50 protein-coding genes and 4 pseudogenes (1 of these 54 cut by a window edge) are annotated in these 56824 nt (G+C 60.0%); 25 read left to right on the top strand and 29 right to left on the bottom strand.

Annotation, left to right across the window (positions count from 1 at the left end; translation table 11 throughout):
* The 3 genes and pseudogenes from AC1D1M_RS29740 to AC1D1M_RS29730 all read right to left on the bottom strand — a co-directional run.
* A protein-coding gene (locus tag AC1D1M_RS29740; RefSeq protein ID WP_477778452.1) for a TonB-dependent receptor crosses the window boundary here: on the bottom strand, positions 1–25 show its start. Its footprint begins 2087 nt before the window's first position; the window shows 25 of its 2112 coding nt (coding positions 1–25); the start codon lies at positions 23–25; its stop codon lies off the left edge, out of view.
* Positions 26–40: 15 nt separating this feature from the next.
* Positions 41–237, bottom strand: a pseudogene (locus AC1D1M_RS29735) (hypothetical protein); the annotation flags it as partial.
* Positions 238–498: 261 nt separating this feature from the next.
* Complete coding sequence (locus AC1D1M_RS29730; RefSeq protein ID WP_477778451.1) at positions 499–1428, bottom strand: LysR family transcriptional regulator; 930 nt, start codon at positions 1426–1428, stop codon at positions 499–501.
* Between the two features lie 146 nt (positions 1429–1574).
* Here AC1D1M_RS29730 and AC1D1M_RS29725 point away from each other — a divergent pair, with 146 nt between their 5' ends.
* From AC1D1M_RS29725 to AC1D1M_RS29710, 4 genes are all read left to right on the top strand, one after another.
* Positions 1575–2861, top strand: coding sequence for an MFS transporter (locus AC1D1M_RS29725; protein ID WP_477778450.1), 1287 nt, complete (start codon positions 1575–1577; stop codon positions 2859–2861).
* Positions 2862–2934: 73 nt separating this feature from the next.
* On the top strand, positions 2935–3687 hold the full coding sequence (locus tag AC1D1M_RS29720) for a 5-oxoprolinase subunit PxpA (protein ID WP_477778449.1): 753 nt from the start codon (positions 2935–2937) through the stop codon (positions 3685–3687).
* Entirely contained in the window at positions 3684–4388 is a 705-nt protein-coding gene (locus AC1D1M_RS29715) for a 5-oxoprolinase subunit B family protein (protein WP_477778448.1), read from the top strand. The genes AC1D1M_RS29720 and AC1D1M_RS29715 overlap by 4 nt, the downstream gene beginning before the upstream one ends.
* Positions 4385–5311, top strand: coding sequence for a 5-oxoprolinase subunit C family protein (locus AC1D1M_RS29710; protein ID WP_477778447.1), 927 nt, complete (start codon positions 4385–4387; stop codon positions 5309–5311). The genes AC1D1M_RS29715 and AC1D1M_RS29710 overlap by 4 nt, the downstream gene beginning before the upstream one ends.
* A 117-nt stretch (positions 5312–5428) precedes the next feature.
* Here the strand turns inward: AC1D1M_RS29710 and AC1D1M_RS29705 are convergent, their stop codons facing one another.
* Together AC1D1M_RS29705 and AC1D1M_RS29700 are read right to left on the bottom strand one after the other, a co-directional pair.
* A complete protein-coding gene (locus tag AC1D1M_RS29705; RefSeq protein WP_008049176.1) occupies positions 5429–6607 on the bottom strand; it encodes a vWA domain-containing protein in 1179 nt (392 codons plus the stop codon).
* Positions 6608–6619: 12 nt separating this feature from the next.
* Positions 6620–7465, bottom strand: coding sequence for an AAA family ATPase (locus tag AC1D1M_RS29700; protein WP_007984829.1), 846 nt, complete (start codon positions 7463–7465; stop codon positions 6620–6622).
* A 205-nt stretch (positions 7466–7670) separates the two neighbouring features.
* On the opposite strand from AC1D1M_RS29700, the pseudogene AC1D1M_RS29695 reads away from it, so the two are divergent.
* Both AC1D1M_RS29695 and AC1D1M_RS29690 read left to right on the top strand, forming a co-directional pair.
* A pseudogene (locus AC1D1M_RS29695) lies at positions 7671–7902 on the top strand (DUF4160 domain-containing protein).
* Complete coding sequence (locus AC1D1M_RS29690) at positions 7890–8390, top strand: DUF2442 domain-containing protein (RefSeq protein ID WP_477778446.1); 501 nt, start codon at positions 7890–7892, stop codon at positions 8388–8390. Before AC1D1M_RS29695 ends, AC1D1M_RS29690 begins: the two are co-directional and overlap by 13 nt.
* Here the strand turns inward: AC1D1M_RS29690 and AC1D1M_RS29685 are convergent.
* Positions 8383–8490, bottom strand: a pseudogene (locus AC1D1M_RS29685) (DUF748 domain-containing protein); the annotation flags it as partial. The gene AC1D1M_RS29690 and the pseudogene AC1D1M_RS29685 overlap by 8 nt on opposite strands.
* A 129-nt stretch (positions 8491–8619) precedes the next feature.
* Between AC1D1M_RS29685 and cysK the strand changes: the two are divergent.
* From cysK to AC1D1M_RS29670, 3 genes and pseudogenes are all read left to right on the top strand, one after another.
* Positions 8620–9594: a cysteine synthase A gene (gene cysK / locus AC1D1M_RS29680; protein WP_218477128.1), complete on the top strand. Its 975-nt coding sequence runs from the start codon at positions 8620–8622 to the stop codon at positions 9592–9594.
* A 265-nt stretch (positions 9595–9859) separates the two neighbouring features.
* Positions 9860–10798: an aspartyl/asparaginyl beta-hydroxylase domain-containing protein gene (locus tag AC1D1M_RS29675; RefSeq protein ID WP_477778445.1), complete on the top strand. Its 939-nt coding sequence runs from the start codon at positions 9860–9862 to the stop codon at positions 10796–10798.
* 119 nt (positions 10799–10917) lie between these two features.
* Positions 10918–11025 (top strand): annotated as a pseudogene (locus tag AC1D1M_RS29670) (EamA family transporter); the annotation flags it as partial.
* Between the two features lie 63 nt (positions 11026–11088).
* Here the strand turns inward: AC1D1M_RS29670 and AC1D1M_RS29665 are convergent.
* Positions 11089–11997 carry a DMT family transporter gene (locus AC1D1M_RS29665; RefSeq protein WP_477778444.1) on the bottom strand — a complete coding sequence of 303 codons (909 nt, stop codon included), beginning with the start codon at positions 11995–11997 and terminating at the stop codon, positions 11089–11091.
* A 157-nt stretch (positions 11998–12154) separates the two neighbouring features.
* On the opposite strand from AC1D1M_RS29665, the gene aceK reads away from it, so the two are divergent.
* The 3 genes from aceK (at position 12155) to AC1D1M_RS29650 (ending at position 19306) form a co-directional block, all read left to right on the top strand.
* Complete coding sequence (gene aceK / locus AC1D1M_RS29660; protein WP_477778443.1) at positions 12155–13873, top strand: bifunctional isocitrate dehydrogenase kinase/phosphatase; 1719 nt, start codon at positions 12155–12157, stop codon at positions 13871–13873.
* A 161-nt stretch (positions 13874–14034) separates the two neighbouring features.
* Positions 14035–17910, top strand: coding sequence for an ATP-dependent RNA helicase HrpA (hrpA, locus tag AC1D1M_RS29655; RefSeq protein ID WP_477778442.1), 3876 nt, complete (start codon positions 14035–14037; stop codon positions 17908–17910).
* A 274-nt stretch (positions 17911–18184) separates the two neighbouring features.
* Positions 18185–19306: a beta-ketoacyl-ACP synthase III gene (locus AC1D1M_RS29650; RefSeq protein WP_477778441.1), complete on the top strand. Its 1122-nt coding sequence runs from the start codon at positions 18185–18187 to the stop codon at positions 19304–19306.
* Positions 19307–19550: 244 nt separating this feature from the next.
* On the opposite strand, the gene AC1D1M_RS29645 is transcribed toward AC1D1M_RS29650, so the two are convergent.
* Complete coding sequence (locus AC1D1M_RS29645) at positions 19551–20882, bottom strand: putative porin (protein WP_477778440.1); 1332 nt, start codon at positions 20880–20882, stop codon at positions 19551–19553.
* Positions 20883–21163: 281 nt separating this feature from the next.
* Between AC1D1M_RS29645 and AC1D1M_RS29640 the strand changes: the two genes are divergently transcribed.
* Positions 21164–22288: a GNAT family N-acetyltransferase gene (locus AC1D1M_RS29640; protein ID WP_477778439.1), complete on the top strand. Its 1125-nt coding sequence runs from the start codon at positions 21164–21166 to the stop codon at positions 22286–22288.
* Between the two features lie 18 nt (positions 22289–22306).
* Here AC1D1M_RS29640 and aqpZ read toward each other — a convergent pair whose 3' ends face one another.
* The 5 genes from aqpZ to AC1D1M_RS29615 all read right to left on the bottom strand — a co-directional run bounded on the left by aqpZ (position 22307) and on the right by AC1D1M_RS29615 (position 27345).
* A complete protein-coding gene (aqpZ, locus tag AC1D1M_RS29635) occupies positions 22307–23005 on the bottom strand; it encodes an aquaporin Z (RefSeq protein ID WP_477778438.1) in 699 nt (232 codons plus the stop codon).
* Between the two features lie 112 nt (positions 23006–23117).
* Complete coding sequence (locus AC1D1M_RS29630; protein ID WP_477778437.1) at positions 23118–24950, bottom strand: ABC transporter ATP-binding protein; 1833 nt, start codon at positions 24948–24950, stop codon at positions 23118–23120.
* A 92-nt stretch (positions 24951–25042) separates the two neighbouring features.
* Positions 25043–25600 (bottom strand): peptidylprolyl isomerase, encoded by a 558-nt coding sequence (locus AC1D1M_RS29625; RefSeq protein ID WP_477778436.1) that lies wholly within the window; start codon positions 25598–25600, stop codon positions 25043–25045.
* A 3-nt stretch (positions 25601–25603) separates the two neighbouring features.
* The gene (locus AC1D1M_RS29620; RefSeq protein ID WP_414924829.1) at positions 25604–26407 is read right to left on the bottom strand and encodes an alpha/beta fold hydrolase; all 804 of its coding nucleotides are present in this window, start codon (positions 26405–26407) and stop codon (positions 25604–25606) included.
* Positions 26408–26421: 14 nt separating this feature from the next.
* Positions 26422–27345, bottom strand: coding sequence for a PA3225 family LysR-type transcriptional regulator (locus tag AC1D1M_RS29615; protein WP_008018223.1), 924 nt, complete (start codon positions 27343–27345; stop codon positions 26422–26424).
* A gap of 49 nt (positions 27346–27394) precedes the next feature.
* Between AC1D1M_RS29615 and AC1D1M_RS29610 the strand changes: the two genes are divergently transcribed.
* The 3 genes from AC1D1M_RS29610 to AC1D1M_RS29600 all read left to right on the top strand — a co-directional run bounded on the left by AC1D1M_RS29610 (position 27395) and on the right by AC1D1M_RS29600 (position 29685).
* The gene (locus AC1D1M_RS29610) at positions 27395–27709 is read left to right on the top strand and encodes a 3-phosphoglycerate kinase (protein ID WP_477778435.1); all 315 of its coding nucleotides are present in this window, start codon (positions 27395–27397) and stop codon (positions 27707–27709) included.
* A 236-nt stretch (positions 27710–27945) separates the two neighbouring features.
* Complete coding sequence (locus AC1D1M_RS29605; protein WP_046043697.1) at positions 27946–28545, top strand: FMN-dependent NADH-azoreductase; 600 nt, start codon at positions 27946–27948, stop codon at positions 28543–28545.
* A 273-nt stretch (positions 28546–28818) separates the two neighbouring features.
* Positions 28819–29685 (top strand): carboxylate/amino acid/amine transporter, encoded by an 867-nt coding sequence (locus tag AC1D1M_RS29600; protein WP_477778434.1) that lies wholly within the window; start codon positions 28819–28821, stop codon positions 29683–29685.
* A gap of 30 nt (positions 29686–29715) precedes the next feature.
* On the opposite strand, the gene AC1D1M_RS29595 is transcribed toward AC1D1M_RS29600, so the two are convergent.
* Entirely contained in the window at positions 29716–30603 is an 888-nt protein-coding gene (locus tag AC1D1M_RS29595) for a LysR family transcriptional regulator (protein WP_477778433.1), read from the bottom strand.
* 159 nt (positions 30604–30762) lie between these two features.
* Here AC1D1M_RS29595 and AC1D1M_RS29590 point away from each other — a divergent pair, with 159 nt between their 5' ends.
* On the top strand, positions 30763–31407 hold the full coding sequence (locus AC1D1M_RS29590) for a hydrolase (RefSeq protein WP_108218556.1): 645 nt from the start codon (positions 30763–30765) through the stop codon (positions 31405–31407).
* 69 nt (positions 31408–31476) lie between these two features.
* Here the strand turns inward: AC1D1M_RS29590 and AC1D1M_RS29585 are convergent, their stop codons facing one another.
* On the bottom strand, positions 31477–32775 hold the full coding sequence (locus AC1D1M_RS29585) for a mechanosensitive ion channel family protein (RefSeq protein ID WP_477778432.1): 1299 nt from the start codon (positions 32773–32775) through the stop codon (positions 31477–31479).
* Between the two features lie 192 nt (positions 32776–32967).
* On the opposite strand from AC1D1M_RS29585, the gene AC1D1M_RS29580 reads away from it, so the two are divergent.
* Complete coding sequence (locus tag AC1D1M_RS29580; protein WP_007972492.1) at positions 32968–34308, top strand: DEAD/DEAH box helicase; 1341 nt, start codon at positions 32968–32970, stop codon at positions 34306–34308.
* A gap of 187 nt (positions 34309–34495) precedes the next feature.
* On the opposite strand, the gene AC1D1M_RS29575 is transcribed toward AC1D1M_RS29580, so the two are convergent.
* The 4 genes from AC1D1M_RS29575 to AC1D1M_RS29560 form a co-directional block, all read right to left on the bottom strand.
* Entirely contained in the window at positions 34496–35230 is a 735-nt protein-coding gene (locus AC1D1M_RS29575; RefSeq protein ID WP_477778431.1) for a DUF899 domain-containing protein, read from the bottom strand.
* Positions 35231–35420: 190 nt separating this feature from the next.
* Positions 35421–36290, bottom strand: a complete 870-nt coding sequence (locus tag AC1D1M_RS29570; RefSeq protein ID WP_477778430.1) for a DUF6279 family lipoprotein — start codon at positions 36288–36290, stop codon at positions 35421–35423.
* 77 nt (positions 36291–36367) lie between these two features.
* Positions 36368–37090, bottom strand: coding sequence for a TorF family putative porin (locus AC1D1M_RS29565; RefSeq protein ID WP_477778429.1), 723 nt, complete (start codon positions 37088–37090; stop codon positions 36368–36370).
* Between the two features lie 206 nt (positions 37091–37296).
* Complete coding sequence (locus AC1D1M_RS29560; protein ID WP_015096330.1) at positions 37297–37485, bottom strand: hypothetical protein; 189 nt, start codon at positions 37483–37485, stop codon at positions 37297–37299.
* 351 nt (positions 37486–37836) lie between these two features.
* Here AC1D1M_RS29560 and AC1D1M_RS29555 point away from each other — a divergent pair, with 351 nt between their 5' ends.
* Both AC1D1M_RS29555 and AC1D1M_RS29550 read left to right on the top strand, forming a co-directional pair.
* Positions 37837–38673, top strand: a complete 837-nt coding sequence (locus AC1D1M_RS29555) for a CvfB family protein (protein WP_095944601.1) — start codon at positions 37837–37839, stop codon at positions 38671–38673.
* 152 nt (positions 38674–38825) lie between these two features.
* Positions 38826–39758, top strand: coding sequence for a DMT family transporter (locus AC1D1M_RS29550; RefSeq protein WP_477778428.1), 933 nt, complete (start codon positions 38826–38828; stop codon positions 39756–39758).
* Here AC1D1M_RS29550 and AC1D1M_RS29545 read toward each other — a convergent pair.
* On the bottom strand, positions 39703–40884 hold the full coding sequence (locus AC1D1M_RS29545; protein WP_477778427.1) for an MFS transporter: 1182 nt from the start codon (positions 40882–40884) through the stop codon (positions 39703–39705). The two genes, AC1D1M_RS29550 and AC1D1M_RS29545, sit on opposite strands and share 56 nt — an antisense overlap.
* A gap of 104 nt (positions 40885–40988) precedes the next feature.
* On the opposite strand from AC1D1M_RS29545, the gene ptrR reads away from it, so the two are divergent.
* A complete protein-coding gene (ptrR, locus tag AC1D1M_RS29540; protein WP_477778426.1) occupies positions 40989–41882 on the top strand; it encodes a putrescine utilization regulator PtrR in 894 nt (297 codons plus the stop codon).
* A 134-nt stretch (positions 41883–42016) separates the two neighbouring features.
* Positions 42017–42145, top strand: coding sequence for a PA1414 family protein (locus AC1D1M_RS29535; protein WP_007972508.1), 129 nt, complete (start codon positions 42017–42019; stop codon positions 42143–42145).
* Between the two features lie 86 nt (positions 42146–42231).
* Here AC1D1M_RS29535 and AC1D1M_RS29530 read toward each other — a convergent pair whose 3' ends face one another.
* The 6 genes from AC1D1M_RS29530 to speB all read right to left on the bottom strand — a co-directional run bounded on the left by AC1D1M_RS29530 (position 42232) and on the right by speB (position 47781).
* Positions 42232–42483 carry an acyl carrier protein gene (locus AC1D1M_RS29530; protein ID WP_477778425.1) on the bottom strand — a complete coding sequence of 84 codons (252 nt, stop codon included), beginning with the start codon at positions 42481–42483 and terminating at the stop codon, positions 42232–42234.
* Between the two features lie 72 nt (positions 42484–42555).
* Complete coding sequence (locus tag AC1D1M_RS29525; RefSeq protein WP_477778424.1) at positions 42556–43281, bottom strand: MBL fold metallo-hydrolase; 726 nt, start codon at positions 43279–43281, stop codon at positions 42556–42558.
* 85 nt (positions 43282–43366) lie between these two features.
* Positions 43367–44746, bottom strand: a complete 1380-nt coding sequence (locus AC1D1M_RS29520; RefSeq protein WP_477778423.1) for a sodium:solute symporter family protein — start codon at positions 44744–44746, stop codon at positions 43367–43369.
* A gap of 85 nt (positions 44747–44831) precedes the next feature.
* Positions 44832–46343 carry a purine-cytosine permease family protein gene (locus AC1D1M_RS29515; protein WP_477778422.1) on the bottom strand — a complete coding sequence of 504 codons (1512 nt, stop codon included), beginning with the start codon at positions 46341–46343 and terminating at the stop codon, positions 44832–44834.
* Between the two features lie 55 nt (positions 46344–46398).
* Positions 46399–46821 (bottom strand): YybH family protein, encoded by a 423-nt coding sequence (locus AC1D1M_RS29510; RefSeq protein ID WP_477778421.1) that lies wholly within the window; start codon positions 46819–46821, stop codon positions 46399–46401.
* Between the two features lie 9 nt (positions 46822–46830).
* On the bottom strand, positions 46831–47781 hold the full coding sequence (gene speB / locus AC1D1M_RS29505) for an agmatinase (RefSeq protein WP_477778420.1): 951 nt from the start codon (positions 47779–47781) through the stop codon (positions 46831–46833).
* Positions 47782–48029: 248 nt separating this feature from the next.
* Between speB and AC1D1M_RS29500 the strand changes: the two genes are divergently transcribed.
* Positions 48030–48923, top strand: coding sequence for a LysR family transcriptional regulator (locus tag AC1D1M_RS29500; RefSeq protein ID WP_007972518.1), 894 nt, complete (start codon positions 48030–48032; stop codon positions 48921–48923).
* A gap of 4 nt (positions 48924–48927) precedes the next feature.
* Positions 48928–49524: a tRNA-uridine aminocarboxypropyltransferase gene (locus AC1D1M_RS29495; RefSeq protein ID WP_477778419.1), complete on the top strand. Its 597-nt coding sequence runs from the start codon at positions 48928–48930 to the stop codon at positions 49522–49524.
* Between the two features lie 145 nt (positions 49525–49669).
* Here AC1D1M_RS29495 and AC1D1M_RS29490 read toward each other — a convergent pair whose 3' ends face one another.
* From AC1D1M_RS29490 to AC1D1M_RS29480, 3 genes are read right to left on the bottom strand one after another with little or no spacing between them, the layout of a single operon-like run.
* Entirely contained in the window at positions 49670–51025 is a 1356-nt protein-coding gene (locus tag AC1D1M_RS29490; RefSeq protein ID WP_477778418.1) for an HlyD family type I secretion periplasmic adaptor subunit, read from the bottom strand.
* Between the two features lie 9 nt (positions 51026–51034).
* On the bottom strand, positions 51035–53194 hold the full coding sequence (locus AC1D1M_RS29485; RefSeq protein WP_477778417.1) for a type I secretion system permease/ATPase: 2160 nt from the start codon (positions 53192–53194) through the stop codon (positions 51035–51037).
* Positions 53195–53210: 16 nt separating this feature from the next.
* Positions 53211–54569 carry a TolC family outer membrane protein gene (locus tag AC1D1M_RS29480; RefSeq protein WP_477778416.1) on the bottom strand — a complete coding sequence of 453 codons (1359 nt, stop codon included), beginning with the start codon at positions 54567–54569 and terminating at the stop codon, positions 53211–53213.
* Positions 54570–55157: 588 nt separating this feature from the next.
* On the opposite strand from AC1D1M_RS29480, the gene AC1D1M_RS29475 reads away from it, so the two are divergent.
* Positions 55158–56824, top strand: a 1667-nt coding sequence (locus AC1D1M_RS29475) for a retention module-containing protein (RefSeq protein ID WP_477778415.1), incomplete at its 3' end; no start/stop codon positions are given.

Genomic DNA, 56824 nt, shown 5'->3' with positions numbered 1-56824 from the left:
ACAGGGAAAGTTTGGTTCGGGTCATGAGGTGGTCTTTTTTTTAGTCGTGACAAGTGTGGGTAGACAAGATTGTGGGGGCTGGCGCGAAGGAGAATGAGCGCACCCAGCGGATCCCGATGGCGGCCAGAGCAACCGGCTGACGAGAAACCCCAGCCATTCGTTAGCCAGTGCCGTGGCCGCCAGCGTCAGGGCGCAGAGCCAGGCAACGCCCTCGATGAGGCGCAAGGTGTAAACAGGATCAGGCGTTGGAGGCAGCGCCGCGCGGCGCGCTCCAGGGCATTGCTCAAATGATCGAGGGTGATGCGGCGGGAATGGAAGGCCGGAGTGCCGAGAGCTTGGCTCCAGTGTGAGAGCAGTTGCTGCTGTCTTTGCGTGAAAGCGCGCATCAAGTCCGATTCCTTCTGGACAGTGGTTTAACTGAATGCGCGCAGAGAATACATTTTCAAAATATTAATGCAAATGATAGTAATTGCTTCTTGTGATATGGAAAGCTCCTTTTCAGAGGCTGGCCAGGGGTTTGCTCAAGACCATGTAGCGCTCTCCCACCTTCCGCGCATACTCCTCCAGCACCTGCTGACACAACGCCACAATCTCCTCGACCCACTCAACGCCTACCCGCCACGACACCACCACCTGCAAGTCGGGTGGTCGCTGATCGATGTCCAGCAGGGTCAACTCCCCCCGTGCCAGCTCTTCGGCCACCAGCACCGGCGGCAACGCGCCGATGCCAAAGCCATCGCGCAGCAGCCGGGTAATTGCCGACACCGAGTTCACGCAGTTCAGACGTGGCGCCGTTACGCCATTGGCCTGCATCAGGGCGAGCACTTGCTGATGCGGGTGAGAGTTTTTCGAGTAGGTAATGATCCGCTCTTTCGCCAGGTCGGCGACGCCTGAATACTCACGGTTGTACAGGGAATTGCTGGCGACAATCCAGCCCATGGGGTGGCTGGCCAGTTCCAGGCTGCGCACGCTTTCCTGGCGCAGCAGGTCGGTTTGCAGGATCACGTCGAGAAAGCCTTTTTGCAGCTGATCGCAGAGGTTGAGCGAGGTATCGGCCACCAGTTCGATTTCCACCAGCGGGTAGTGATCGGTCATCTGCGCCACCAACGGGCTTAGCCAGGTATGGATCACCGTGTCCATCACGCCGATGCGCACCCGTCCGGCCTTGCTCGAGCGGGTCTCGATCGACTGCTTGAGTGCTTGCATGGTGTCCATCATCTGCTCGGCGTAATCGAGCACTTTCAGGCCTTCGGGCGTCAGGCTCACGCCGCGTGAGTCCCGCAGAAACAGCTTTACCCCGAGCTCGCCTTCAAGCACTGCGATGCGGCTGGAAATCGAGGCCTGAGTGGTGAAGAGCTTGTCGGCGGTCAGGCGAAAACTCTTGAGTCGGGCGACCCAGACGAAGGTCTCGAGAAACTTCAGGTTCATGGGATAAAGATTTCTTATGTCTAAGGCGGGTTTTTATTAGTTGGACGCAGCAGGGGCGCGCGTCCAAGAATCGACGCATCCGGTTCCCACGATAGGCGTCGTCGGGGCTCAGAACAATACCAATAAAATCAGCGCGGAGATTTGCCATGAGTGCGCCCGACACCACCGCCATTCCGAAAGCCTCGGCCCGCCCGGGACCTTTTGACTGGTATCGCAACATCAATCAGCAGGAACGCCGCACCTTCTGGAGCTGCAAGATCGGCTATGGCCTGGACGGCATGGACACCCAGATGCTCAGCTTCGTGGTGCCGACCCTGATTGCCATGTGGGGCATCACCACCGGCCAGGCCGGGCTGATCCATACCAGTACCCTGATCGCGTCGGCCATCGGTGGCTGGGTGGCGGGGATTCTCTCCGATCGCATCGGTCGTGTGCGCACCCTGCAACTGACCGTGTTGTGGTTTGCCTTCTTCACCTTCCTCTGTGGCTTTGCCCAGAGCTACGAGCAACTGCTGATTGCACGGACCCTGATGGGCTTCGGTTTCGGTGGCGAGTGGACGGCCGGCGCGGTGCTGATCGGCGAAGTGATTCGCGCCCAGGACCGCGGCAAGGCAGTGGGTATGGTGCAATCCGGCTGGGCGCTGGGTTGGGGGCTGACCGCAATTCTGTATGCGCTGCTGTTCTCGGTATTGCCACCGGAAGACGCCTGGCGCGCACTGTTCATCCTCGGCATCGTGCCGGCGATTTTCGTGATTTTTGTCCGTCGTCTGGTCAAGGACCCGGAAATCTATCGTGAAGCCAAAGCGAAACAGGAGCCGAGCAACCCGTCGAAGTTCTACGAGATCTTTGCCCCCGGCATGCTCTTCACCACGATTCGCGCTTCGTTGCTGACCACCGGCGCGCTGGGCGGCTACTACGCGATCACGTCCTGGCTACCGACTTTTCTGAAGAATGAGCGCGGTTTGAGCGTACTCAATACCAGCGGTTATCTGGCGATGGTGATCATCGGGTCCTACGTCGGTTACGTCATCAGCGCTTATTTGACCGACATCCTCGGACGTAAAAAGAACTTCATCCTGTTCGCCGTGGGCTCGTTCACCATTGTATTGCTGTACACCCAACTGCCGGTCAGCAACGGCGTGATGCTGTGGCTGGGCTTCCCGCTGGGCTTCTTCGCCTCGGGGATTTTCAGTGGCATGGGTGCATTCCTGACCGAGTTGTTCCCCACGCGCATTCGCGGTTCGGGCCAGGGTTTTTGCTACAACATCGGCCGGGCGCTGGCGGCGTTGTTCCCGCTGCTGATCGGCCTGCTCAGCCAGACCGTGCCGCTGAGTGTGGGCATTGGTGCCTTTGCGGCGGTTTCCTACGGCGTGGTGATCCTCGCGGCCCTGAGCCTGCCGGAAACCCGTGGCAAGCAACTCGACGCCCAGTAACTGATAACCTGCGGGCCTGTCTTACAGATATGTCCCGCAGCTAAAAAGAATAAAGCCTACAGGAGTGTTCAGCGTGAGCCGCCTGCTATTGAACTGCGACATCGGCGAGAGTTTCGGCAACTGGACCATGGGTCTGGACGCAGAAATCATGCCCTTCATCGATTGCGCCAACATCGCCTGCGGTTTTCACGCCGGCGACCCGAGCATCATGCGCAAGACCGTCAGCCTGGCCCTCAGCCACGGTGTGCAAGTTGGCGCGCATCCGGCCTACCAGGATCTGGTGGGCTTCGGCCGCCGCTCCATGGCGTATGCCACCCAGGAACTGCAAGACATTCTGCATTACCAGATCGGCGCCCTCGACGGCATCTGCCGGGCCCAGGGCGGCCGGGTCAGTTACGTCAAACCCCATGGCGCGATGTACAACGACATGATGGTCAACCCGGCCCAGTTACGTGCCGTGCTGCAAGCGGTGGCGTCCTATGACCGCAACCTGCCGCTGATGTTAATGGCAACCCGCGACAACAGCGCCGCCCAGCAACTGGGCGATGAATATGGCGTGACGCTGTGGTTCGAGGCTTTTGCCGATCGTGCTTACGACAGCGCCGGCAGGCTGGTGTCGCGACAACTGCCGGGAGCGGTGCATCACGACCCGGAAAAAATCATCGAGCAGGCGCTGACCATTGCCCGTGGCGATCACCTCACCGCCAGCGACGGCAGCGCCCTGCATTTGCAGGCCAACACCCTCTGCGTGCACGGCGACAACGCCAGTTCGGTCGCTGCCGTGCAACGCATCCGTGAAGCCTTGAACCGGCAGAGCGCGTCATGAAGTTGCGGGTAGAAGTGGTGGCGCTGGATTGCCTGATGGTGCGTTTGTTCGATGAAATTGCCGAAACCAACATGCCGTGGATGCTGGCGGCCAGTGAAAGTCTGCGCACGGCGTTCGCCGGGCATCTGATCGATCTGGTGCCGTCCTACACCACCTTGATGGTGCATTACGACTTGACCGCACTGAGTCCCGCCCAGGCCCGGGAATTGATCGCCCAGGCGCTGATCGATCTGTCGCCCAATGCGCGTACCCGCGGTACCTGTCATGTGTTGCCGGTATGGTACGACTTGAGCGTCGGACCGGAATTGAGCCTGTTATCGCAACGCAGCGGCTTGGCGGTGGAGGAGGTGATCCGTCGTCACTGCGAGCGTGAATATCAGGTGTTCGCCCTGGGCTTTGCGCCGGGCTTCGCCTTCATGGGGCTGGTGGAAGAGGTGCTCGCCGCGCCGCGTCTGAACACTCCACGCAAGAAAGTCGCCGCCGGCAGTGTCGGCATCGCCGAACGGCAGACGGCGGCCTACCCGGTGGTGTCGCCTGGAGGCTGGAACCTGATTGGCCGCACACCGACCAAATTGTTCGATCGTAACCGTGACGGCTACAGCCTGATGCAACCCGGTGACACCGTACGGTTCGAATCGGTCGGCCATGCCGAATTCATTAACCTGGGCGGTGACGATACGCCACTGGAGGCCCAGGCATGAGCCGTCTGACGATTGACGCGAGTACGCCGCTGTGCCTGTTGCAGGACGCCGGTCGTTTCGGCGTGCGGCATCTGGGCGTGACCCAGGGCGGGGCGGCCGATTGGCGTTCGATGTCCTGGGCCAACTGGCTGTTGGGCAACGGACTGGATGTGCCGGTGATCGAAATCACCCTCGGCGGGTTCACCATTGTGGCCGAGGAGGAGTGCGTGCTGGCCTTGGCCGGAGCGGATCTTGGTGCGCAGGTGGACGGCGAGGCGCTGGCACCGTGGCGTAGTTTCAGGCTGCACAAAGGTCAGCGTCTGCAATTCACCCGGCCGTTGCTCGGCGCCCGCGCCTATCTGGCGGCGCCGGGTGGGTTTGATGCACCGAAAGTATTGGGCAGTAGCGCGACGGTGGTCCGCGAGGAACTCGGCGGCCTGGACGGAATGGGTCATGCGCTGGGTAAAGGCGCGTCATTGAGCTATTCGGGCAACTCGGTGATGTTGCTGCGCGAAATGACCGCAGACCAGCGGCCGGACCTGAACCTTGATACTCCGTTGGATCTGGTCCTCGGTGCACAGATCGGTGAGTTCAGCGGGCAGAGCCTGTTCGATGCATTCAACAGCACGTGGAGCCTCGACAGTCGTGCCGACCGCATGGGCATTCGCCTGTTGGGTACGGCGCTGCAGTACCAGGGCAAACCGATGATTTCCGAAGGCATTCCGTTGGGGGCCGTCCAGGTGCCGCCGGACGGGCAGCCGATTGTGTTGCTTAATGATCGGCAGACCATTGGCGGTTATCCGCGATTGGGAGCGTTGACGCCGTTGGCGCTGGCACGGCTGGCGCAATGCCTGCCGGGGGCGCAGGTGCGGTTGCGGCCGGTGGTGCAGGATGTCGCCCATCGTGAGCATGTCGAGTATTTGCAGCTATTTTTGAACAGCTAAAAGCATCGCGAGCAAGCTCGCTCCCACAGGGTAGGAGTCGTTCACAAAACTTGTGAACAGCACCAAACCAATGTGGGAGCGAGCTTGCTCGCGATGGCGTCAGACCAGGCAACCGAATTACTTGGACAAAAACCGCATCCCTTCCTCCAACCCGCGAAGGGTCAGCGGATACATCTGGTCCTCGATCAAATCCCGCACGATGTTGGTCGAAGAGGTATAGCCCCAGGTGTCCTTCGGATACGGGTTGATCCAGATGAGCTTCTTGTACTTCTCCTTGAACCGCTGCATCCACACGTAACCGGCTTCTTCGTTCCAGTGTTCGACGCTGCCGCCCGCCTGGGTGATTTCATAGGGCGCCATGGCGGCGTCACCGATGAAGATCACTTTGTAGTCGGCACCGTACTTGTGCAGCAGGTCCATGGTCGAGGTGCGCTCGGAGGTGCGGCGCATGTTGTTCTTCCACACCGATTCATAAATGAAGTTGTGGAAGTAGAAGTACTCCAGATGCTTGAACTCGGTCTTGCAGGCCGAGAACAGCTCTTCGCAGATCTTCACGTGGGCGTCCATCGAACCGCCGATGTCGAACAGCAGCAACAGCTTTACCGTGTTGCGCCGTTCCGGCCGCATCTGGATGTTCAGCAGGCCGGCATCCTTGGCGGTGTGATCGATGGTGCCGTCGATGTCCAGCTCTTCCGCCGCGCCCTGTCGGGCAAACTTGCGCAGACGACGCAGGGCGACCTTGATATTGCGGGTGCCCAGCTCGACCGAATCGTCGAGGTTCTTGTATTCGCGCTGGTCCCAGACCTTGGCGGCCTTGCCTTGGCGCTTGCCGGCGTCGCCGACCCGAATGCCTTCCGGGTTGAAACCGCCGGAACCGAACGGGCTGGTACCACCGGTACCGATCCACTTGTTGCCACCGGCGTGGCGTTCCTTCTGTTCCTCGAGGCGTTTCTTGAACTCTTCGATCAGCTTGTCCAGGCCGCCAAGGGACTGGATCGCCGCCCGCTCTTCATCGGTCAGCGAACGCTCGAATTCCTTGCGCAGCCAGTCTTCGGGGATCAATGCCTGAAGATGATCGTCGAGCTTTTCCAGGCCATTGAAGTAGGCACCGAACGCACGGTCGAACTTGTCGAAATGCTTTTCGTCCTTCACCAGGATCGCCCGGGACAAGTAATAAAACTCGTCCATGTCGGCGAAGGTCACGCGCTGTTTCAGCGCGTTGATCAGGTCCAGCAGCTCGCGCACCGAGACCGGTACCTTGGCTGCGCGCATTTCATTGAACAGGTTGAGCAGCATGGCATCAGCCTCTTAGCGGGTGCCGCGACGGCTCATGAACGCCAGACGCTCCAGCAGTTGCACGTCCTGTTCGTTTTTCACCAGCGCGCCGGCCAGCGGTGGGATGGCCTTGGTCGGATCGCGCTCGCGCAGCACCGCTTCGCCGATGTTGTCGGCCATCAGCAGCTTCAGCCAGTCCACCAGCTCGGAGGTCGAAGGCTTCTTCTTCAGGCCCGGCACCTTGCGCACGTCGAAGAACACGTCCAGCGCTTCGCTGACCAGGTCTTTCTTGATGTCCGGGTAGTGCACGTCGACGATCCGCTGCATCGTCACGCGGTCGGGGAAGGCGATGTAGTGGAAGAAGCAGCGGCGCAGGAAGGCGTCCGGCAGCTCTTTCTCGTTGTTGGAGGTAATGATGATGATCGGGCGCTTCTTGGCCTTGATGGTCTCGTCGATCTCGTAAACGTAGAACTCCATCTTGTCGAGTTCTTGCAGCAGGTCGTTGGGGAATTCGATGTCGGCCTTGTCGATTTCGTCGATCAGCAGGATCACCCGTTCTTCGGATTCGAAGGCTTCCCAGAGCTTGCCCTTTTTCAAGTAGTTGCGAACGTCGTGGACCTTTTCCGTGCCAAGCTGAGAATCGCGCAGGCGGCTGACCGCGTCGTACTCATAGAGGCCTTGATGGGCCTTGGTGGTGGATTTGATGTGCCAGGTGATCAGCTTGGCGCCAAAGGATTCGGCCAGTTGCTCGGCGAGCATGGTCTTGCCGGTGCCCGGTTCGCCCTTGACCAGCAACGGCCGTTCCAGGGTGATGGCGGCGTTGACCGCCAGCTTCAGGTCATCGGTGGCGACGTAGGCCTGGGTGCCTTCGAACTTCATCTGCTAATCCTCGAACGGTAACGCCGACCTGAACGAGGCAGGGCGGGGGCGCAATAAAATGGTCAGCCCCGACTATAACGCGGTGCCCGGTCGACTGTGAACGCAGACGGCTTATTCAGTCTCTGAATGGGGCGTCACATCTTGACTCGGTCTCGGCTGCTGGCCAGTATTGAGCTATCGCCATTTTGGCGATAGCTTGCCGGGCATGTCTACTAAATACCGATTTCGCGACACATACCGCATTCAATTGCGCGAGAAGGATCATCCGCCGCCTCATGTCCACCTGACCGGTGGCGGCCTGGACGTCATGCTCAGCCTGGAAACCGTCGAGGTGATGGTAGGCCGGGCTCCGCCCCTGATCATCAGGGAAGCACTGGATTGGGTCAGGGCGCCATCAGGCGCAACTGCTCGAGGACTGGAAACGATGTTACCCATGAAACGACCACGACTGCTGGCCGTACAGGCACTACCGGAGTATCGCCTGGCATTGACCTTTATTGACGGTCAGCAACTGACTCTCGACCTGAGCCGGGATTTGCTGGCCTTTCCAGGCTTGCAACCATTGCAGGGACGCGCTTTCGATGGCGCGGCTCTGGGTGATGATGGCTGGTGCGTCGAGTGGTCTGAGCAGGACATCCAGATTGGTGCAGACACGTTGTTCCTGGATGCGATCGCACAAAATGCCTCCGACGAAAATACCCGGATCTTCATCGACTGGCGCGCTCGCACCGGGTTGTCACTCACACAGGCCGCCGAGGCGCTGGGGGTCAGTACCCGCAGCATCAGTCGTTACAGCCGTGGCAAGGAAGCGGTGCCGCGGTCCCTGGCACTGGCCTGTCTTGGGTGGGATTTCCTGCAGTTGCAAGCGAACGCGTCGCGGGCGGCCGAGGAAACAGGCCGCTACTCAGTCACTCGTTCTCATTGAGGTAGTTGCGCACCAGATAGGGCAAGGCGATATGTAGCGTAATCAGCAGCACAACGAGGCCGATGAGGGTCCAGAGGGGCCAGCTGTATCGACGTTTCATGGTGGTAAATCTCTGGCGATCCAAAGCCGTTGACTGCACTGATAAGTGGACGTTCGACCCGACTGGACGCCTGCGGGCAAGAGGCTTACCTTGATGCCCTATTTCAATGCTGTCGTTAAGGACCCAGCCATGAGCCGCATTTTCGCTGACAACGCCCACTCCATCGGCAACACGCCGCTGGTGCAGATCAATCGCATTGCGCCGCGTGGTGTGACCATCCTGGCCAAGATCGAAGGGCGCAATCCCGGTTACTCGGTCAAGTGCCGGATCGGCGCGAACATGATCTGGGATGCCGAGAGCAGCGGCAAACTCAAGCCGGGCATGACCATCGTCGAACCCACCTCTGGCAATACCGGCATCGGTCTGGCCTTCGTGGCCGCTGCCCGTGGCTACAAACTGATGCTGACCATGCCGGCGTCCATGAGTATCGAGCGCCGCAAGGTACTCAAGGCACTGGGTGCCGAACTGGTGTTGACCGAGCCGGCCAAAGGCATGAAGGGTGCCATCGAGAAAGCCGGTGAAATCGTTGCCGGCGACCCGTCGAAGTACTTCATGCCGGCGCAATTCGACAACCCGGCCAACCCGGCCATCCACGAAAAAACCACCGGCCCGGAAATCTGGAACGATACCGACGGCGCGGTCGACGTGCTGGTGGCAGGCGTCGGAACCGGTGGAACCATCACCGGAGTTTCACGGTATATCAAGAATACCCAAGGCAAGCCGATACTCTCGGTGGCGGTGGAGCCAGCGGTGTCGCCGGTGATCACCCAGGCCCTGGCCGGTGAGGAAATCAAGCCGAGCCCGCACAAGATCCAGGGCATCGGTGCCGGTTTTGTGCCGAAGAACCTCGATTTGTCGATCGTCGATCGGGTGGAGCTGGTCAGCGACGAAGAGTCCAAGGCCATGGCCTTGCGCTTGATGCAGGAAGAAGGAATCTTGTGCGGGATTTCCTGCGGCGCCGCCATGGCAGTGGCCGTTCGGCTGGCGGAGACCCCGGAAATGCAGGGCAAGACCATCGTCGTGATCCTGCCGGATTCCGGTGAGCGTTATCTGTCGAGCATGCTGTTCAGTGATCTGTTTACCGAACAGGAGAATCAGCAGTAAACGTTAAACATTCGCGGGTCGTGGCTGGCGGTGATGGTTGGGGTGTTATCGCTGGCTGCGATCTATTGATCTGGTCCTGCTGATGATGGATTTGTATCAGCCAGCGTTCAGGCGTCTTATGTTAAGAAATGTTTTGTTGCATATTCATTAACATTGAATGTTGAAAAGTGCAGGTTTTTCACCGGATCGGTAGTGTTTATCATGCCAGCAGCCATGTCGGGCAATGGACGTGGCGCAATGTCGCTTATCTTCAAAGGAGTTGTTGATGACCTTATCGTTTGCCGCGAAGGCCTCGTTGTTGCTGCTGTTTCTCGGCAGCACCCTCTATGTGCATTTACGCGGCAAGGCGCGTCTGCCGGTTTTGCGCCAGTTCGTTAACCATTCGGCACTGTTCGCACCCTATAACGCCTTGATGTACCTGTTTTCCGGTGTGCCTTCGAAACCGTATCTGGATCGCAACAGGTTCCCGGAACTGGATGTGCTCAAGGACAACTGGGAGGTGATTCGCGACGAAGCGATGCACTTGTTCGACGAGGGGTATATCCGCGCGGCGGCAAAGAACAACGACGCCGGTTTTGGCTCGTTCTTCAAGAAGGGCTGGAAGCGTTTCTATCTCAAGTGGTATGACAAACCGCTGCCATCTGCCGAAGCCTTGTGCCCGAAAACCGTGGAACTGGTCAGCAGCATCCCCAACGTCAAAGGCGCCATGTTTGCGCTGCTGCCGGGCGGCAGCCACCTCAACCCGCATCGCGATCCGTTTGCCGGTTCCCTGCGTTATCACTTGGGGCTGTCCACCCCCAATTCCGATGATTGCCGCATCTTTGTCGACGGGCAGGTTTACGCCTGGCGCGATGGTGAAGACGTGATGTTCGACGAGACCTACGTGCACTGGGTCAAGAATGAAACGGAAAAGACCCGGGTCATCCTGTTTTGCGATATCGAGCGTCCATTGAGCAATCGCTTCATGACCCGCATCAATCGCAGTATCAGTGCTTGGCTGGGTCGCGCCACCGCCCCCCAGAATCTCGACGACGAGCGTGTGGGCGGGATCAACCGGGCCTACGCCTGGAGCAAGAACTCCAGCGATAAATTCAGTGGTGTGGTCAAACAGTGGAAGCGGCGCAATCCCAAGGCCTACCGTGTACTACGCCCGGTACTGGCGGTGGTGGTGCTGACGTTGTTGGGCTATTGGCTGTTTGGGTGACATCCGCTCTCGGAAATAAAAAAACCGCTCGTTGTGAGCGGTTTTTTTATGGCTCTTCACGGAATCCCGGGACGCCGCTCCAAACGCGCAATGCGGACTCTGTGACGACTATCGTTACTGGCCTTTTGGCCAACGGGTTGATCATGGTGGTTTATCAGGGCATCGGTCTGGCCGGGATGCTCTTCGGATTGCTGGCGCTGGCACTGGCGCGCATGACGTTTGGTTCTGATGTCAATGTAGTTTACTTCTGTGAGCAAGCTCGCGATGGCAACATCAGCATCTCTACAGCTCTACCGGTCCGCCACCATTACCGGTTTCACAGCCGCCGGCTTCAACACCAACCACAACGCCACGGCAATCAACAAGCCGCCATAGATATGCGCCATAGACAGCGGCTCATCGAGAAACATTGCCCCCCACAACACCCCGAACGGCGGGATCATGAAGGTCACGGTCGACGACTTTACCGGGCCGATCGAGCTGAGCAACCGGAAGTAAATGATGTAAGCAAACGCGGTACACGCCAGCCCCAATCCCAACAGTGACAACCAGACCTTCCAGCCGCCCCAGCTCTCCGGTGGCTGGCTGATCACGCTGTAGCCGAACAACGGCAATATGAACAGGGTCGCTCCCAGCATGCTGCCCAATGCCGACAGTCGACTGTCGAGCCCACCGGCCTGATCGAGCCAGCGTCGGGCAAGAAATCCGGCGAAACCGTAGCAGGTGGTGGCGAGCAGGCAGGCGACGGCGCCCATCAACAATTGCGCGTCGAACGCTACCGGACCGGCGCGGGTCAGGACGCCGACGCCAAGCAACCCGAGGAAAACCCCGCCGAGCTTGGCGGCGCTGAGTCTTTCATGGAAGAACAAGCCGCCGATCAGTACGCCCATCAGCGGTGTGGTGGCGTTGAAAATCGCCGAGTATCCGGCCGGCAGCACTTGCGCTGCGACCGAGTAGAGCGTCGCCGGGATGCCGGAGTTGATCACCCCGAGCAGCATCACGGTCTTGAGCTTGCCTTTGAAATCCCAGTTGATGCGCATCAAGCCAAGAATCACCAACAGTCCGACCGCGGCAATCGACACGCGGAAAAACGCCGTGGGAATCGTGCCAATCACCGGGGCGATGATGCGCATGAATAGAAAACTCGCTCCCCAAATGGCCGCCAGGGACAGTAAACGGAGAATATCGACGGGGTTCACAGCGCGTTCCTACCTTGATGAGGGCGAGAGTGTTGCTGACAGCCTTGTCCGTGGCAACCGAAAACCGGGCATTTAATTCGGCTGGAAAATTACGCTTCTCCTGCCCCCGGTTCACTGGCTAAGCTCAAGCCTTCCGAATTCCCGCAGAGGTCTCACCATGCCGCAGCAATGGCCAGCCGCCGACATCGCCCGCTTGATCCTCGATGGCTTTGACGATTACCGCGAGCATTTTCGCCAGATCACCGACGGCGCCCGGGCCCGCTTCGAACAGGCCAGGTGGCAGGAGACGCAATCGGCGTCGGCGGCACGGATCAATCTGTACGAAGAAAAAGTCGGTGAAACGGTGGAGCGACTGCGCACCGCGTTTGACGCCGACACGCTGGACGTCAGCTGCTGGCCGCTGGTCAAAAGCGCCTACATCAGCCTGATCGACCTGCGCTTCGACGATGAACTGTCCGAGACCTGGTACAACTCGATCTTCTGCGGGCTGTTCAGCCATGACCTGATCAGCGACGGCTGCATGTTCATTCACACCACCCGGCCGAGCCTGCGCCGTGCCCGGGCCGCGCAAACCCGCACCTACAAGCCGCAAGGCCAATTGTCGGCCATGCTCGCCAGCATCTTCGCCGACTACCGCTTCAGCGAGGATTACGCCGACCTGCCCGGGGACCTGAAACGCCTCGAAGCGCAGTTGCGCGAGAACCTGCCGGACTGGGTATGCAAGGACCCGGAACTGAGCGTCGAGCTGTTTTCCTCGGTGCTGTACCGCAATAAAGGCGCGTACCTGGTGGGGCGCATCTATACCGCCGACGAGCAATGGCCGCTGGCAATTCCCTTGCTGCACCTGGAAGGTCGCGGGATCCAGATCGATGCGCTGATCACCGACGAGGCGGACGTGTCGATCATCTTCTCGTTCACCCGCTCGTATTTCATGGTGGATGTGCCCGTGCCGGCGGAGTTCATTGGCTTCCTGCGGCGTATCCTGCCGGGCAAGCACATCGCCGAGCTGTACACCTCGATTGGCTTCTACAAGCACGGCAAGTCGGAGTTCTACCGGGCGCTGATCAATCACCTGGCCAACACCGACGACCAGTTCATCATGGCGCCCGGTGTACGCGGTATGGTCATGAGCGTGTTCACCCTGCCGGGTTTCAACACCGTGTTCAAAATCATCAAGGACCGTTTCTCACCGTCGAAAAACGTCGACCGCGCCACGGTGATCGAAAAGTACCGCTTGGTGAAAAGCGTCGACCGCGTCGGGCGCATGGCCGATACCCAGGAATTCGCCGACTTCCGTTTCCCGCTGAGCAAGTTCGATCAAGCGTGCCTGGAGGAGCTGCTGGAAGTCGCGCCATCCACGGTGTCGGTGGAAGGCGACACTGTACTGATCCGTCACTGCTGGACCGAACGCCGCATGACCCCGCTGAACCTCTACCTGGAAAACGCCAATGAGGCGCAGGTGCGCGAGGCCCTGGAAGACTACGGGCTGGCGATCAAGCAACTGGCGGCGGCCAACATCTTTCCCGGTGACATGCTGCTGAAGAACTTCGGCGTTACCCGTCACGGCAGGGTGGTGTTCTACGACTACGACGAGATCTGCTTCCTCACCGAAGCCAACTTCCGCCACATTCCGCAGCCGCGCACCCCGGAAGACGAAATGGCTTCCGAACCGTGGTATTCGATCGGGCCGCTGGACGTATTCCCGGAAGAGTTTCCGCCGTTCCTGTTTGCCGATTCGGGGCAGCGCAGGTTGTTCGACCAACTGCATGGCGAGTTGTACAACGCCGATTACTGGAAAAGCCTGCAGGAGGCGATTCGGGCGGGGAAGGTGATTGATGTATTCCCGTATCGGCGCAAGGGCCTCGATAACGAGTAGGAGCTGCCGCAGGCTGCGATCTTTTGATTTTGTTTTTCAGACGCGTCGACAAGATCAAAAGATCGCAGCCTTCGGCAGCTCCTACAGGGGAACCAGCCAATCCATGCCAAATCTGCGACAATCCGCACCCTGCGCCACTAGACGACTGAATTGCGTACCCGATGACCGACGAATCGCCCTCCATCGACAAACTGCTGAAAAACCTCGATCACGCCATGCTCGCCGACCGCCACCGGCTGCGGCGGCAGTTGCTTGAGCTGCGCAAGAAACCCGACGAGGCCAGGCTGGGCCAGTGGGTGACGCGGATGCAGGCGTCCTGTGAGCAGGTGCTGGCGCGCAAGGCCAGCCTGCCGGTGATTCGGTACGACGACAGCCTGCCGATCGCCGCCAAACGCGACGAAATCAAGAAAGCGCTGGAAAAGCATCAGGTGCTGATCATCGCCGGTGAGACCGGCTCGGGTAAAACCACCCAGTTGCCGAAGATCTGCCTGGAAATCGGTCGCGGCCAGCATGGTCTGATCGGCCACACCCAGCCGCGACGGATCGCTGCACGCAGTGTCGCCAGCCGGGTCGCCGAAGAACTCGGCACGCCGCTGGGTGCGTTGGTCGGCTATCAGGTGCGCTTCGAGGATCAGAGCGATTCCAGCACCCTGATCAAGCTCATGACCGACGGCATCCTGCTGGCGGAAACCCAGAACGACCGTTACCTGGAACGCTACGACACGATCATCGTCGACGAAGCCCACGAACGCAGCCTCAACATCGACTTCCTGCTCGGCTACCTGAAAACCCTGCTGCCGCGTCGTCCGGACCTGAAGGTCATCATCACTTCGGCGACCATCGACCTGGAGCGTTTCTCCAAGCATTTCGACGATGCACCGATTGTCGAAGTGTCCGGCCGTACTTTCCCGGTGGACACCTGGTACCGTCCGCTGACCCTGGAGCAGGACGAAGAGGGCAACCGCGTCGAGGACGACCTGACGGTGGATCAGGCGATCCTCGCCACCCTCGACGAAATTGCCGCCTATGAGCGCAGCGAACGCCGCAGTCCTGGTGACGTGTTGGTGTTCCTGCCCGGCGAGCGCGAGATTCGCGACGCGGCCGACATGCTGCGCAAGGCCCAACTCAAACACACCGAAATCCTGCCGTTGTACGCGCGGCTGTCGCCGGCCGAACAACAGCGGATTTTTCAGTCGCATCCAGGGCGTCGCGTGGTGCTGGCGACCAACGTCGCGGAAACCTCGCTGACCGTGCCGGGCATCCGCTACGTGATCGACAGCGGCACTGCGCGCATCAGCCGCTACAGCTACCGGGCCAAGGTCCAGCGCCTGCCCATCGAAGCGATTTCCCAGGCCAGCGCCAACCAGCGTAAAGGCCGGTGTGGACGGGTCGAGCCGGGCATCTGCGTGCGGCTGTACAGCGAAGAGGACTTCCTCGGGCGCCCGGAATTTACCGATCCGGAAATCCTGCGGACCAACCTCGCGGCGGTCATTTTGCAGATGCTGCATCTGCGCCTCGGCGAGGTCACCGCGTTTCCGTTCATCGAGCCGCCGGATGGCAAGGCCATCAGCGACGGTTACAACCTGCTGCAAGAGCTCTCGGCGGTGGATCGCAACAGCCAGCTGACACCGCTTGGCCGGCAACTGGCGCGATTGCCGGTGGACCCGCGCATGGGTCGCATGCTGCTGGAAGCGGCCAAGCTCGGCAGCTTGCAGGAAGTGCTGATCGTCGCCAGCGCCATGTCGATCCAGGACCCGCGGGAGCGTCCGCCGGAGCGTCAGCAAGCGGCGGATCAGGCCCACACCCAGTGGAAAGACGCCGACTCGGACTTCGCCGGGCTGGTCAATCTGTGGCGTGGTTTCGAAGAGCAGCGCCAGGCGCTGACCGCCAGTCCGCTGCGTAACTGGTGCCGCAAGAACTTCCTGAACTACCTGCGCCTGCGAGAGTGGCGCGACTCCCATCGCCAATTGAGCCTGATCTGCCGCGACATGCAGTTGAGCCTCAATAAAGAGCCAGCGGACTATCCGAAACTGCACAAAGCGGTGCTGGTGGGGTTGCTCAGCCAGATCGGGCAGAAAACCGAAGACGGCGATTACCTTGGCGCGCGTCAACGGCGCTTCTGGATTCACCCGTCGTCGGGCATCGGCAAGAAGCGCCCGCAATGGCTGATGACCGCCGAACTGGTGGAAACCACCAAGCTTTATGCGCGCATGGTGGCGAAGATCGATGCCGACTGGATCGAGCCGCTGGCCGGGCACCTGATCAAGAAAAACCACTTCGAACCCCATTGGGAGAAGAAGCGCGGGCAGGTCGTGGCGTTCGAGCAGATCACCCTGTTCGGCTTGATCGTGGTCGGGCGTCGGCCGGTGCATTACGGCCCGGTGGACCCGGTGGTTTCGCGCGAGTTGTTTATCCGTGAAGCGCTGGTGCGTGGCGAAATCCAGTCGAAGGCCAAGTGCCTGACGGCCAACAAACTGCTGCTGGAACAGCTCGACGAACTGGAAGCCAAGGCCCGTCGTCGCGACATCCTCGCCGACGAAGAAACCCTGTACGCCTTCTATGACGCACGCCTGCCGGCGGAGATTCATCAGACCGCTACCTTCGACAGCTGGTATCGGATCAACAGCCAGAAAGACCCGCAGTTGCTGATCATGCGCGAGGAAGACGTGCTGGCCCGCGAAGCCAGTGAAGTCACCGCCCAGCATTACCCGGATACGCTGCACATCGGCGATCTGGAATTGGCCTTGAATTACCACTTCGAACCGAATCACCCGCGCGACGGCGTGACCCTGCGCGTACCGGCACCACTGTTGCCGATGCTGCCGCCGGAACGCCTGGAATGGCTGGTGCCCGGTGTCATCGAAGCCAAGTGCATTGCCCTGGTGCGCAACCTGCCCAAGGCCCTGCGCAAGAATTTCGTGCCGGTGCCGGACTTCGTCAAAGCGGCCTTGCAACGCATGACCTTTGCCGAGGGTTCGCTGCCCCAGGCCTTGGGTCGCGAGCTGCTGCGCATGACCGGTGCCCGCGTCAGCGATGAAGCCTGGGCCGAGGCGGCGCAGCAGGTCGAAAGCCATCTGCGGATGAACCTGGAAATCGTCGATGCCCAGGGCAAGTTCCTCGGTGAAGGTCGCGATCTGGCCGAACTGACCGCGCGTTTCGCCGAGGCCAGCCAGGCGGCGTTGGCGGTGCCGCAAACCGCGAAGAGCCAGCAACCGGTAGAGCCGAAAGTGTTCGCCGCTGTGGCCGAGAAAACCCAGCAGAAGATCGCCGGGCTGTCGATGACGGTGTATCCGGCGCTGGTGGAGGAGAGCGGTACGGTCAAGGAAGGGCGTTTTTCGACGCCGGCCGAGGCCGAGTTCCAGCATCGCCGTGCCTTGCAGCGTCTGCTGATGCAGCAACTGGCCGAATCGGCGAAGTTCCTGCGCGGCAAGTTGCCGGGCCTGACCGAACTGGGCCTGCTGTACCGCGACATGGGCCGCGTCGATGCGCTGGTGGAAGACATTCTGCTGGCCAGCCTCGACAGCTGCATTCTCGAAGGCGAAGACCCGTTGCCACGCGATGGCGCCGGATTGGCGTCGCTGGCCGAACGCAAACGTGGCGCCTGGACCGAGCACGCCGAGCGAGTGGCCAAGCTGTCCCTGGAGATCCTCAAGCTCTGGCACGGTTTGCAAAAGCGCTTCAAGGGCAAGATCGACCTGGCGCAGGCCGTGGCCCTGAACGACATCAAGCAGCAACTCAGCCACCTGGTCTATCCGGGATTTGTCCGGGAAACGCCGATGCAGTGGCTCAAGGAGTTGCCGCGTTACCTCAAGGCGATCGAGCAGCGCTTCGAAAAAATCGGCGCCCAAGTGCAGCGCGATCGGGTCTGGAGCGGCGAATTGAGCGGCCTGTGGACGCAATACCAGACCCGCGCCAACAAACACGCCCAGGAAGGCAAGCGCGATCCGCAGCTGGAGTTGTATCGCTGGTGGCTGGAGGAATACCGGGTTTCGCTGTTTGCGCAACAGTTGGGGCCTGACATGCAATATAGATGTTGAATGTGATGGCCCCATCGCGAGCAAGCTCGCTCCCACAGGTTGCTGTAGTGCCTGTAGTAATAGGTGCGTCATCCAGCAAAAAGGGGCCAAACCCCAAGGTTTATGGCAAACTTCGCGCCTATAAACGCCGGCCCCGCGGTTTTGAGCCTTCATGGTCACGGGCAGGTCGGAATAAAGCGATGCCAGGTTTGCGTCCCCCGGATGGGAATAGACCCTTTGTGTATTGGTACGACGGTGCCAATGCTTTCTGCCTGAACAGATTAGAGACACGACCATGCATAACGTCGTCATCAGCGGCACCGGCCTGTACACCCCGGCCAACAGCATTTCCAACGAAGAGCTGGTGCAGTCTTTCAATACTTACGTCGCGCAATTCAACGCTGACAACGCCGACGCCATCGCGCGCGGCGAAGTGGAAGCATTGACCGAATCCAGCGCCGCGTTCATCGAAAAAGCCTCGGGCATCAAGAGCCGCTTTGTCATGGACAAGGAAGGCATCCTCGACCCGCAACGCATGGCCCCACACCTGCCGGAGCGTTCCAACGACGAGTGGTCGGTGCTTTGCCAGATGGCCATCGGCGCGGCCGAACAAGCCTTGCAACGCGCCGGCAAGACCGCAGCGGACATCGACGGCGTGATCGTCGCCTGTTCCAACCTGCAACGCGCTTACCCGGCCATTGCCATCGAAGTCCAGGAAGCGCTGGGTATCCAGGGTTTCGGCTTCGACATGAACGTGGCGTGTTCTTCGGCGACCTTCGGTATCCAGACCGCCGCCAACAGCGTGAAACTGGGCCAGGCCCGGGCGATCCTGATGGTCAACCCGGAAGTCTGCACCGGCCACCTGAACTTCCGTGACCGCGACAGCCACTTCATCTTCGGTGACGCTGCCACTGCGGTGATCATCGAGCGTGCCGACCTGGCAACGTCCAAGTACCAGTTCGACATCGTCAGCACCAAGCTGCTGACCAAGTTCTCCAACAACATCCGCAACAACTTCGGCTTCCTCAACCGCGCAGCGGAAGAGGGCATCGGTGCCAGGGACAAACTGTTCGTGCAGGAAGGCCGCAAGGTGTTCAAGGAAGTCTGCCCGCTGGTGGCCGAGCTGATCGCTGAGCATCTGCAGGAGAACCAGCTCAACGTCAGCGACGTGAAGCGCTTCTGGCTGCACCAGGCCAACCTCAGCATGAACCACCTGATCGTCAAGAAACTACTGGGTCGTGATGCCACCGAACAGGAAGCACCGGTGATTCTCGACACCTACGCCAATACCAGTTCCGCCGGTTCCGTGATTGCGTTCCACAAGAACCAGGACGACCTGGCCGCCGGTTCGCTGGCCGTGCTCAGTTCGTTCGGTGCCGGTTACTCGATTGGTAGCGTGTTGCTGCGCAAGCGCTGAGTCTGTGGCTTAAAAAGATCGCAGCCTGCGGCAGCTCCTACGGGACTGGATTTCAACGTGATATCGCGATGAGTCCTGTCAGCGTAGGAGCTGCCGCAGGCTGCGATCTTTTTTTGCGGGAGGTTATTGCGGGAGAGAAAACAGTCTCGCGTTGATGTGTCGGAGGATGATGGGGACCGACACACCAACGCCAGGCTGTAAAAGCGGCCCGGGCTTCCTTGCCCGGGTCGTGTAGCGGGGTGAATCAGAACTTGGCTTCGGCATCCAGTTGCAGGGTGTTGATGTCCGAATCGGTTTTCTTGATGTTGGCGTTGGTCTGGTCCGAGGTCGCCATGAAGTAGGTCGCGCCCAGGGCGAAGTTCTTGTCCAGGTCGTAGCTCACTTTCAGCTTGCTGCCGCGCGAGCCGGTGAAGCCGTTGGCGAAGTCGGAGTCGGTGAAGGCACCCACCACAGCGTTACGCTGCACGTCGCGGTAGTTGTAGTCCAGGTTGAAGCCGTAGACCTTGGACTTCACACCGGCCAACCATCCAGTGTCCTGGTCGTTGCTGGCATCGGTGTTGTTGACGTACTGACCGTACAGCGACAGCGGAACTGGCAGGTTGGAAAAGTCCAGCTGACCAAAGCCTTCGTACAGTTTGAAGGTTTCGCCCGGGCTGTTGCCGTTGACGGCCAGTGCGCATGGCGTGGTGACGGTGCCGCTGGTAGGGCAGGCGCTGCTGCTGTCGTTGTCGTAGGAGTAGATACTGCCGCCCAACGTCATTTTCATGCTGTCGGTGATGGCGAAGCGCGCACCCAACTGGCCAGCGTACAGACGCAGGTCGTGCTTGAACTGCACGCCTTCGCCGTCGACGTTGTCCTTGAGGGTGTAGTGACCAGCGCTACCGAACAGCTCGGTGCTGCCGCTCAGCGGGTACTTGTAGGTGACTGCCAGACCTTCCGGGTTGATGTCGCTATCCCAGATGATGTCGCCCATGCTCACCCATTGTTGCGGCATCTTGCCGCCAACCAGGTGCAGGTTCTTGATCGCGTCCGGGTGGTAGTCGATGTAACCCTGGTCCAGCCAGATCTGCTTCTTGTCGAAGTAGTTGTTCAGGTCCTGGTTGGTCGAGCGAGCGTCGTCGTTGCTGCCGGTAGCGATACGGATACCGGTGTCGACCTGCGGGTTGATTTCGCTGTAGGCACCCAGGCGGGCACGAATGCGCTGACGGTCCTGGTCCTTGTTGTTTGGCACGCCATCGTTGTGCACTGTCTCTTCACGGAAGCGTACGTCACCCTTGAACTGGGTCTTGGCGGCCCATGCCAGCTTCTGGTCGAAGGTGCTCAGTGCGTCGGTTTTCTTCGCGGTTGCCGCGATTTGCTCGTTAGTCTCTTGCTGAGCCTGACGGGCGATCTGCTGGTCTTTCTGATCCCTGGCCAGCTCGGCTTGCAGTTCGCTGTACTGCGCGTTGGTGATCGAGCCGTTAGCCTTGAGCATGTCGAGCAGTTTGGCGTCGACTGCGGCACTGGCCGGAACACTCATGGCCAGCAACAGGCCGCCGCACAAGGCCGCCGCAGTTTTCGTGGAAGCAAGACGCATATCAATCTCCGAAGATGAGAGGGGATGACAGAGCCATCCGGGACACAACCGACCATTTAGGGGCGGAAAACAGTGACCGGGTATAACCCGGCGCTCTAAAAACAGGCGCCAGTATCGCGATGGTTTATGACAGAGCAGTGGCAATGTGATGTCATGTCCATGACGAAACAAAGTCGCCGTGAACTATTGAGTTAGAGCACTGTCGTCGTTTTGCCCGTGTGAATTGCAGAGCGATAGGCGATACTCGCGGGGCTTTCACGCCATGAAGAATGAGGATGGTGATGCCGTTGCAACGCCTGCAAAGACTGTCAGAAATCGCCTCGCAGACCTGGGACGCCCTGGTGCCCGAGACTCAGCCTTTTCTGCGTCACGCTTTTTTGAGCGCACTGGAAGACAGCGGCAGCGTCGGACCCCATTCCGGCTGGCAGCCCGAGCATTTGTTGCACGTTGAAGGTGACCGTTTGATCGCCGCGCTGCCCAGTTATCGCAAGTGGCATTCCTACGGCGAGTACGTGTTCGATCACGCCTGGGCCGATGCCTGCGAACGCGCCGGCATCGATTACTACCCCAAGCTGTTGACCGCTGTGCCGTTCAGTCCCGTCACCGGGCCGCGGTTGTTGGCGGCCACGGTCGAAGACGGCTTCGAGTTAATGAAAAGCCTGCCGGGCTACCTTGAACTCGAAGGGCTCTCCAGCGCGCACATCAACTTCACCGATCCGTTCACCGACGCGGCACTGAGCGAGCAGCCGGGCTGGTTGCAGCGCGTGGGCTGTCAATACCACTGGCAGAATCGCGGCTACCGGGATTTTCAGGACTTCCTCGACGTGCTCAGTTCGCGCAAGCGCAAACAGATGCGCAAGGAGCGCGAGCAGGTAGCGGGGCAGGGCTTTGAGTTCGAATGGCTGCAAGGGCGGGAGCTGACTCAGGCGCAATGGGATTTCGTTTATGCCTGCTACGCCAATACCTATGCAGTGCGCCGGCAAGCACCGTATCTGACGCGGGAGTTTTTCAGCCTGTTGGCCGAACGCATGCCGGAGTCGATTCGCGTGGTGCTGGCCAAACAGGGTTCACGGCCGGTGGCGATGGCGTTCAGTCTGGTGGGGGGCGACAGCTTTTATGGCCGTTACTGGGGATGCCTGGCGGAGTTCGATAGCCTGCATTTCGAGACCTGTTTCTACCAGGGTATGGACTATGCCATCGCCAACGGTTTCCAGCGTTTCGATGCCGGGGCCCAGGGCGAGCACAAACTGATTCGCGGATTCGAGCCAGTCATTACGCATTCCTGGCACTACTTGCGGCATCCAGGGTTGAAAGCGGCGGTGAAAGACTTTCTGGAGCAGGAGCGGCTGGGGGTGCTGGCTTATGCAGAGGATGCGAAGTCAGCCTTGCCTTATCGACAAGGCTGATTTTCACCGGGCAGCGTGTCAGTTGTCTTCCTTGCCCAGCCAGCGATACAGCACGCCGCCGACGACTGCACCGAGTAGCGGTGCGACCCAGAACATCCACAGTTGTTGAATCGCCCAGCCGCCGACGATCAGCGCCGGGCCGGTGCTGCGCGCCGGGTTGACCGAGGTGTTGGTGACCGGGATCGAGATCAGGTGGATGAGCGTCAGCCCCAGGCCGATGGCAATCGGTGCCAGTCCTGCCGGTGCACGTTTGTCGGTGGCGCCGAGGATGATCAGGATGAACATCGCTGTCATCACCAGTTCACAGACAAACCCTGCCGCCATCGAATAGCCGCCAGGCGAGTGTTCGCCATAGCCGTTGGATGCCAATCCGCCCGCCAGTTCGAAACCGGGCTTGCCGCTGGCAATGAAGTACAGCAGGGCGGCTGCAATCACGCCGCCAATGACCTGGGCAACGATGTAGGCCGGCAATTCATTGGCCGGAAACCGCCCACCCACTACCAGGCCGAGGGATACCGCAGGATTGAGATGACAGCCAGAAATATGGCCGATGGCGAAAGCCATGGTCAGCACTGTCAGGCCAAACGCGAAGGACACCCCGAGCAGACCGATCCCTACCTCCGGAAAAGCCGCTGCCAACACCGCGCTGCCGCAACCACCCAACACCAGCCAGAACGTGCCTACCAACTCAGTAGCCGAACGTTTTAACAGAGACATAAGAGAGTGTCCTTTCGAGATTATGCTGCCTTGAGCATCCACATTGCTGTCGACTGACACTCCGTCATCGCGAGCAAGCTCGCTCCCACAGGTTTTGTGGCTGCCGCAATACTCAATCGATCCCGACAAATCCACCGGTCTGGTGTTGCCACAACCGCGCATACAAACCGCCATGGGCGAGCAGCTCGGCGTGGGTTCCGGTTTCGGCGATCTTGCCGTTTTCCAGCACCACCAGCCGGTCCATCCGGGCGATGGTCGAGAGCCGGTGAGCGATGGCGATCACTGTTTTGCCCTGCATCAGAGTTTCGAGACTTTCCTGGATCGCCGCTTCGACTTCCGAATCCAGTGCTGAAGTGGCCTCGTCCATGATCAGTATCGGCGCGTCCTTGAGCAACACACGGGCAATGGCGATGCGCTGGCGCTGCCCCCCGGAGAGTTTCACCCCGCGCTCACCGACGTGGGCATCGAAGCCGGTGCGGCCTTCAGCGTCCGACAGCGACGGAATGAACCCGTCAGCCCGTGCCTTGTGCACCGCTTCCCAGAGTTCGGCGTCGGTGGCGTCGGGTTTGCCATACAGTAAGTTGTCACGGATCGAACGGTGCAGCAGCGACGTGTCCTGGGTGATCATGCCGATGCGTTCGCGCAGGCTTTCCTGGCTGACGTCGGCGATGTTCTGGCCGTCGATCAGGATGCGTCCGCCTTCGACGTCGTACAGGCGCAGCAGCAGGTTCACCAGGGTCGATTTGCCGGCACCGGACGGGCCGATCAGGCCGATTTTCTCGCCAGCCTTGATGGTCAGGTTGAGGTCGCCGATGATCCCGCTCTGCTTGCCGTAGTGGAAATCCACCTGTTCGAAGCGCACTTCGCCACGGGCCACCGCCAGGGGTTTGGCCTGGTCGCGGTCGGTGACGGAGACCGGTTGTGAGATGGTCTGCAGACCGTCCTGCACCATGCCGATGTTTTCGAAGATGCCGGTCACCACCCACATGATCCAGCCGGACATGTTGACGATGCGGATCACCAGGCCGGTGGCCAAGGCAATCGCGCCAACGCTGATCAATGACTGCGTCCACAACCACAGGGCCAGGCCGGTGGTGCAGACGATCAGCAGGCCGTTCATGCTGGTGATGACCACATCCATGCTGGTGACCACGCGACCGGCCAGTTGCGCCTTTTCGGTTTGTTCCTTGATCGCTTCGCGGGCGTATTGCTGTTCGAAGTTGGTGTGGGCGAACAGCTTCAGGGTGGTGATGTTGGTGTAGCCGTCGACAATCCGCCCCATGAGTTTGGAGCGCGCATCGGACGCCACCACCGAGCGATCCTTGACCCGTGGCACGAAGTAACAGAGGGCGCCGATGAAGGCGAAGATCCACGTCAGCAGCGGGATTATCAGGCGCCAGTCGGCTTCGGCGAACAGCACCAGCGAACTGATGGCGTAGATCAGCACATGCCACAACGCATCCACGGCTTGCACGGCGGAATCGCGCAGTGAGTTGCCGGTTTGCATGATGCGTTGGGCGATGCGCCCGGCGAAATCATTCTGGAAGAAATTCAGGCTCTGCTTGAGCACGTAGCTGTGGTTCTGCCAGCGGATCATGCTGGTCATGCTGGGACTCAGGGTCTGGTGCACCAGCAGGTCATGCAATCCCACAAATATAGGGCGCAGCACCAGCGCAACCAGCACCATCCAGGTCAGCTCAATGGCGTGCTCCCGGAACAAATTGGCGTTCGGCGTGCCTTGGGCCAGGTCGATGATGCGGCTCAGGTAGCTGAACAGCGCCACTTCGATCAATGCGCCAATCAGGCCGACGATCAACAGGGCGGCGAAGCTCGGCCAGACCTGCTTGAGGTAATAAGTGTAAAAAGGGAAAACCCGGTCCGGCGGAGACGCCGTCGGTGCTTCACGGAAAACATCGATCAGTTTTTCAAAACGGCGATAAAGCATGTTTTTTCGCCCGCGAACGGGCTCTCCTTTTAACGGTTTGAGCGTTGCCGGCAAAGCCGGCAACGGCTCGGACGTCCTTGTCCAGCTTAGTCTCAGTCGATGCGCTTGGCCGACTTGATGAAGACCGGATCGGCCGGAACGTCTTTCATGCCGCCACGAACCGTGGTTGGCGAATTGACGATGATGTCGACCACATCCATGCCTTTGACGATTTTGCCGAACACCGCGTAACCGTCGCCCTGGTCAAGGAAGTCGTTGTCCTTGACGTTGATGAAGAACTGGCTGGTGGCCGAGTCAGGCACCGAAGTACGGGCCATGGACAAGGTGCCACGAACGTTGACCAGGCCGTTCTTGTGCTCGTTCTTGATCGGGTCTTTGGTGTCCTTTTGCTGCATGGCCTGGGTGAAGCCACCACCCTGGACCATGAAACCCGGAATCACCCGGTGGAAAATCGTGTTGTTGTAGAAACCACTATCGACGTACGCAAGGAAGTTCTTGGTACTGATAGGGGCCTTGACCGGGTCCAGTTCGATTTCGATCTGGCCGTTGGTGGTGTCCAGCAGCACATGCGGTGCCTTTTCCGGCGTCGCGGCCATCAGGTTGGCGGCAAACAGGACGGAGCCTGCGGCGAGGGCGATTTTTTTCAGCATGGGTCAGTGATCCTGAGTGGTGGTGTCGACTGCGGTCAGAAATTCCAGCAGTGTTTGGTTGAAGTGTTCCGGCTGGTCCAGTGGCGTGGCGTGGCGTGAATCGGCGATCACCACCAGCCGCGCATCGGGCAGCAGTTTTACGTAGTTTTCCTTCAGCGCCACCGGTGTGTAGTCGCGGTCGGCGCTGACGATGAGGGTTGGACAGGTGACCTTCGAAAGTCGTTCCTGGACCCCCCAGCCGACAATGGCATTGAAGCTGGCGAGATAAGCATGTTTGTCGTTTTTTGCCCAGCGTTCGGCCATTTTTTGTCGCAAGTCGGCCTGCTCGGGTTTCGGGAACAACTTGCCGCCCAGCGCCTTGCCGATGGTGCCCAGGCTAAGGGCGCGCATCAGGCTCCAGCGCTTGAACCACTGCCAGTAGTCATCGCGGCTGCGCAGTTTGACCTCGGGCGCGCTGTTGACGATGCACAGGCTCTTGAGCAGTTGCGGCTGATCCACACCCAGTTGGAAGCCGATCATGCCGCCCATGGACAGGCCGACATAGTGTGCCGGACCGAGATTGAGGTGCTCGATCAGTGCAATCAGGTCAGCGCTGAATCCAGCAATGCTGTAGCGCTCCCGGGGTTTGTCCGAACGGCCGTGACCGCGGACATCCGGGACGATTACCCGGTAGCGGGTGGCAAGTGCCGGGATCTGTTTTTCCCAGTCCAGCGTGCTGGAGCCCAGACCGTGGACCAGCAGCAGCGGCGTGCCGTGGCCATATTCCTCATAGTGCAGGTTGCAACCTTCGTGTTCGAAATAGGCCATGCATACACTCCGTGTCAGGCTTGTTCGGGGGCGGCGAACGGTGCGTCCAGTGGTGCGGTGTCAAACGTACGCAGCAGTTCGATGAGAATCTGCGTGGCCGGCCCGAGCGGTTTGTCCTTGTTCGAATACAGGTAAAAGCTCGGGTTACGGCTACCGCCCTGATCCAACGGTAGCAGCTTGAGCGTACCTTCCTTGAGTTCCCGTTCGATCATGTGCCGGGGCAGCCATGCAAACCCCAAACCGCTGCTGACGAAGGTCGCGGCAGTCGCCAGGCTACCGACGGTCCAGCGCTGTTCGGCACCGAGCCAACCGACGTCCCGTGGTTGCTGGCGGCCCGAGTCACGGATCACCACTTGCATCTGGCTTTCCAGGTCCTGGAAGCTCAGTTCGCGGTTGAGGCGGTGCAGGGGATGCTCCGGGTGGGCGACCGCGACGAACTCGACGTCGCTCAATTCCGCGCCCAGGTAACCGGGAATGCTGAACCCGGTGATGGCCAGGTCGGCCACGCCTTCGAGCAGGACTTCCTCCACGCCCGACAGCACTTCCTCACGCAGCCGCACCCGGCAGCCACGGCTTTGCGGCATGAATGCGGTCAAGGCGCGGACGAGGCGGGCGCTCGGGTAAGCGGCATCGACCACCAGGCGCACTTCGGCTTCCCAGCCCTGCTCCATGTGATGGGCCAGGTCTTCGAGTTGACTGGCCTGTTTCACCAGTTGCCGGGAGCGGCGCAACAGCACGCCGCCAGCCTCGGTCAGCACGGCTTTGCGTCCGTCGATGCGCAGCAACGGCACGCCGAGCTGATCCTGCATGCGGGCCACGGTGTAGCTGACCGACGATTGCGAGCGATGCAGCGCCTCGGCGGCCTGGGCGAAACCACCGTGATCGACCACGGCCTGCAGCGTTCGCCATTGATCAAGGGTCACGCGGGGCGCTTTCATGTTGAGCTCCTCTTGTCCTAAGCTGGCAGCCCTTATTGGAGGCTGCTGAATGAAAAAATTCTGTTGTGTGCTGCTGGCGCTGCTACCGCTGACGGCGATGGCTTACCCGATCGATGTGAAGAAAGACCTCAGCGGCCTGAAGATCGATTACCAGACTTACGACACGGATAGCGACATCGGCTCCATTCAGGTGGCCAACTACGGCGACGTCGATGCGAGCTGCAAGGCCGTTTTCATCAATGGCCCGGAGGCACCGCGTACCCGCAAGATCGACGTACCGGCCGGCAAGCACAAAAACGCCACCGTGAAATTCACCCGCAGCATCATCAAGCTGCGCATCGAGCTGACCTGCACCCCGAAATGACGCCTGGCTCTTCTATAGGAGCGAGCTTGCTCGTGATAGCGGTGTGTCAGGCAGCAGAAAAATTGAATGACACGACGCCTCGCGAGCAAGCTCGCTCCTACAGAGGCAGGGTACGTTGAGCTTATAAACGAATTTATTGATGGGTTATAGCAGTTATTTGCGCTTTTTCATCGATATGACTCTGTTTAACCTTCACTCCATCGACCTACAGCATTCCCAGATGGAGGCTACATCCCATGTCCCGCGTTCTGATCATCGAAAGCAGTGCCCGTCAGCAAGACTCGGTTTCCCGCCAACTGACCCAGACTTTCATCAGCCAGTGGAAAGCCGCTCACCCGAATGACCAGATCACCGTCCGCGACCTGGCCGTCAAGCCGGTGCCGCACCTGGACATCAACCTGCTGGGTGGCTGGATGAAACCCGCCGAGCAGCGCAGCGACATCGAACAGGCGTCTCTGGAACGCTCCAACCAGTTGACCGACGAATTGCTCGCCGCCGATGTACTGGTCATGGCCGCGCCCATGTACAACTTTGCAATCCCCAGCACCCTGAAAGCCTGGCTCGACCATGTGCTGCGTGCCGGCGTGACCTTCAAGTACACCGAAACCGGCCCGCAAGGCCTGCTCAGCGGCAAGCGTGCTTATGTGCTGACGGCTCGCGGCGGCATCTATGCCGGCAGCACCGCCGATCACCAGGAACCGTACTTGCGTCAGGTCATGGGTTTCATCGGCATCCACGACGTGACGTTCATCCACGCCGAAGGCATGAACCTGGGCGGTGACTTCCAGGAGAAAGGCCTGAACCAGGCGAACGCCAAGCTTTCGCAAGTGGCCTGACCGTTTAATCGCCAGATAATCGCTGGATGGTCTAGTGACCTGGCGCAACCCTTCAAGCCTGTACGCGCATCGAACCTCCCTTCGCACTTGTTGCTCCTGAGTGCTCTGGCCCGATTGAACGCTTTAGCGAGATCGGGCTTTTTTTTGCCTGCGATTTACCAAGCACCTTCAAACCCTGTGGGAGCTCGCTCCTACAAGGAATTTGTATTATTTGGGTGTTCGCGATCAGCAGCAAAAACCGCTATCGTCGCCGCCATTCGAAATGAGGCGAGCATGGGCTATCTACTTTTTGTCACGCTGATCCAGGCGTTTTCCTTCAGTTTGATCGGCGAGTACCTGGCCGGTCATGTCGACAGTTACTTCGCAGTGTTGGTACGCGTGCTGCTGGCAGGGCTGGTGTTCATTCCATTGACCCGCTGGCGCTCGGTGGAGCCGGCGTTCATGCGCGGCATGCTGGTGATCGGCGCGTTGCAGTTCGGCGTGACGTACGTCTGCCTGTACCTGAGCTTTCGCGTACTGACGGTGCCGGAAGTGCTGCTGTTCACCATTCTCACGCCGCTGCACGTGACCCTGATTGAAGATGCACTGAATCGTCGCTTCAATCCCTGGGCCCTGGTCGCGGCACTGGTGGCAGTGGCGGGGGCGGCGGTGATTCGCTTTGACCGGATCAACCCGGACTTCTTCATGGGGTTCCTGTTGCTACAACTGGCCAACTTCACCTACGCCGCCGGGCAAGTGCTCTACAAACACCTGGTCGCGCGCCACCCGAGCGATCTGCCGCATTACCGGCGTTTCGGCTTCTTCTACCTCGGCGCACTGGCGGTGGCGCTGCCGGCGTTTCTGCTGTTCGGTAAACAGAACTTCCTGCCCGAAGCACTGCTGCAATGGGGCGTGCTGCTGTTCCTCGGCCTGGTCTCGACTGCTTTGGGGCTCTACTGGTGGAACAAAGGTGCGTGCCTGGTCAACGGAGGGACCCTGGCGGTGATGAACAACTTGCATGTGCCGGTGGGGTTGCTGATCAACCTGCTGATCTGGAACCAGCATGAAGAACTGGGGCGGTTGTTGTTCGGTGGTTCGGTGATTTTGCTGGCGGTGTGGATCAGTCGGTTGGGTGTGCGCAAGTCTTTGGCCGCCCACTAAACCGACAAGGAATTGTGTGCTGTCAAAAAATCACTTTGGCGCCAATTGATCCACCAGAAACTCGATAAACGCTCGAGTCTTCTGCGGCACCCGCCGGGCTGACGAATACACCGCGTTGATAGTGATAGCCGGGGCCTGCCATTCGCACAGCACCGGCACCAGTCGCCCGGCCGCTAGCGCGTCCTCGACGATGAAGTCAGGCAGCAGGGCGATGCCCATGCCGGCTTCGGCGGCCTGGGCGAGCAAATCACCGTTGTTGGCGTGCAGTGGGCCGGTGACGTTTACCCGTTGGGTTTCCTTGCCATTGCACAGTTGCAGGCTGACACCGCTCTGCAGATACCCGTAGTTCAGGCATTGATGGGCGCGCAGATCCTGCGGAGTCTGCGGAACGCCGGCGCGCTCGAGATAAGCAGGGGATGCCACCATGATGCGCGGTGCGGGCGCCAGTTGCCGTGCGATCATCGTCGAGTCGGGCATGCTGGCGATGCGGATGGTCACGTCAAACCCGCCCCGCACCGGGTCGACCTGCTGGTCGCTGAGCACCAGTTGCAGCTCGATATTCGGGTGCTGTTCGTGAAACAGCGGAATCAACGGACCCAGCCGCCGAAGACCGAACGACATCGGCGCATTGACCCGCAATACACCACGTAACTCGCCGATACCGTCACGGGCGCGTTGCTCGGCCTCGTCCAGTGCTGCCAACACTTCCCTTGCAGCTTCGAAATACTCGGCCCCGGCCTCGGTCAGGTGCAGGCTGCGGGTGGTGCGTTGCAGCAATTGCACGCCAATGGCTTCTTCCAGCGCCTGAATCTGTTTGCTGACTTTCGAGCGCGGTACGTCCATGGCCCGGGCGGCTGCGGCGAAGCCGTTCTCGCCGACCGTGACGACGAAGGCGCGCATGCATTCGATGCGATCCATATTGTCCCTATTTTAGAATCAATGATTCTCGATTTTAGGTAATTGTCCCTTTTATAGCCAGCCCCTAAAGTGACATCCAAGCCGACAACAAAGCCACTTACGGCAACGTCGACTAACCCTGAATTCATTCGAAACTATCGACATCAAAAGGAACGCGCCATGTCTATTCGTGAACTGCTCAACCCAACCAACTCCGCCCTGATCCTGATCGACCACCAGCCGCAAATGGCTTTCGGCGTGCAGTCCATCGATCGCCAGACCCTGAAGAACAACACCGTAGGTCTGGCCAAGGCGGCGAAGATCTTCAACGTACCGACCATCTACACCTCGGTCGAAACCGAAAGCTTCAGTGGTTACATCTGGCCTGAATTGCTGGCAGTGCACCCGGAGCAAAAGCCGATCGAGCGCACTTCGATGAACTCTTGGGAAGACAAGGCACTGGTTGACGCGGTGAAGGCCACGGGGCGCAAAAAACTGATCATTGCGGCGCTGTGGACCGAGGTCTGCCTGACGTTCCCGGCATTGGAAGCCCTGGCTGAAGGCTACGAGGTGTACATCGTCACCGACGCTTCCGGTGGCACCAGCAAAGAAGCCCACGACATGTCGGTGCAACGGATGATTCAGGCCGGCGCGGTGCCGGTGACCTGGCAACAAGTGTTGCTCGAATACCAGCGTGACTGGGCGCACAAGGACACTTACGAGGCGGTGATGGAACTGGTGCTGGAACACAGCGGTGCGTACGGCATGGGCGTGGATTACGCTTACACCATGGTGCACAAGGCACCGCAGCGGCAGGTCAAGTAACCCGCAAATTCTGAAAACAATGTAACCCCTGTGGGAGCGAGCAAGCTCGCTCCCACAGGTTTTGTGGTGTTACACCCTGCGCTTTTCAGCTTCGGGAATATGGCTCGCGCCCAGTACCGCCGGCAATATCCCCGCACGCAAATCCGATCCGCTCGGCTGCTGATAAAGACTCAACCCAAACTCCGGCAGCACGGCCAGCAGGTAGTCGAAAATATCCCCCTGAATCCGCTCGTAATCGGCCCACGCCGTGGTGCCGGTAAAACAGTAGATCTCCAGCGGAACACCCTGGGCCGTGGTCTGCATCTGGCGGACCATGCAGGTCATGTTCGGCTGGATTCCCGGGTGACTCTTCAGGTAGGCCAGCGCATAGGCGCGGAAAGTGCCGATGTTGGTCATCCGGCGACGATTGGCCGACATGGCCGCGACGTTGCCCTGGGCTTCGTTCCAGGCCTTGAGTTCGGCCTGTTTGCGGGTGATGTAGTCGGTGAGCAAGTGCACCTGGGACAGCTTCTGCTCTTCGTCGTCGCGCAGAAAGCGTACACCGCTGGCGTCGATGAACAGGCTGCGCTTGATCCTGCGGCCACCGGAAGCCTGCATGCCGCGCCAGTTCTTGAACGACTCGGACATCAGGCGCCAAGTCGGGATCGAGACGATGGTCTTGTCAAAATTCTGCACCTTGACCGTGTGCAAGGTGATGTCCACCACATCGCCGTCGGCGCCAACCTGTGGCATCTCGATCCAGTCGCCGACCCGCAGCATGTCGTTGCTGGTCAACTGCACGCTGGCGACGAACGACAGCAGCGTGTCCTTGTAGACCAACAGAATTACCGCCGACATGGCACCCAGACCCGACAGCAGCAACAGCGGTGAGCGGTCGATCAGCGTGGCGACGATGACGATCGCGCCAAACACGTACAACACCATTTTCGCCAACTGCACATAGCCTTTGATCGAGCGTGTGCGGGCGTGCTCGGTGCGGGCGTAGATGTCCAGCAGGGCGTTGAGCAGGGCGCTGACCACCAGCAGCAGAAACAGGAAGGTGAAGGACAGCGCGACGTTGCCGAGGAAATTCAGGCTGGTTTTGCTCAGGTCCGGCACCAGATTGAGACCGAACTGGAGCACCAGCGAAGGCGTGATCTGCGCCAGGCGATGGAACACCTTGTTCTGTAGAAAATCATTGACCCAGTGCAAGGCCGGCTGGCGGCTGAGCATTTTTGCCGCGTGCAGAATGAGGTAACGCGCCACCCGTCCGAGGAACAGCGCAATCGCCAATAGCAGCAACAGCGACAGGCTGGAGTGCACGAGCGGGTGCTGGTCGAGGGCGCCCCAAAGGTCCAGGACGTTGGTCCAGAGCTGTTTGATATCCATGGTCGAAAACGATTCTTCTGTAAGGCGCGAGAGGGGATTAGAGCATTTAAGACGCTTTGTATTACGTTTCGGGAAAAATCAGGCAACAAAAAACCAACTGTTTACCGCCATTTGTATAAAGAAACTCGGCCTGAGCGCTCGAAACCGTTACCCTATGCAGCTGTTTTTTTGCATTTCTTCGAGGTAGCACCCGTGTTTTCCCAATTCGCCCTGCACGAACGCCTGCTCAAAGCCGTGGCCGAGCTGAAATTTGTCGAGCCAACGCCTGTGCAAGCCGCGGCCATCCCGCTGGCGCTCCAGGGGCGTGACCTGCGGGTGACGGCGCAAACCGGTAGCGGCAAAACCGCTGCATTCGTTTTGCCCATCCTCAACCGTCTGATCGGCCCGGCGAAAATCCGCGTCAGCATCAAGACCCTGATCCTGCTGCCGACCCGCGAACTGGCCCAGCAGACGCTGAAAGAAGTTGAACGCTTCTCGCAGTTCACCTTCATCAAGTCCGGCCTGATCACCGGCGGTGAAGACTTCAAGGTCCAGGCCGCAATGCTGCGCAAGGTGCCGGACATCCTGATCGGTACGCCGGGCCGGATGATCGAACAACTGAACGCCGGCAACCTCGACCTCAAGGAAGTCGAAGTACTGGTGCTCGACGAAGCCGACCGCATGCTCGACATGGGCTTCGCCGAAGACGTTCAGCGTCTGGTGGACGAGTGCACCAACCGCCAGCAGACCATGCTGTTCTCCGCCACCACCGGTGGTTCGGGCCTGCGCGAGATGATCGCCAAGGTCCTGAACAACCCTGAGCACTTGCAGCTCAACGCGGTCAGCCAGCTGAACGACACCACCCGCCAGCAAATCATTACCGCTGACCACAACCAGCACAAAGAACAGATCGTCAACTGGCTGCTGGCCAACGAGACCTACCAGAAGGCCATCGTCTTCACCAACACCCGGGCCATGGCCGACCGCATCTACGGCCGCCTGGTGGCGCAGGAATACAAAGCGTTCGTGCTGCACGGCGAGAAAGACCAGAAGGATCGCAAACTGGCGATCGACCGTCTGAAGCAGGGCGGCGTGAAAATCCTCGTGGCCACCGACGTCGCCGCCCGCGGTCTGGATGTCGACGGCCTGGACCTGGTGATCAACTTCGACATGCCGCGCAGCGGCGACGAATATGTGCACCGCATCGGTCGTACCGGCCGCGCCGGTAACGATGGCCTGGCCATCTCGCTGATCTGCCACGGCGACTGGAACCTGATGTCGAGCATCGAGCGCTACCTCAAGCAGAGCTTCGAGCGCCGCACCATCAAGGAAGTCAAAGGCACCTACGGCGGACCGAAAAAGGTCAAGGCCTCGGGCAAAGCCGTTGGCGTGAAGAAGAAAAAGACCGACGCCAAGGGCGACAAGAAGAAAACCGCCGCCAAGACCCCGACCAAGCGCAAGAGCGCCAACCGGCCGAAGAGCGATTCCCTGGTCAGCAAGGACGGCATGGCCCCGCTCAAGCGCCGCAAGCCGGAAGCGCCGGCGGCCGAGTAAGTCGTTGTAGACGGCCCATGAAAAACCCGGACAGTGTCCGGGTTTTTTTATGCCTTGCGTTTATCAGCCTTCGGCTTTTTTCTCGGCGGATCCCAACTCCTTCAAGCGCTGATCGATCAACTGACACTTGTCCGACGGGTCAAGGCGGGCGGGGCACAAGCGAAGGCCGCGACTCGATGTCAGGTGACTAACCGCCGTGGCAGCAACTGGGGTTCGCCTGTTCTTCGTACCGGTCATGATGCCGCACCCACTCCATGATTTCGTCTTCGTTGCGTCCCTTGGGCGTCAGGTCGAGGTAGTTATAGGCGCCGACCAGCATGTCCAGGCCCCGGGCATAGGTGGAGTAAGTGTGGAGAATTTCCCCTGCGTCATTGCGATAAAACACACTGAGACCGGGGAGTTCTTCCTCGGAACCGTCGGTTTTTTCGTAGTTGTACGTAGCCTTTCCAGCGGCGACGTCTTCGGCTCGGGCACAGACGCCAAAGTCGTAGTTGAAATCGCATCCTTCTGACGACACCCAATCGAACTTCCAGCCCATGCGTCGCTTGAACGCCTGGAATTCAGCGAACGGTGCGTGGGAAACCGCCACCACTGCAATGTCGTGGTGGGCCAGGTGCTGATTGGCGCCGTCGATGTGATCGCTGAGGAACGAGCAACCGGGGCAGCCCTCGTCCCAGCCCTCGGCGAACATGAAGTGGTAGATGACTAACTGACTGCGGCCGCCAAACAGGTCAGCCAGTTTCAGTTCGCCGTGGGGCCCCTGGAAGTGGTAGTCCTTGTCGATTTTCACCCAGGGCAGGGCGCGGCGTTCGGCGCTGAGTTTGTCCCTTTCCTTGGTGAAGGCTTTTTCGTGGACAAGGTGCTGTTTGCGTGCGACGAGCCATTCTTCCCGCGACACGACGGGATGATTCTGAATGTTCATGTTGTTTTCTCCTGCGCGGGGCGGGGAGGGGACTTACACAGCCTAGTCGTTTGGCTTGCGTGGAATTCGACATACCGCCGGTCAGTCGTCAGCAGAAGCCAGGCTGAAGGGGCAGTGCGAATATCAACCAAAAGTCAGCTGAGGGCTTCACCTCAACCAGAGAGTCTCCCACAGGGGAATTGTGTGGGGCTTAACTTTGTTTAACCGCTTTCAGGCACTTCAAGTCGCTGAAATCCTTCCTCACGCCCTCGATTTTCTTCAGCAAGCGCTCACGCTGGTTCGGCGTGCTTTCGGCCATCAGATCCACCAACAGCGAACGTGCCTGAGCCTCGGTGTTGGCAAAGGCCTGACGATAGGCGGGTGTCCACAAACTCTCTCGATTGACCAGAAGCGTCTCGATTCGTTGTGGGAATTGCGGACTCTGGCGTTGCGCAACGGCTGCGCTGAACTGCTTCTGCCAATGGACACGGTTGGCGATCCATTGGGTGTTCTGGTCGCCCAAGGCGTTCGACCATGTGGCGACGCGCTGTTGCTGGGTAGTGCTCAGAGGTCCGAACCAGTCATTCAGGCGCTTCGACATGCGTTCGCCGCGCTCCTTGATCTGCTGGTCGAGGGAGGGCTTGAGGTATTCCTCCTGGCGTTTGCGCTGGTCCTTGGCAAAGGCATCGTTCATTTCGGCGACTTGCTTGTCATCCAGCCCTTGCAACAACTCGATGGCCGACGGGGTGATTTCCCGCGCGGTCTCGGCGATTGCCTGTTCGGCTTCACGGGCGCGGGCCTGCAAGGCGGCATCGGTGACCTGGTTGGTGGCGATCATGGTTTGCAGGCGGTCCAGCCAGTCGAGGTAGCCGGGTAATTGGGTGGTGCAGTGCCAGCTCAGGTGTTCCTTCAGGCGTTCGTTCAGCCAGCTTTTTTGCTCGCCGTTCATGTCCAGGTAGTCGCTGAGCGTCCACGGGATAATCACGTCGAGGTTGCGGTAGGCCAGGCCCACGCGGCTGCATGCGCCGAGGGTGAGGGCGATAGTCAGCACTACGGCTATGTGATTGAACCAGCGGGACATGGGCGAATCCTTGCGAAAGCCAGTCTTCGGGGTCTGATTCTCATGTGAACCCGGGAGGAGCCCGGCAGTTCAGCCGATCAATAGAACGCGTGTTCGGCCTTGAGGGTAACCAGTCCGTCGCATTGGCTGTTGTGCCCGGCATAGGCCGAGCAACCGCTGCCGCTCAGGTTGGAGTCACTGTAGATCAGGTCGAGGTCGATGCCCATGAACGGGCGGGACAATTTCAGCGACCAATCGGTAAAACTGCCTACATACCCGCCATCCACCGCCACTGGCGTATTGAATTGGTGGGTGGTGTATTTCAGGCTGATGCCGACACCGAACGGTTGATTGCCGCTCAAGTCAGCGAACAGGGTGTTGTTCTGTTTGTCCGGGTCATTGCTGAAGGCGATGCCGAAACGGCTGCCGAGCAAGGTCAGGCCGCCGAACAGTTCCTGGCTGTCAGGGGTTGTGACTTCGGGGTAGCTGTAGCGGATCAGGCCCACTTCGTAGCCGAGGGTTTGGTCGAAGGGTTGTTTAAAACCCATGTAGGAGTCGATCTCGAGGTTTTTCCCCGGGCTGATCCCCATGCTGGGCGACCATTGGCCCACATAGAAACCGCTGTCGTGGCTCAGGTCCAGGCCGCCGTGGAACGAGCCGATGGCCGAAGGTTTGACCAGACCCTGGGCCATGCTGCGGGTGGGGGTGGTGCCGAGCTTGAGGTCGAAGGCACCCAGCTCACGCTGAAAGATTTGTGCGTGTGCCACGGAGCAGGCCAGCAGGCTGGCGAGCAATGCCGATAGATAGAAAGGTTTGAACATGCGTCACTCCATGAACAGCGAGGACAGGCTGGTGAGCCCGCTGAAACGCTTGATCCAGACGTGTGCAAGAATACCGGCGAATGATCGGCAATGAAGGCCATTCGTCGATTTCTAAACGATTTGAAGGAGTGGCAGGGGAGTATCGAGGGTTCCAGTCCAAGCGCTTCGAAGCTCAAAGCGCTTTGGGACCAGGTGACGCGAGGGGATTACTTTTTGCCCAGAGTGATCTGCTTGGACGGGCCGAACGTCTGGCCGCTGACGCCTTTGGCAATTTGCTGGATTTCGCCGCCGGACTTGAGGAACGCTGCGATCTGGCTGTTGATCGATTCGCTGGTTTCGACGGCTGGAGCTGGCTTTGCTTTGCTGGTGGATGCTTTTACGCGCATGGCGGCCATTAACCTGTAGAAAATTAACTTGGCCAGGCATCGTACAGGAATTACCTGATAATTGCTTGGCAAATATCCCCTCGGCATATTCGTGAGGGCGGGGTAATTAGTCACCGGCCAATATTCGAAATATGCACCTAAGCCGCTGTTTTAACTAATAACATTGCCTGGAAAAATACCGCATCACGCTTGCCTGGGCATGGCGTAAATGCCCGGAACGGCCTGACGAGCGGCCAGGCGAGGGATGAAACCCCGGGAAAATTAAGGGTTTCAGAGGATTTTCTCGCGCCACCGGGCCGGCTGCCGAACGCGGCGCTGAAAACCGGGTAGAATGCCGCCCACGCAATGAGGGTATTGGACATGGCTTTAGTCGGGCGTTACAACAGTTTGCAAGTGGTTAAACACACTAACTTCGGTTTATATCTGGACGGTGGCGCGGATGGCGAAATCCTTCTGCCTAATCGTTATATTCCAAAAGATATTCCTAGCGAAGACGAAGACTGGCTCAACGTTTTTATTTATCTGGACAGCGATGACAAACTCATCGCAACTACTGAAAAGCCGAAAGTTCAAGTCGGTGAATTTGCCAGTTTGAAAGTTGTTGAAGTCAACAGCATTGGCGTATTCCTGGACTGGGGGTTGCCGAAAGACCTGTTGCTGCCGTTCTCCGAAGAGAAGCGCCAGATGACGGCGGGCGAGTATGTGGTGGTGCACGTCTATCTCGACAAACACACCCGTCGCATCACCGCGACCGCGCGCCTGGACCGCTACCTGGACAAGACCCCGGCCAACTACACCGCGGGTCAGGAAGTGGATCTGCTGGTGGCCGAAGCCACGGACATGGGCTTCAAGGCCATCATCAACAACAAGCATTGGGGCCTGATTCACAAGAACGAAATCTTCAAGTTCATGCGCGCCGGTAAAGAAGAAAAGGGCTTCATCAAGGAAGTTCGCGCCGACGGCAAGATCAGCCTGAGCCTGCAACCGGTCGGCCAGGAAGCGGCCACCAGCCTGAACTCGAAGATCCTCGCCAAGTTGCGCGAAAACAACGGCAGCTTGGCGGTCAGCGACAAGAGCGATCCGGCGTTGATCAGCAGCCTGTTCGGTGTCAGCAAGGGCAACTTCAAGAAGGCCATCGGTGCGTTGTACAAGAATGGCCAGATTGTCATTCATGCCGATCGCATCGAACTCAGTTGATCCCACTCTGACGTGTAGGGGCATTTTCTGGCCTTCTGGTTAATAATCGACAACATGATTTTTCGCCCCGGTGTGTTCTATTCAACGAGAAGGCGGGGGCTTTGCTTTTACTGCCGAGTCTTTGCCGTGGATTGTGTCTTCGAGGTGTTCCGGTGAGCGCCACCCGGCGCAGCGCCGACGGGTTTGCCCTGCAAGTGATGGTCGGGTTGTGCCTGGTCTGGGGCGTTCAGCAGGTGATGATCAAGTGGGCGGCGGCCGATATTGCGCCGGTGATGCAGGCGGCCGGACGTTCCGGCATGTCGGCGTTGCTGGTCGGGCTGCTGATCTGCTGGAAGGGCGGCTGGAACCAGGTGGGTGCGACCTGGCGCGGCGGTCTGTTGGCCGGTGCCTTGTTCGGCCTGGAGTTCTTCTTCATTTCCGAAGGCCTGCAACTGACCACGGCGGCGCACATGTCGGTGTTCCTCTACACCGCGCCGATCTTCACCGCATTGGGTGTGCACTGGTTGTTGCCGAGTGAGCGTTTACGGCCGTTGCAATGGCTGGGGATTGTCCTGGCCTTTATCGGGATTGCCATCGCGTTTGCCGGCGGGGTGTCCTGGGACAACCTTGATTACCGCATGTTGATGGGCGATGCCTTGGGTGTGCTGGCGGGTGCCGCCTGGGGCGCGACCACGGTGGTGGTGCGCGCCTCACGCCTGTCGGAAGCGCCGGTGACCCTGACGCTGTTCTATCAGTTGATTATCGGCTTTTTCGGTTTGTTGTTGATTGCGCTGCTCAGCGGCCAGATCACCCATGTCAGCCTGACCACCGTGGCGGTTGCCAGTGTGCTGTTTCAGGGCGTGGTCGTGTCGTTCTTCAGTTACCTGATCTGGTTCTGGCTGCTGCGCCGTTACCTGGCGGCGAACCTCGCGGTGTTTTCGTTCATGACGCCGTTGTTCGGCGTCACGTTCGGTGTGGTGCTGCTGGGCGAGGAACTGAGCCTGAACTTCGTCATCGGTGCAGTGCTGGTGTTGGCGGGCATCACTTTTGTCAGCGCTGAGCAGTGGTTGCGCCGTCGTTTGCGCAAAGCTCTCGGGCAGCATTGACCGGTGCGAGCAACAGACCGCCGGCGATCAGCAAGCCGCAGCCGGCGACCACCAGTGCCGGCTGCAAACCGCCACTGAAATGACTGCTCAGCGCCGCCAGCAATGGCCCGCTGAGCTGGCCCACGGCAAAGCAAGCTGTTAGCAGGCCAGCATTGCGCTGGGTGGCGTGGGGTGCCAGCTCCCGGGAGCGTTGCATCACCAGTTGCATGCAGGCCAGGAACGGCGTGCCGCACAGGATCACACCCAATGCCAGACCTGGCCCGTTGCCCAGCAGGCAGGCGAATACGCCGGCGGCTTGCAGCCATAACGTCGCCATCAACCAGTGACGCGTTGCACCCGGCTTTTGCCGACGCAGACTCACCAGCACCACACCCGTGGCAGCCGCCAGGCCAAAGCACGGCCAGAACAGGTCGGCCTGCCATTGGCCATGGAATTGCGCGTTGGCCATTTGCGACAGAAAGGTCGCCGGAATGATGTAGCCCAATCCGTACAAGCCATAGATCCAGCCCAGACGACCGATACCTTGTGTGCCGGACGTGCCGGCGCTGGGTGCAGCGGTCGCGGTTGCGCCCGGTTGTGGCAGGAACGGCAGAATCCCCAGCAGCATCGCCAGTCCTACGGCGGCATACACCAGCCACAATGTGGCGGATGTCTGGCCCAGCAGATTCGAGCCCAGGGCCAACAAACCGGTCAGAAAAATCCCCAAACCAGGTCCTGCGAAGACCAAGGCGCCGAGCCGAGGACGACCGGCCGCTGCCGCGAGCGGCTGGCTCAAAGCGGTGATCATCACCAGCACCCAGGCGCTGGCCACGCCGGTGCCGAAACGCAGCAACAGGTGCGACCAGAAACCGTTGGCCCAGAACGAAGCCAGGGTCAGCAGTACGCAGAGCCACAACCCGCCGAGCAAGCGCCGGCGAACTTGTGCCGGACGCCGGGAAAACATGGCGTCCACCGCGCCGATGAAATACCCGAGGTAGTTGGCGGCGGCAATCAGTCCGGCGGCGGTCAGGTCGATCTGACCTTCGCTAAGCAGATGCGGCAGTTGCGGTGTCAGGGCAAAACGGCCGATGCCCATGGCCATCATCAGGGCAACAAAACTGGCGGATAAGCGAATCAGGGCAGACATGGTCTGGATTCCGTTTGGAGGATCAATGACCGTCAGGCTAGGACTGATTGACTTTCTTTAAAAATGAATAATAGTGAGTAACTTGTTCTTTTTTGGAGAATGTCGTGGAATTCAGCCAATTGCGCATCTTCCAGGCGGTGGCGGAGGAAGGGTCCATCACCCGGGCCGCCGAACGGCTGCATCGAGTGCCGTCGAACCTGTCGACCCGGCTCAAGCAGCTGGAAGAGCAACTGGGTGTCGAACTGTTCCTGCGCGAGCGTCAGCGCTTGCAGTTGTCGCCTGCGGGAAAAGTCCTGCTGGACTACACCGCCAAGCTGTTTGCCTTGCGTGACGAGGCCAGCGCGGCAGTGCAGGGCGGGCAACCGGCGGGCGACTTTGTGCTCGGCACCATGTACAGCACGGCGGCGATTCACCTTCCGGGGCTATTGGCGCGCTACCACCGCCTGTATCCGGCCGTGAACCTGCAAGTGCAATCCGGACCCAGCGGTGAATTGCTCGAAGGCCTGCTCACCGGTCGACTCGATGCGGCGCTGGTGGATGGCCCCATGGAACTGGCCGGGCTCGACGGGGTGCCCTTGTGCGACGAGCGCCTGGTGCTGATCAGCGAGGCCGATCATCCACCGGTGCGTAGCGCGCTGGATGTGCAAGGTCGTTCGGTGTTCACCTTTCGCCAGGGCTGCTCCTACCGCATGCGCCTGGAAGCCTGGTTCGCCCATGACCATGCGGCCATGGGCCGGGCGATGGAGATCGAGTCCTACCCGGGGATGCTGGCATGTGTGATTGCCGGTTCCGGTGTGGCGCTGATGTCGGAGTCGATGCTCGCCAGTTTGCCGGGCCGTGAGAGTGTGGCCGTGCATCCGTTGGTCGAGCCGTTCGCCAGCGCTACCACCTGGCTGATGTGGCGCAAGGGCATGGTCGGGGCCAACCTGAATGCCTGGATCGAGCAGCAACAGGTGGTTTTTCCGCCGGCACGGGTACAGGCGCAGGAAATTGCCTGAACGCAGGCTGATTGTGATGGATTCAGTAACAGATCATTGCGACTTTGCGCGAGCATTGCGTAGGACTTCGGACTATTATCTGTGCGAGAGGCTACAGAATTTTGGCTGCTCGGCACTACCCTGAAGGGGGCACCATGAAAGAGAAAATCCAAAACTGGCTGCATGACCTGGGTGTGGCTCTCGGTTTGATCGAACCGCCTCTGCAACCCGTGCCTGTTCGTACTGACGACGAACAGCGCCGACGCCAGCAGCGTCGCCGGTAATGGCAGATAACATCTGACAGGTGAAAGGTTTCCCGTGGCAAGGGAGCAAGCTCCCTTGCCGCTTGGTGTACGTTTGATCACCAGCCTTAGTACCGCCCGATCTCCAGCAAAAACCGGCTCAAATCATTCGCCGTCCTGGCGGTCTTGAGTATCCGGTCCTCCTCCACCGTAAACGCCGTGACACCCAGTTCATCTTCCAGATGGAAGATCAGTTCTTCGATATCTTTTTTGTCCAATCCCAATTGCGCCAGGCTGGCGTTGTCGTCAAAGTCTTTCCGGCCTTCCAGCAGACGGCTGATGTAGCGGTGCACGACATCACGAACGGCAGCTTCTTTCATGAGCATTCTTCGAAAAGTAGGGGGTTCTGTTCTCCCTGCCGGAGCAGTTCCTGCCGTTGAGTACAGCAGGCTTTAGCCGTGTGAGCGCTGCCATTCGTCAATCATATTGCGCAAATGCTCCCCGGAAAAACTGCCGAAATGCCCGCCATGCACCGTGCGGATCGACAGCGAGTTCAAGCGTTGCAGGCTGCGGGCGTAGTCATCGAGGTTGGAGTGGTAGGCGTCTTCGATCAGCGGGCCGTCGTAGATGATGTCGCCGCTGAACAAGGTCTCGGTGGCGGCTTCATACAGGCAGATGCCACCCGGCGAGTGTCCCGGTGTGTGCACGACCTGCAACACCCGATCGCCCAGGTCCAGCACATCGCCATCTTCGATAAACCCTGTGGCCGGTGCGGCTTTGACCCGGTATTCGGCATAGCACAACGGGCAATCAGGGTGCGCCTCGAACATGTCGTCGCCGACAAAGGCTTTGCTCAAGTCGTTGTCACCATCCGGTGCGGCGAGAATGTCCGCCTCGGCCGGATGCACCAGTCGCTCGGTGAATTCGTGATGACCGGCGATGTGATCGAAGTGGCAGTGGCTGGCCACGGCCACCAGCGGCCGTTCGGTGATCCACGGCAGTTGCTCGCGCAGGCTGACCAGGCCCGAGCCGCTGTCCAGCAGCAGGTCTTTGTCACGGCCCTGGATGTGCCAGAGGTTGCAGCGGTAGAAGGGGCGGATGTACGGCTCGTGAATCAGGCGGATGCCGTCACTGAGTGGTTTCACCTCGAACCACTGGTTGCGAGAAACAATCTTCATAGTTCATTTTCTCCAGACGAAAAAAAACGAGTGTGGCAACCGACGCCACACTCGTCGAAGAAAAAGTTAATCCGTTCTTTTCAGTTTAGGCAGCGCTGGCCACCGCTGCCGGGCGACGGGACAGCAGGCTGACCAGCACGAAGCTCACCAGGCCTACACCGAGGCTGTAGTAGATCGGTGTGTTGGCGTCCAGACCGTCCTTGAACATGAACAGCAGCGCGGTGGCGAAGCCCATGCCCATGCTGGCGATAGCGCCGGCGGTGGTGGCGCGCTTCCAGAAGATCGCACCCATCAGCGGGATCAGCATGCCGCCCACCAACAAGTTGTAGGCCAGGGTCAGGGCGCTGATCACGTCGTTCACGATCAGAGCGATGCCCAGAACCACGATACCGGTCAACAGGGTGAACAGGCGGTTGATCGCCAGGCTCGACTGTTTGCCGCCGCGCAGTTTCGGCAGCAGGTCTTCGGTCAGGGTGGTAGCAGCGGCGAGCAGGCCAGCGCTGGCGGTGGACATCATGGCGGCCAGTGCGGCAGCGATCACCAGGCCACGGATACCGTCCGGCAGGGACAGTTTGACGATGGCGGCGAAGGCGTTGTTGACGTTGTCCAGATCCGGGATCAGTACGTGAGCAGCCATGCCGATCAAGGCACAGGCCAGACCGTAGAGGATGCAGTAGATACCGGCAGCGGTACCGGCAACCTGAGCCACTTTGGCGGTCTTGACGGTGAACACCCGTTGCCAGATGTCCTGACCGATCAGGATGCCGAAAAAGTAGATCATGAAGTAGGTGATGATCGTGTCCCAGCCGATGGTGGTGAAGCTGAAGCTCGCCGCCGGCAGTTTCATTACCAACTCATCCCAGCCGCCGACGCGGTACAGGCAGATCGGCAACAGGATGAACATCAGGCCCACAGTCTTGATCACGAACTGGACGATGTCGGTCAGGGTCAGCGACCACATGCCGCCGATGGCCGAGTAGATCACCACGACGCCGCCGCCGAGCAGTACCGAGATCCAGAACGGCAGGCCAAACAGCACTTGCAGGACGGTGCCGATCGCCAGGATCGAGGTCACGCCGATCATCAGCGCGTAGGCCAGCATGATCACCGCGCTCGCGGAGCGGGCCATCGGGTTGTAGCGTTTTTCCAGCACCTGGGTAACGGTGTAGATCTTCAGTTTCAGCAGCGGTTTGGCGAGGAACAGGTTCAGCGCCACGATCCCGCAACCCAGGGCTGCACACAGCCAGAAACCGGAGATGCCATGCACGTAGCCCAGACGCACGGTGCCCACGGTGGACGCGCCACCCAGAACGGTGGCAGCCATGGTGCCCATGTACAGGCTTGGGCCGAGGTTACGACCGGCGACCAAAAAGTCTTCGTTGGTCTTGGCCTTGCGCATGCCGTAGTAGCCGAGTATCAGCATCGCGGCGGCGTAGATGAGTACGACGAATAAATCCAAAGCCATTGTTGCGTGTCTCCGATTGTCTTTTTTATGTGAGGCTGAAAATCAATTCCTGTGGGAGCGTGTTAACCACAGGTAATGTGTTGAATCAGGCGGCTTGACGCATCGCCGGTTTTGCGAGCGAATCCGTGCTCTGGCTGCGAGAGTCGTTCGGGCCGAACACTGCGCTCGATTCCGGGAACAGGCTCAGCAGCGCCAGGTACACCACCGAGGCCAGGCCCAGGGTCACTGGCAGGCTGATGTCGATACCACCGGCCATTTCGCCCAGCGGCCCGACAAACTGACCCGGCAGGTTGACGAAGCACAGGCCGACGGCCGCGCTCGGGATCCAGGCACCCAGGCCACGCCAGTTCCAGCCGTGGGTGAACCAGTAACGGCCACCTTTCTCGCCGCGGGTGAACACTTGCAGGTCATCCGGGCAGTAGAAGCCGCGACGCACCAGCAGGCCGATGATCATGATCACCATCCACGGGGTGGTGCAGGTGATGATCAGCACGGCGAAGGTCGACACGCTCTGCACCAGGTTGGCCGCGAAGCGCCCGATGAAGATGAAGGCAATCGACATCACACCGATCAGCAGCGTGGCCTTGACCCGCGACAGTACACGTGGGAACACGCTGGACATGTCGAGGCCGGTGCCGTAGAGCGAAGTGGTGCCGGTGGACATGCCACCGATCACCGCGATCAGGCACACCGGCAGGAAGAACCAGCTCGGCGATACCGCCAGCAGGCCGCCGACATAGTTGTTGGCCGCGATGTAGTCCGGTGCCTTGATCGCCACGATGGTCGCGGTGGCCAGGCCGAACAGGAACGGGATGAACGTTGCGATCTGCGAAATCACCACCGCCGCCATGATGCGGCGCTTGGAGGTGTCACGCGGAATGTAACGCGACCAGTCGCCGAGGAAGGCACCGAAGGAAATCGGGTTGCTCATGGCCACCAGCGCAGCACCGATGAACGCGGCCCAGAAACCCGGTTGGCCCATGTTGACAGTGCCGGCGTAGTTCGCATCGAAGGGACCGGCGAAGGCGAAGATGCCCAGCAGGAACAGCAGGCTGGCACTCCACACTGCGATCTTGTTGACCCACAGCAGGAAGCGGAAGCCATAGATGCACACGGTCAGCACCAGAATCGCGAACAGACCGTAGGCCAGGCCCAGGGTCAGGTCGGTTTCCGGCAGGCCGATCAGGCGTTTGGCGCCACCGATCAGCGCATCACCCGAACTCCATACCGAGAGCGAGAAGAAGGCGATGGCGGTCAACAGCGACAGGAACGAACCGACGATCCGCCCGTGCACGCCGAAGTGCGCACCGGAAGACACGGCGTTGTTGGTGCCGTTGATCGGGCCGAACAGGCCCATTGGCGCGAGGATCAGCGAGCCCAGCAACACGCCCAGCACAATCGCCCAGACGCCCGCCTGGAAAGACAGGCCGAACAGGACCGGGAAGCTGCCGAGAACGGCGGTTGCAAAGGTGTTTGAACCACCGAAGATCATCCGGAACAAGTCCGTCGGGCCTGCGGTGCGTTCGTTGTCCGGGATCTGTTCGACCCCGTGGGTTTCAATTTGCGTAAGGCTTTGGTCTTTGTTGTTGTTATTCATGATCAGCTCCGATCATAAAGGCGCGCTCATCGTGCGTGAGCGTCACCTGTGTTGGCTAAGGGGGTGGCAGCCCTTCCGGCATCGCGGACAAATGTTCGTGGCAGGCCAGCCATAGGCCTTGTTGTTCTTCGCCAGACGCTTGTTTCTTGAAAACAATCGTCTCGCGCTCCTGGCTAAAGTGCTGCTCCCCTTGCATGCGCAGCTCGGTGGCCACGTCATGAATGAAAATCGCCACGTCACCCTGCAGGCTGACGAAAGCGTTGCTTGAGGTGCACGAGAGCACCTCGAAGCCATCCTCGGCGCGCCAACCGTCCCACATCGCCTGATAGGCGTCGCGCGACAGCAGGGGCTGTTCGAGGGTGTAGAAGACGAAGCTGGCTTCAAAGCTGAACGCGCCGAAGTAGGCTTCGCGATCGTTACGGGCAAAAGCGGACACCAGATCGGCGGCGGCTTTCAGAACCTGATCACGTTCGTTCACGACCATTCCTCAGCGGTGGACTACGCCAGGCAGTACGCAGAGCATTTCGTACAGCAGGTTGGCGGCCAGCAGCGAGGTGTTACCCGTGGTGTCGTAAGCGGGCGAGACTTCTACCAGATCGCAACCAACCAGGTCGAGGCCTTGGCAGCCACGAACGATCTCGATCGCCTGAATGGTCGTCAGACCGCCGATTTCCGGGGTGCCGGTACCCGGTGCCCAGGCAGGGTCGATGCCGTCGATGTCGAAGCTGAGGTAAACAGGACCGCCGCCGACTTTCTCGCGGACTTCAGCCATCAACGGCTCCAGCGATTTGTGCCAGCACTCTTCGGCCTGGACGACACGGAAGCCCTGGTTGCGGCTCCAGTTGAAGTCATCGGCGGTGTAGCCCTGGGCGCGCAGGCCGATCTGCACGACACGATCCGGATCCAGCAGGCCTTCTTCAACGGCGCGGCGGAAGGTGGTGCCGTGGGCGATCTTCTCGCCGAACATGTGATCGTTCACATCGGCGTGAGCGTCGATGTGCACCAGGCCGACCTTGCCGTGCTTTTTATGGATGGCACGCAGGATCGGCAGGGTGATGGTGTGGTCGCCGCCCAGGGTCAGGGGGATCACGTTGTGTTCGAGGATGTCGTCGTAGGCTTCTTCGATGATGCGTACGGCGTCCAGCAGGTTGAAGGTGTTGATCGCCACGTCGCCGATGTCGGCAACCGACAGCGAGTCGAAGGGTGCAGCACCGGTGGCCATGTTGTAAGGACGGATCATCACCGATTCGGTGCGGATATCGCGAGGCCCGAAGCGGGTGCCAGGGCGCAGCGAGGTACCGATGTCCAGTGGCACGCCGACGAAGGCAGCGTCCAGGCCGGCAGCGGTAGTCAAATGGGGGAGTCGCATCATGGTGGCGATGCCGCCGAAGCGCGGCATTTCGTTGCCGCCCAGTGGTTGGTGAAGAATCTTGTCCACGGGTAGGGCCTCATCGTCGTTGTTTTATTTATTGGGTTGCGCCGTACACGGAAGGTACGGGCACCGTTGTGGGCCGATTCTGCAAAATGTAGTGGCCGGGAAGAATCGCTACGGGCAAATACTTAGTTCAGATTTTTCTAAACTAATGTGCGCGAGATCGATAGACTTCACCGCAACACGAAAGCTGCAGCTCCTACTGGGCTGTAGCCAGAGCCAGCTGAAATTCGAGCGGTGTTTGGAGAGTCCCAATGGCCAACGCTTTACCCGACCTGAAACTATTGCGCATCTTCGTCAGCGTGGTGCGGCACCAGGGGTTCGCCAACGCCCAGCAGGAGCTCAATCTCTCGACGTCGGCCATCAGCACCTACATGAGTCAGCTCGAAGCAGCCCTTGGCCTGGTGCTCTGCCATCGCGGCCGTGGCGGTTTCAGCCTGACCAGCAAGGGCGAGTTGTTCCATCAGGAAACCCTGCGTCTATTGGGTGAACTCGAAGGCTTCGAGCAGTACGCCGCCGCCCTCAAGGGTGAGTTGCGCGGTACCTTGAACCTCGGGGTGATCGACTCCACCGTCAGCGACAAGGCCCTGCCGTTCGCCGAAGCCATCGGCGCCTACAGCCAGGAACACCCGGCCGTGCACTTGCACCTGTCGGTGATGAGCCCTTACGAGTTGCAGCTCGGTGTGCAGGACAACCGTCTCGACCTGGCCATCGGTGCGTTTTCCACGCGCATGAGCGGTCTGGTGTACATGCCGCTGTACCGTGAACAACACTGGCTGTATTGCAGCACGCGGCATCCGCTGTTCAACGAGCGGCGCATTCCCGAGCAAGTCATCACCCAGCAGCGCATGGTCGGTCGTGGCTACTGGAGCCAGGCCGAACTGGCGCGTCACGGCTTCAAGCACAGTGCCGCGACCGTGGAAAGTATGGAAGCCCAGTTGATTCTGGTGCTGTCCGGCGCCTACATCGGCTACCTGCCGGAGCACTACGCCCAGGCCTGGGCCGACAAGGGCGACTTGCGGGTGTTGCTGCCGGCGACCTTCGGTTATCAGGCACCGTTCTCGATGATCGTGCGTCGGGGTCGTAGCCGCGAGCCGCTGATCCAGACGTTCCGCGACTTGCTTAAAGCCCAACTGAATCAGGCCTGAGAAAATGTCCAGAATCCAGTGCCCGCGCTGCCTGCGCCCGCAAAGCCACTGCCTGTGCCCATTGATCCCGTGCCTCGACAGCCGCACCCGGGTGTTGCTGTTGCAGCATCCGAGCGAAGTGAACCATGCGCTGAATACGGCGCGGCTGGCGGCGTTGGGTTTGAACAATGCCGAGTTGATCGTGGGGGAAGAGTTCGAGGATTTGCCGACGTTGTTGAACCGGCCGGGGTATCAGGCGCGGTTGTTGTTTCCCGGTGACGATGCGCAGCCGATGCAGGCTTATGCCGCGACAGACGAACCGTTGTTGCTGGTCGTCCCGGACGGCACCTGGCGCAAGGCGCGCAAGATGCTGCACCTCAATCCGCTGCTGGCGGCATTGCCGAGGGTGACGCTGGCCGAAGGCGGTGTGTCCCGTTATCGACTGCGCAAGGCGCCGGGGCCGGGAGCGTTGTCGACGGTGGAGGCGGTTGTGCAGGCGCTGGAGACACTCGAAGCGCCGACGTCGTTTGCGCCGTTGTTAAAGCCATTCGAGGCGTTGATCGAGGGGCAGATTGCGGCGATGGGGGAGGAGGTTTACCAGCGTAATCATTCTGAAAAATGATCGGTGGTCTTGCTGGCCTCATCGCGAGCAAGCTCGCTCCCACAGGTTTTGTGGTGTTTGCAGATTTTGTGTACGACGCGGACACTGTGGGAGCGAGCTTGCTCGCGATGGCGGCAGATCAGTCACCGCAGATTCTGGATACTACCTACCGCTCCCGCATCGCCTCGGTCCGCGCTTTCAACACCGGTTTAAGCAAGTAATCCAGCACCGTTTTTTCCCCGGTAATAATGTCCACCGTCGCCACCATCCCCGGAATGATCAGCAACGGTTTCACATCCCCGCCCAAATGGTTTTTGTCAGTGCGCACCTGAATCAGATAGAAGCTGTTGCCCTTGTCGTCGGTGATGGTGTCGGCGCCGATCAACTCCAGTTTGGCGCTCAGGCCGCCGTAAATGGTGTAGTCGTAGGCACTGAACTTGACCATGGCTTTCTGGCCCGGATGCAGGAATGCAACGTCCTGAGGGCGGACCTTGGCTTCGATCAGCAGGTTGTCTTCCAGCGGCACGATTTCCACCATGTCGCTGCCGGGCTGGACCACGCCGCCGATGGTGTTGACCTTCAACAGCTTGATGATGCCGTGAACCGGGGAGACCACGGTAGTACGGGTCACGCGGTCGTCGATGGCGATGCTCGATGCCGTGATTTTCGACAGGTCGGTGCGTTTCTCATTCAGCTCTTTGGCGGCTTCGGAACGGAAGCTCTGTTCTGACTCATCGATCTTGCTTTTGATCTCGTTGATCGCCGATTCCGCCCGGGGAATGGCCAGGGTGGTGGCGTTCAGCGAGCCGCGAATCTCCACCGCGCTACGTTTGAGGCGCAGGATTTCCACCGGTGACACCGCACCCGTGCCCACCAGCGGTGTGGACATGTTCATCTCTTGTTGCAACAACGCCAGGCTTGAGCTGAACTGCCCCTGTTTCGAGCGAAACTCCGCCAGCTCCTGGGTTTTTTGCCGAAGTTGCTCGGTCAGGGTGCGCTGTTCGCTGGCCAGTCGGCGTTGCCGCTGTTCGTACAGCGAGCGCTCGTCTTCAGCCACTTGCGGAGCCTTGGCGATCACTTCTTCTGACAGCTTGAACGGCCGGCCTTCGGCTTCGGCCGAAAGCCGTTCGACCTGCGCGGTCAAGGCATAGCGGTCGGCTTCGCTTTCGCCCTTGTTCGACAGGTAGCGCGTGTCGTCCAGGCGCAGCAAGGTGTCGCCCTTGTTCACCATTTGTCCTTCACGGACGAAAATTTCAGTGACGATGCCGCCCTCCAGGTTCTGGATCACCTGGACTTTGCTCGACGGAATCGCCTTGCCTTCGCCCATGGTCACTTCCTGCAATACGGCGAATTTGGCCCAGACCAGTGCGCTGATCAGCAGCGCGGCAGCCAGCCATACGGTGACTCGCGACCAGCGCGGTGAGTCCTGCAACGAGGCACCGGCGGTTTCTGGCATGAACTCGGTTTCGGCACTTTTGTTGAAACTGTCGAAGTAGCCACGGGATCCCTGATCGGCAGACATGGACGACTCCTAGACGGCCGCAGAGCCGACACGGCCCTTGCGCAGTGCATCGATGACCGCTTCTTTCGGACCGTCAGCGACGATCCGTCCGTTGTCCAGCACCACCAACCGGTCCACCAGGCTCAGCATCGAGGTGCGGTGGGTCACCAGCAGGATGGTTTTGCCCTGGACCCAGCCGTGAAGTTTTTGCCGCAGGACGTCTTCGCTGCTGTTGTCCATGGCGCTGGTGGGTTCGTCGAGCAGCATGATGGGTGGGTCAAGCAACATGGCCCGGGCCATCAATACCGCCTGGCGCTGTCCGCCGGACAGCAGTTGCCCGCGTTCGCCCACGGGCCGGTCGAAGCCTTGCGGGTGTTGCCGGGCCAGTTCGGTAACGCCGGACATTTCCGCCACTTCGAGCATGCGTGCGTCACTGATATAGCGTGCGCCGAGGGTCAGGTTGTCGCGCAGGCTGCCGGCCAGCAGCGGCAGGTCGTGGGCGACGTAACCGATTTGATGGCGCAGGTCGGCGACGTCCAGTTGCCGCAGGTCCAGGCCATCGAGCAGCAGCTGGCCTTCATCCGGTTCGTAGAAGCCCATAACCAGTCGCGCCAGGGTGCTTTTGCCTGAGCCGCTGCGACCGATGATGCCGATGCGTTCACCGGGTTTCACACTGAAGCTGACATTGGCCAGGGCAGGAGAATTCTGGCCGTTGTAGTGGAAGGTCACCCCGACAACATCCAGCGCGCCTTGCAGTTGCGTGCGCTCCAGCGGCCGCTGTTTGACGTCGCGCTCTTGGGGCAGGCCCATCAGCGCATCGGTGCTTTTCATGGTCAGTTGCGCTTGCTGATAGCGGGTGATCAGGCCGGCGATCTGCCCCAGTGGCGCCAGCACCCGACTGCCGAGCATGTAGCTGGCCACCAGGGCGCCGACGCTGAGGTTGCCGGCGATGATGCTGTAGACCCCGGCAATGATGGTCGCCATGCCGGACAGTTGCTGGATGAACAGCGTGCCGTTGGTGGCCAGGGCCGAGAGGTTGCGCGCGTGGCTGTCGAGGCGGGTGAGGGCGCCGTGGGTGCTTTCCCATTTGTGCTGGCGTTCGCTTTCGGCGCTGCAGGCCTTGAGGGTTTCCAGGCCGCTGAGGGTTTCGATCAACAGTGCCTGGCGTTCGGCGCCGAGGCTGAGGCTTTTCTGCACGGTGTCGCGCAGGCGTACCTGGATCACCATGGCGAAGATGATGGTGATGGGAAACGCCAGAATCGGGATCACCACCAGCCAGCCACCGAGCAGGCCGATCACCAGCAGCATCAGCAGACAGAAGGGCAGGTCGATCAGGCTGGTGAGGGTCACGGCGGTGAGAAATTCCCGCAGGCCCTGGAAGTCATGAATGCTTTGGGCGAAGCCACCGATGGTCGCAGGCCGCGCTTTCATCGCCATGCCGGTAATGCGCTCGAACAGGGTGGCCGACAGGATCACGTCGGTTTTCTTGCCGGCGGTATCCAGCAAGTGCGCGCGCACGACCCGCAGTACCAGTTCGAAAACGGTGCCGATCAGCAGACCGATCGCCAGTACCCACAAGGTCGAAGTGGCCTGGTTCGGCACCACGCGGTCGTAGGTCTGCATCACGAACAGCGGCACCATCAGTCCCAGCAGGTTGATCAGGAAACTCGCCAGGATCGCATCGCTGTACAGCCATTTCGACAGCTTCAGCGTATCGCGGAACCAGGCCTGTACCCGCGGCACCAGCGGCGAACGCAAGTCTTCGAGTTCGTGGCGAGGCCGGGCAAACAACGCCTGGCCACTGTAGTGCTCGGCCAACTCCTCAGGGCTGAGCCATTGTTCGCCGCCATCGGCTTCGCTGGGCAGGATCAGCACCTTGCCGTCCTCGCCATAACGGCGCAGGACGGCCGTGCGGCCGTTGTTGAGCAACAGCAGCACGGGCAGGTTGAGCGCGGAGATGTCCTTGAGGTCACGGCGCAGCAAGCGCGCCTGCAAACCGGCCCGGGCCGCTGCACGGGGCAGCAGGTCCAGGCTCAGGCGTTGGTGTGCCATGGGAAGCCCGGCACTCAGGCTGGCGCGACTGACCGTCGCGCCGTGGAGTTTGCAGAGGATCAGCAGACCGTCCAGAAGCGGGTCATCGAAGCTCAGGCGCGGATCGACACCGGTGTTGCCAGGTTCCATGCTGGTCATTGAACCCTCCCGGGCACTACTTCATTTCAGGCAGACGCGCTTCGTTTTTCACTTCGGTCTGGGCGATCGCGTCGGCGGGCAGTACGACCCGTTGCTTGCTCAACAACTGGCCCATGTCCGCCAGGACACGGTACATCGAGAACTCTTCGGTGTAGCGCACTTCGGTGTAGCGACGGTTGGCGTTGTAGAGTTCGTTTTCACTGTCGAGCAGGTCCAGCAGGGTCCGTTGACCGAGGCCGAACTGGTCCTGGTAGGCAATGCGTACGCGCTTGCTGGTGTCGGCATATTCACGGGCGGTCGGGGTTTGTTTCTTGGCATTGACCATGGCGTTCCAGGCCAGGTGAATGTTCTCGTTGAGCTGGCGCAGGGCATTGTTACGGATGTCCATGGCCTGGTTGATCTTGTGCGAGTCGGAGGCCAGGCGTGCCTTGTCGCTGCCGCCACGGAACAGGTTGTAGTTCATGACCACGCCGACTCGCCATTCGTTGTCATGGCCTTCGTCACCCTGCACATTGTTGTTCGCACCCACGGCAGCCTCGGCGTCGAGGCGCGGGTAGAACGGCGACTTGGCAACTTCGTACTGGCTCTCGGCCGATTGCACGTCGGCCTGGGCGGATTTCAGGAAAGGGTTGTTTTCCACCATGCTCTGCTGGGCTTCGGGCAGGGAGGCAGGGACTTCTCCGCGAATCGACGGCGGTGTTTCGAGTTCATCGGGCATGCGCCCCACAACGGCGTAGAAGTTCGACTCGGCGTCAGCCAGATCGACTTCGGCGGTGTCGAGATTGTTTTCTGCCAGTGCCCGGCGAGCCGCGGACTGGTCGGCATCGGCGTTGCTGCCCACGCCGCGCTGGGTGCGCAGGCCGATCTGGTCGTTGACCCGCAAGTGCGCTTGCAGGTTGTTTTTGGCCAGTGTCACCAGTTCGCGGCGCTTGAGTACTTCGAGGTAAACCTCGGTGGTGCGCAGGGCCAGATCCTGAGCCGTACCCTGAGCGTAATAGGCTCGTGAGTTGACCACGCCCTGGGTGCGCCCGACTTCATTGGCAGTGTTGAACCCGTCAAAGAGCATTTGCCGCAGGCGCAATTCCGACTGGGTGTAGTTGAGGGTTTCGGTGTGGTGATTGCCGAACGCCCGGGTATTGGTGTTATCGCTGTACCCGCGCCCGTAGGCCGCGTTCAAATCAACCGATGGATAAAAGCCCCCTTTGGCGACCTTCACGTCCTCATCCGCCGACAGGCGGCTGTCCACCCGTGATGCCAGCTCCGGGTGGGTCGCGATGGTGCTCTGGATCGCGTCGGTCAGCGTCATGGCCTGAGCCTGGGACGAGCAGGCCATGGCCAAGAGAACCGCGCTGCAGAGGGGGGTTAATAGGCGCATGTTACATCTCCCTGATTCCTGATGGTGCTTATCAGTCGCCAATTATTTGACGATATTTGTAGGTAAAGTTGTTTCACATCTTTAACAAAAGAGCTAAGAACATTCTGGAGCGTAGCTAAGAAATTTTTTTCATAACGGCTATGCAAAAAAAAACTTATGCGCTCTACAAAATCCAGCACATTGTTCAAGTCGAAAGCCCTTGTTTTACGAGCTCTAGGGCGCTCGTCGGGGTTTGAGGGAAGTTCCAATCCACTTATCGATATAGGGCGGAGAAGTGCTGGAGGGGAGGGACGCGAGCGATCTGGTGGTGACGGTTTTTTGTCACTTGAGTGATTCAAGATCGCTACGCATTGCTCACAGGCAACGTTGTTGCGCGCAGGGGTCCGATGCCATTGATTGCAGAGGGTTTTTCCCCAAACCGTAATCAGCGCCGTGAGCGACTGGCTGGGCGAGATCGTTGCCGGGGCCACGGCTTACTCAAGTAAACCGGCACCCGCAACACGATCCGCCAGGCAACCCGCTCGAGCCATGAGCACGTTCTTCGCACAAACAAGGTGCCGACAGCGGTTGGCATCGGAGGAAGTGCACATGGCAACGCTCATCGGTATCGTCAGTAAGGTCATCGGTCAGGTGTTCGCGGTTGCGAGCAATGGCACCCGGCGCGCGCTGGTCGAGGGGGATAAGCTGTTCGCCGGCGACCAACTGAGCACCGGCGCTGAAGGCGCGGTGGCGGTGCATCTGCAAAATGGCCAGGAGCTGACCCTCGGGCGCGGCAGCAGCATGCACATGACCCCGCAGTTGCTCGCCAATCAGATTCCCCATGTGGACTCGTCTGAGGCGGTGACGCCGAGCCAAGCGCAGCTGACGGATGTCGCACAGCTGCAAAAAGCCATTGCGGCCGGCGACGACCCGACCCACACCGCTGAAGCCACCGCTGCCGGGCCTGCCACGACTACCGGTGTACCGGGCGGCGTCCAGGGCAGTGGCCATAGTTTCGTCCTGCTCGAAGAAGTGGGCGGGCGAGTCGATCCGATCATCGGCTTCCCCACTGCCGGGTTCAATGGCATTCCCGAACTTCCCGAAGAACGCCTGAACGCTAATCCGGACAACGCTGTAGTGGCCGATGCCCCTGTGGTGCCGCCGGTGGTTGCGCAGGTGCCGAACAATCCGGTCACCTTCGACGGCCTGTCGGAGCAGAACGGCGAGCGGACCGTCAATGAAGCCAACCTGGCCGACGGTTCGGCGAGGAACGCAGACTCGCTGACGCGAAGCGGCACCTTCACCATCAATGCGCCCGACGGGTTGACCAGCCTCAGCATCGGCGGGATCAACTTGATCAGCGGCGGCGTGGCGGCAGGTTTCCCGCAGACGATCACCTCCCCGCTGGGCAGCACCCTGACCGTCACCAGTTACAACCCGGCCACGGGCGTGGTCAGTTACAGCTACACCCTCAACCGTGCCGAAACCCACGCAAGCGGCGAGGGTGCCAATAGTCTTGTCGAACACGTCACCGTGGTGGCCAGTGACAGCAATGGCGACAGCATTACCGGTACGCTGGATATCAGCATCATCGACGACGTGCCCAAAGCAGTCGATGACAACAATGGCACCGCCTCGGAAACCCTGCTGACCCTCAACGGCAACGTGCTGGCTAACGACGTGCAAGGCGCTGACCGCGTGCCGGTCGGTGAAAACACCGGACCGATTACTCCCGGCACCTTTACCGGGACTTACGGCACCCTGGTGCTCAATGCCAACGGCACTTACATCTACACGCTGAACACCAGCGATGCCGACTTCAAAGCCCTGCACGGCGGTGGCGACGGCAGCGAAACCTTCACCTATACGCTGACGGACTCCGATGGCGACAGCAGCACGGCGAACCTGGTGCTGCAGATCCACAACAACAATGACTCGATCACGATTGGTGGTTTGAACGTTGAGGGCGGCGAGTTGACCGTCTTCGAGAAAAACCTCAGCGACGGCAGCAGCCCAGACGCACCGGCCTTGACCCAGAACGGTACCTTCACCGTCACAGCCCTCGATGGTGTGACAACCCTGACCGTCGGTGGCATTGCCGTAGTCACCGGTGGCGTGGCTGCCGGCTTCCCGCAATCGATCACCACCCCGCTGGGCAGCACCCTGACCATCACCGGGTTCAACGCGACGACCGGCGTCGTCAGCTACAGCTATACCCTCAACGATAACGAAGCCCACCCAACCGGCAACAACGCCAACACCCTGCCTGAGCAGTT

The organism is Pseudomonas sp. P1_F7 (assembly GCF_056405655.1).
Note: the sequence above shows the minus strand (reverse complement) of the source record. Positions and strands in the feature narration are given on the sequence as shown.

What these genes read in the sequence shown, in the direction of transcription:
- AC1D1M_RS29650 (WP_477778441.1), top strand. Translation starts at nt 18,185, where the DNA reads ATGCATAACGTCGTCATCAGCGGCACCGGCCTGTACACCCCGGCCAAC.
- AC1D1M_RS29625 (WP_477778436.1), bottom strand. Translation starts at nt 25,600, where the DNA reads ATGCTGAAAAAAATCGCCCTCGCCGCAGGCTCCGTCCTGTTTGCCGCC.
- AC1D1M_RS29715 (WP_477778448.1), top strand. Translation starts at nt 3,684, where the DNA reads ATGAAGTTGCGGGTAGAAGTGGTGGCGCTGGATTGCCTGATGGTGCGT.
- AC1D1M_RS29570 (WP_477778430.1), bottom strand. Translation starts at nt 36,290, where the DNA reads ATGTCCCGCTGGTTCAATCACATAGCCGTAGTGCTGACTATCGCCCTC.
- AC1D1M_RS29725 (WP_477778450.1), top strand. Translation starts at nt 1,575, where the DNA reads ATGAGTGCGCCCGACACCACCGCCATTCCGAAAGCCTCGGCCCGCCCG.
- AC1D1M_RS29600 (WP_477778434.1), top strand. Translation starts at nt 28,819, where the DNA reads ATGGGCTATCTACTTTTTGTCACGCTGATCCAGGCGTTTTCCTTCAGT.
- AC1D1M_RS29575 (WP_477778431.1), bottom strand. Translation starts at nt 35,230, where the DNA reads ATGAACATTCAGAATCATCCCGTCGTGTCGCGGGAAGAATGGCTCGTC.
- AC1D1M_RS29560 (WP_015096330.1), bottom strand. Translation starts at nt 37,485, where the DNA reads ATGGCCGCCATGCGCGTAAAAGCATCCACCAGCAAAGCAAAGCCAGCT.
- aceK (WP_477778443.1), top strand. Translation starts at nt 12,155, where the DNA reads ATGCCGCAGCAATGGCCAGCCGCCGACATCGCCCGCTTGATCCTCGAT.
- AC1D1M_RS29590 (WP_108218556.1), top strand. Translation starts at nt 30,763, where the DNA reads ATGTCTATTCGTGAACTGCTCAACCCAACCAACTCCGCCCTGATCCTG.
- AC1D1M_RS29615 (WP_008018223.1), bottom strand. Translation starts at nt 27,345, where the DNA reads ATGAAAGCGCCCCGCGTGACCCTTGATCAATGGCGAACGCTGCAGGCC.
- cysK (WP_218477128.1), top strand. Translation starts at nt 8,620, where the DNA reads ATGAGCCGCATTTTCGCTGACAACGCCCACTCCATCGGCAACACGCCG.
- AC1D1M_RS29730 (WP_477778451.1), bottom strand. Translation starts at nt 1,428, where the DNA reads ATGAACCTGAAGTTTCTCGAGACCTTCGTCTGGGTCGCCCGACTCAAG.
- AC1D1M_RS29520 (WP_477778423.1), bottom strand. Translation starts at nt 44,746, where the DNA reads ATGGCTTTGGATTTATTCGTCGTACTCATCTACGCCGCCGCGATGCTG.
- AC1D1M_RS29490 (WP_477778418.1), bottom strand. Translation starts at nt 51,025, where the DNA reads ATGTCTGCCGATCAGGGATCCCGTGGCTACTTCGACAGTTTCAACAAA.
- AC1D1M_RS29485 (WP_477778417.1), bottom strand. Translation starts at nt 53,194, where the DNA reads ATGACCAGCATGGAACCTGGCAACACCGGTGTCGATCCGCGCCTGAGC.
- AC1D1M_RS29525 (WP_477778424.1), bottom strand. Translation starts at nt 43,281, where the DNA reads ATGAAGATTGTTTCTCGCAACCAGTGGTTCGAGGTGAAACCACTCAGT.
- AC1D1M_RS29630 (WP_477778437.1), bottom strand. Translation starts at nt 24,950, where the DNA reads ATGCTTTATCGCCGTTTTGAAAAACTGATCGATGTTTTCCGTGAAGCA.
- AC1D1M_RS29710 (WP_477778447.1), top strand. Translation starts at nt 4,385, where the DNA reads ATGAGCCGTCTGACGATTGACGCGAGTACGCCGCTGTGCCTGTTGCAG.
- AC1D1M_RS29515 (WP_477778422.1), bottom strand. Translation starts at nt 46,343, where the DNA reads ATGAATAACAACAACAAAGACCAAAGCCTTACGCAAATTGAAACCCAC.
- AC1D1M_RS29555 (WP_095944601.1), top strand. Translation starts at nt 37,837, where the DNA reads ATGGCTTTAGTCGGGCGTTACAACAGTTTGCAAGTGGTTAAACACACT.
- AC1D1M_RS29640 (WP_477778439.1), top strand. Translation starts at nt 21,164, where the DNA reads ATGCCGTTGCAACGCCTGCAAAGACTGTCAGAAATCGCCTCGCAGACC.
- AC1D1M_RS29565 (WP_477778429.1), bottom strand. Translation starts at nt 37,090, where the DNA reads ATGTTCAAACCTTTCTATCTATCGGCATTGCTCGCCAGCCTGCTGGCC.
- AC1D1M_RS29610 (WP_477778435.1), top strand. Translation starts at nt 27,395, where the DNA reads ATGAAAAAATTCTGTTGTGTGCTGCTGGCGCTGCTACCGCTGACGGCG.
- AC1D1M_RS29545 (WP_477778427.1), bottom strand. Translation starts at nt 40,884, where the DNA reads ATGTCTGCCCTGATTCGCTTATCCGCCAGTTTTGTTGCCCTGATGATG.
- AC1D1M_RS29690 (WP_477778446.1), top strand. Translation starts at nt 7,890, where the DNA reads ATGTTACCCATGAAACGACCACGACTGCTGGCCGTACAGGCACTACCG.
- AC1D1M_RS29480 (WP_477778416.1), bottom strand. Translation starts at nt 54,569, where the DNA reads ATGCGCCTATTAACCCCCCTCTGCAGCGCGGTTCTCTTGGCCATGGCC.
- aqpZ (WP_477778438.1), bottom strand. Translation starts at nt 23,005, where the DNA reads ATGTCTCTGTTAAAACGTTCGGCTACTGAGTTGGTAGGCACGTTCTGG.
- AC1D1M_RS29535 (WP_007972508.1), top strand. Translation starts at nt 42,017, where the DNA reads ATGAAAGAGAAAATCCAAAACTGGCTGCATGACCTGGGTGTGGCTCTC.
- AC1D1M_RS29495 (WP_477778419.1), top strand. Translation starts at nt 48,928, where the DNA reads ATGTCCAGAATCCAGTGCCCGCGCTGCCTGCGCCCGCAAAGCCACTGC.
- AC1D1M_RS29530 (WP_477778425.1), bottom strand. Translation starts at nt 42,483, where the DNA reads ATGAAAGAAGCTGCCGTTCGTGATGTCGTGCACCGCTACATCAGCCGT.
- AC1D1M_RS29500 (WP_007972518.1), top strand. Translation starts at nt 48,030, where the DNA reads ATGGCCAACGCTTTACCCGACCTGAAACTATTGCGCATCTTCGTCAGC.
- AC1D1M_RS29700 (WP_007984829.1), bottom strand. Translation starts at nt 7,465, where the DNA reads ATGAAGTTCGAAGGCACCCAGGCCTACGTCGCCACCGATGACCTGAAG.
- AC1D1M_RS29605 (WP_046043697.1), top strand. Translation starts at nt 27,946, where the DNA reads ATGTCCCGCGTTCTGATCATCGAAAGCAGTGCCCGTCAGCAAGACTCG.
- hrpA (WP_477778442.1), top strand. Translation starts at nt 14,035, where the DNA reads ATGACCGACGAATCGCCCTCCATCGACAAACTGCTGAAAAACCTCGAT.
- AC1D1M_RS29645 (WP_477778440.1), bottom strand. Translation starts at nt 20,882, where the DNA reads ATGCGTCTTGCTTCCACGAAAACTGCGGCGGCCTTGTGCGGCGGCCTG.
- AC1D1M_RS29705 (WP_008049176.1), bottom strand. Translation starts at nt 6,607, where the DNA reads ATGCTGCTCAACCTGTTCAATGAAATGCGCGCAGCCAAGGTACCGGTC.
- AC1D1M_RS29620 (WP_414924829.1), bottom strand. Translation starts at nt 26,407, where the DNA reads ATGGCCTATTTCGAACACGAAGGTTGCAACCTGCACTATGAGGAATAT.
- AC1D1M_RS29585 (WP_477778432.1), bottom strand. Translation starts at nt 32,775, where the DNA reads ATGGATATCAAACAGCTCTGGACCAACGTCCTGGACCTTTGGGGCGCC.
- AC1D1M_RS29595 (WP_477778433.1), bottom strand. Translation starts at nt 30,603, where the DNA reads ATGGATCGCATCGAATGCATGCGCGCCTTCGTCGTCACGGTCGGCGAG.
- AC1D1M_RS29675 (WP_477778445.1), top strand. Translation starts at nt 9,860, where the DNA reads ATGACCTTATCGTTTGCCGCGAAGGCCTCGTTGTTGCTGCTGTTTCTC.